This is a genomic window from Streptomyces sp. NPDC005574 (assembly GCF_040605435.1).
In the GTDB taxonomy this organism is placed as follows: Bacteria; Actinomycetota; Actinomycetes; order Streptomycetales; family Streptomycetaceae; genus Streptomyces.
The window spans coordinates 1-57671 of record NZ_JBEXCW010000043.1 but is presented as its reverse complement, the minus strand read 5'-3'; the positions used below and the strand labels follow the sequence as shown (position 1 = coordinate 57671).

The window sequence follows — 57671 nt, the reverse complement described above, 5'->3', positions numbered from 1 at the left end:
AACTCGACGATGTCCAGGACGCCGTAGGCCATTCCGAGGAACCGGTCGGCGGTCCGGACCCGGCGGCCGCCGTCGCCGCCGGGCGGGTAGATCACGATGGGCTGCGTGATGGCCATGCCTACAGCCTGCGGGCGGGGCGGGAGGGGCGCACGGTGTGCTGCGCCGCCCGCGTGCCTCCGGGGCCCTCCGCCGCCTTTCGGGAGCCCGCGCCCCCACATGTCAGCGGAGGCCGCCGGCCTCTTCCTGGAAGAGGCCGGTCCGGTCGGTGGTGGACAGGACGTGGATCATCGTGGCGGCCAGCCGGTCGTACGTGTCCGTCGTCAGCTCGGGGGCGGGCGCCGCGTCGGTGTGCTCGTCGCGGTGCAGCAGCCAGAGCGTGCACGCGAACGTGGAGACGTCCGCGTTCAGCGGGTACAGGGTGGCCTCGGGCTCGCACCAGTTCAGGACCGCGCCCGTGGCGCCGTCGAGCACCAGGCTGTTGCCGTCGACGAGGTGCCCGAGGCGTATCAAGTGGTCGGCCCGGGAGGGGAGTTCGACGGGGCCCGACTCCGTGGGCCACTGGTCGGCGTAGTGCTCGGCGAGGGTCGGCAGTGACACGTCGGTGTCCCGGTGGAAGAGGAAGGCGTCCTCCGGCAGGCCGGTCTGGCGCAGGAACCGGCGGGTCGGCTCGTGGGTGAGGGCCGCGGGGAAGTCGACGTCCTCGAAGCGGGCCACCCCGCCCTGCCCGAACTCCTGGTCCAGCAGCCGGGCCGGGAGGTCCAGGGCCAGTCCGGAGTCCGTGGCGGTGTCCGGGCCGGCCGCGAGGGACAGCGGCCGGATCAGTGCCGCCAGTCTCCACAGCGGCGTCGGCTCACCGCCCGCGTCGCCCTCGAACTCCGCGAGCAGCCGCCGGGACGCCCGCGCCGCCGCCTCCGGCCCGAAGCGCCCGGCGAAGCAGGCGAACTGGCCTCGCAGGCGGGCCAGTTCGTCGGTCACGGCGGCGAACCGCACGAGGGTCCGCAGCGCGGGCGGGAGGGTGCGGCGGTCTCTCAGGTCGGGGCGGTCGTGGAAGAAGGACGCCGGGTCGACCGTGGAGTCCGCCATCGTCCCGAGACCTTCCCGGCTCAGCTCGTCGAGGGTCGGCAGGTCGCCGGTGAACGGCAGGCGGGCGTCGGTCGGCCAGTGGCACACCGACTCGTACGTGAGGTACGGGTCGAGGTCGCGGCCGGTCGCGGTGATCACCGCGGTACCGGTGTCGATCATGTTCATGGTTCCCCCGTGCACTGTGTCGCGCAGTCCCCCGGCAGGGCTCGCCCCGGCCGTCCGGTCCTGTCGAAGGGGCCGCACGCCACTGGTCGAAGCGGTCGCCCCCCACTGCTCGGAACACTACGCCGCACCACTGACAACGCCACCGACTTTGCCCGGGACCGGCCACGCCACCCACCGGCGCACCCGGCGCCGCCGCGCCGACCGGCCTGGTCGGCCTGGTCGACCTGATCGACCTGATCGACTGCAGCCGACCTGGTCGGCATCGCCGGCGACCCGCCGCGCCCCAGGCGACCCGCGTCGCCCCTGCCCTGCAAGACGCTCGACCGGCCTCGCGCGTTCCCTCGACCAGCCACCGGAACACGCCCAGCCGCCGCCCCGCGCCCAGCCACACGATCGCGACACGCCCGGCCACGGGAACACTCACCGCACGCCCGCGTGCGACACCACCCCGCACGACGACGCGCGGAGCACGGCCGGCGCCGTGCCTCAGGTGAAGTAGACGCCGCCCACCACGACCGCGATCGCCGCCAGGACGAACACCAGCACCCACACCAGCAGCTTCCCGACGCTGGGCGGGGGTTCGTAGCGCGGCGGCTCGGGTGCGGTCACTGGCCCGTCACCACCGCGGCCTGCGGCCGTATCGGCAGCCGGTTCACGGGGCGGCCGGTTGCGGCCCGTACCGCGGAGGCGATCGAGGCCGGGGAGGTCACCACCGGCACCGCGCTCGCCGCCTTGGCGCCGAAGGGCGCGACGACGTCCCGCTCCTCGACCAACTTGACGATGTGGATGTCGGGCGCGTCCAGGGCGGTCGGCAGCGCGTACCCGGTGAGGTCGGGATGGCGGACCAGCCCGCGCGCGGTGCGCAGGTTCTCCGTCAGCGCTATGCCCACGCCCTGGGTGACGCCCGCCTCGATGCGCGCCGCGAGCTGCGCGGGGTTCAGCACCCGGCCCACGTCCTGGGCGAGGGCCAGCTCGACCACCCGTACCGAGCCGAGTTCGATGTCGACGTCGACCACCGCGCGGATCGCGCAGAAGGCGAGGCCCACGAAGGCGTCGCCCTGGCCGGCCGCGTCCAGCGGCTCCGTCGGATGGGGGCGGCACTGGGCCGTGGCCCACAGCTCCTTGCCCTCCATCGCCTCGGTGACCGTGGTCGACAGCACACCGTCGTAGGAGGTGATCTTGCCGTCGGTGATCTGGAGCAGTTCGGTGGACATGCCGAACTTGTGCGCCAGGGGCTGCAGCAGCTGCGTACGGACCATCTTGGCGGCGCGCTCCACCGCGCCGCCGGACACCCAGGTGTGGCGGCCGCGGGCGCCCGGGCCGGCCGGCGGCTGGTCGGTGTCGACGGACGCCACGTGCACCTCGTCGATACCGAGCGTCTCCTGCACGATCTGTCTCGCGAGGGTCGTGAAGCCCTGGCCGGTCTCGACGGCCGCGCACAGCACCGTCGCCACGCCGTCCTGGACCCGCACGGTGGCCGTGGACACCTCGTCGGCGCCCTCCGCGCCCAGCATGTGCACCATGCCCAGCGCGTAGCCGACGCCCCGGCGCACCGCGCCGGGTTCGCCCGCGCCCTCGGGGCCGCCGGGCAGCAGCCACTCGTCCTCGGGGGTGTCCTTGGGCAGCGCCGGCAGGGGGTGGTCGCGGACCGCCTGGAGGAGTTCGGCGACCGGTGCCGGGCAGGTGACGGTCTGGCCCGTCGGGAGGACGTCGCCGGTGGCCATCGCGTTGCGCAGGCGCAGTTCGGCCGGGTCGAGGCCGAGCTTCTTGGCGAGTTTGTCCATCTGCGCCTCGTAGGCGGCGCACACCTGCATGGCGCCCTCGCCGCGCACATGGCCGGAGGGCGGGTTGTTGGTGCGCACGGCCCAGCCCTCGATGAAGGCGTTCGGGACGACGTAGGGCCCGCAGGCGAAGCCCACGGCGGCGGCCAGCGTCTCCGCTGAGGTGTCCGCGTACGCGCCCGCGTCGAGCAGGATCTGCGCCTCGACCTTGACGAGTCTGCCCTCGGCGTCCGCGTGGTGGCGGTAGCGCAGCAGGGTGGGGTGGCGGTGGGCGTGCCCGAGGAAGGACTCCTCGCGCGTGGCGGTCAGTTTCACCGGGCAGCCGGTCTTCAGCGCGAGCAGGCCGAGCGGGAGCTGGAAACCCTGGTCCTCGCGGTCGGCGGTGGCGCCGGGCACACCGGTGACGACGACCTTCACCCGCTCGGGCTCCAGGCCGTAGCAGGCGGCGGCCGCGTCGCGGTCGGTGTGCGGGTCGGTGGAGGCCAGGTACAGCTCGACGCCGCCGTCGGGGCGGGGCACGGCGAGGCCGGCCTCGGCACCGATCGGGGCGGGGTCCTGGCGGCCGATGCGGTACTGCCCCTCGACGACGACGTCACCGGTCGCCTCCGGGTCGCCGTGGTGCAGCGGGATGTGCCGGATCAGGTTGCCGTCGGGGTGCAGCGGCTCCGCCTCGAAGGCCAGCTCGGGGTCGGTGACCGGGTCGAGGACCTCGTACTCGACGATGACGGCGGCGGCCGCCATGCGCGCGGTGTCGGGGTGGTCGGCGGCGACGGCCGCGATGGGCTCCCCGTGATGGCGTACGACGTCCGAGGCGAACAGCGGGCGGTCGGCCCGGCCGCGGCCGTGCGGCGCGCTGCCGGGGACGTCCTCGTGGGTGACCACGGCCCGCACACCGGGCATCTCGCGCGCGTGGGTGGTGTCGATCGACAGGATGCGCGCGTGCGCGTGCGGGGAGCGCAGTACGGCCGCCCACAGCAGGCCCTCGGCCCACAGGTCGGCCGCGTACGGGAAGGTGCCCTCGGTCTTGGCACGGGTGTCGGCGGCGGGCAGGGAGGCGCCGAGGCCGTGCGGGATGGCCTCGGGGGCGGGGGCTGCCTCCGCGGTGGTCGCGGTGGCGGCTTCGTTGCTCACGCCGGGCCTCCGTCCTGTCCGTACGCCTGGTCATGGGTTCTCGGCGACTCGAACGCCGACGGGTTGACCCCGCCGGCTCCCGGACCCGCCTGATGGGGGATACGTGCCTCGTCGCCGTCGCGTTCGACGTCACCGGCCCTGCCGTGCGCCTCGCGTTCGGCGGCGACCTCCTTGACGGCCTCGACGACACCCCGGTAGCCGGAGCACCGGCACAGGTTGCCGCACAAGGCCTGTCGGGTCTCCAGTTCGGTCGGCGCCGGGTTGCCCTCGAGCAGGTCGTGGACGGTCATCGCCATGCCGGGCACGCAGAACCCGCACTGCACGGCGCCGCACCGGGCGAGCGCCCGCTGCACGTCGGAGGGCTGCCCGTCGACGGCCAGGCCCTCGACGGTGCGGACCTCGCTGCCGGCCGCGGTCACCGCGGGCACCAGGCAGGACGCCACGAGCCGGCCGTCGACCTGGACGTTGCAGGCGCCGCACTCGCCCTGCGAGCAGCCGTCCTTCGCGCCCGCGAGGCCCAGCCGCTCGCGCAGCACGTAGAGCAGGGACTCGCCGATCCAGGCGTCGCTGACGGGCCGTTCGGTGCCGTTGACGCGCAGCACGTACGACGCGAGGGGGTGCTCCTCGCCGGAGAGCACGGAGGCGTCGGAGTTGTCCGGGCTGTCGGGGCTGTCCGGGTTGTCGAAGCTGTCGGGGCTGTCGGGGCTGTCGAAGCTGTCGGGGCTGTCAGGGGACGCGGCGCCTGGGGTCCCGTCGGCGGGGTCCTCGGCGGGCTCGCCCGCCGTCTCGGGGCCGGTCGTCCCGTCGGAGGTGTCGGTGCCGGGCTCCGAGAAGGGCTCGGCGGGCCGCTGAGCGGCCTCTGCGGCCTCCAGGGCGGCCTCGGCGGCCTCCTGGGCCTCAGCGGCTTCCAGAGCGGCCTGTGAGGCGGCTACGGCGGCTTCCGCGGGCGTCTCTCCGTAGTGCCCGGCGGAGGGGTCGTGGTCGACCGGGGCGGGCCCGGCGTGTCCGGGTGCGGCGGGTGCCTCGTCGGGGCGGCCCAGGAGGTGGGCCGGGGCCTGCGCGTGCCCGGCGGTGTCCGGCCGTTCGGCCGCCGCGGGCTCCCAGGGCTGACCCGGCTGGGTGGCCCAGGGCGCGGAGGCGCCGCCGGGGAGCGTGGCGGGGGGTGTGCCGCCCCACTGCTCGACCAGGGCGGACGTGGTGAACTCGCCCGACTCGTCGGGGAGGTCGCCGCCGGCGACCGGGATGGACCACTGGCCGGTGACGTCGTGGCCCGGGGCCGCGGGGGCGTCCGCCGCCGTGACGTCACCGAACTCCCACTGTCCGGTGGACCCGGGGCGGTAGGTGAACCGGTCGTCGCCGGCGCCGTGCGGGCCCTCGTTCGGGTCGGGCCACCGGGCGGCTTCGGCGGGCATCGCCCAGGTGCCGCTCGCCGGGTCGGCGCCCGGCTCCGTGCCGGGGGTGGCCGTGATCTGCGGGGGCACGTACCCGTGGCCCGGCGCGGCGAGCGGGGTGTCGGCCGCCGCCAGGAGCGCTTCGATACCGCCCTCGGGCAGTTTCACGAAGGCGGTGGCGCCGTCGTCGTAGTCGCCCTGGGGCAGCGGGTCCCAGCGGCCCCCGCTCCTGGGCGTGCCTTCCGCGTGCTGGTCGTCGGTCACGACAGCGCCCTCCCCAGTGCTCGTCGGGCCAGTGCGGCGACGGTGCGCCGCAGGTGCAGTACGGCCGGCGGATGCTGCGGTACGGAGCCGTCCTCGGCCGGGGCCGGGTCGGGGATGCAGGCCGCGGAGACGTACTCGCCGAAAGCGGTCAGCGCCTCGGGGACGATCGCGCGGCCGTTGTCCCAGTCGATGAGCCGGCCGACCCACTGCTCGGCGTCCAGGGGCCGGAGCGGCATCGGGGCTATGGCGCCGACGGCGCACCTGACTCCGCGCCGGGCGGGGTCGAGGACCAGCGCGACGGACGCCATCGCCCGCCCGGGTCCGGTGCGGCCGGTCGCCTTGAGGAAGACCTGCGGCGCGTGCAGCAGCGGTACGCGCACGTAGCCGATGAGTTCACCGCCCCGCAGCATCTCCATGCCGGCCAGCAGGTGCGACACCGGCATCTCCCGGCGGGCTCCGCCAGGGCCCGCGATGATCAGCGTCGCCTCCAGGGCGGCCAGCACGGGCAGCGCGTCCCCGGTGGGGGCGGCGGAGGCGATGTTGCCGCCGAGGGTGCCCGCGTTGCGGATCTGCGGCGGACCCGCGGCGCGCGCGGCCGCGGCGAGCGCCGGGATGAGCGCGGCGAAGTCGGGTCGGCCCATGCGCGCGTGCGTGAGTCCGGCGCCGAGCAGCGCGTGCCCGTCCTGGTACTGCCAGCCGCGGATCTCGCTGATCCGGCCGAGGCCGACGAGCGCGGCGGGCCTGAGCTGCCCGGAGTTGACGGCGGCCATCAGGTCGGTGCCGCCCGCCACGGGCACGGCGGCGGGCGTGGCGGTGAGTGCCGCCACCGCCTCGTCCAGCGTCGTGGGCAGCGTGACGGCCTGCCCCGCCTGCGGTGCGTGCGTGGTCAAACCGGCTGCCCCTTCCCGCTGCCCCACCTGGTCCCACCTGTGCTGCCGTACGGTACGTGCTGACAGGGCGGACGTGGCAACTCTGGCACATCTTCGCAACACCCGAAGACGGGGGTCCGCTAGGAGCTGTTCGCCCGTTTCGCCCGCGATATAAACCGTTTTCGTGCGGCATCACCGGTGCGTGCGTTGTGCCACCGTTCGTTGACCGGTGAGGCCTTTCCGCCTACCTGATCGGCGGCTGCCCCTCCTTCGGGCGGCCTGGCACGCCGGGCCGCCGCTGCCATGGCAGGGGTCCGGCCGGTGGCCGGTAGGCGACGCCCAGGGCGTCGAGCCGCGGGTAGTGGGCGGCCATCCGCCGCTCGAAGCCGGCGAAGTCCCGTTCCGCCGGGGCCGGCAGGGAGCTCCAGGCCACCTCCGCGAACGCCGTGAGCCGGGGGAAGGTCTGGTAGTCGACGCGCCCGCGGTCCTCCATGACCTCGGTCCACACGTTGGCCTGGGCACCGAGCACGTGCGTGGCCTCCTCGGCGGTCAACTCCGGTGGAACGGGCTCGAACCGGTAGACGTCCTCCAGGGTGCGCACGTACGCGATGGGCACCGGTTCGTCGACTCCGCCGTCCTGCCGGTAGTCCAGGTAGACCTGCTGCTCGGGACACATGACGACGTCGTGGCCGGCCCGCGCGGCGGCGATGCCGCCCCGGTACCCGCGCCAGGACGAGACGGCGGCGCCGTCCGCGAGGCCGCCCTCCAGGATCTCGTCCCAGCCGATGAGCCTGCGTCCGCGTGCGGCGAGCCATGTGTCGAAGTGGCCGATGAACCACGCCTGCAGCCCGTCCTCGTCGGCGAGGCCGAGTTCCGCGATGCGGGCCTGCACGGTGGGCGACCGCCGCCACTGGTCCTTGAGGCATTCGTCACCCCCGACGTGGACGAACCGTGAGGGGAACAGGTCGAGGATCTCCTCGAAGACCCCTTCGTAGAAGCGCAGGGTGGTGTCGGTGGGCGCGAGTACGTTGACGGAGATCCCCCAGTCGTCCCAGACGGAGAGGGCGGTGGTGTCGACGACGTCGGTGTTGCCGAGTTCCGGGTACGCGGTGATGGCGGCCTGCGAGTGCCCGGGCACGTCGATTTCCGGGACGACGGTGATATGCCGTTCGGCGGCGTAGGCCACGATCTCCCGGATGTCGTCCTGGGTGTAGAAGCCACCGTGCGGCTTCTCGTCCCACAGTTGTGAGGTGCCGTGGCCTGTTTTGGTGCGGGCCCGCCAGGAACCGATCTCGGTCAGTCGCGGATACCGCTCGATCTCGACGCGCCAGCCCTGGTCGTCCGTCAGATGGAAGTGGAAGACGTTGAGTTTGTGCGCGGCCATGAGATCCAGTTGGCGCAGCACGTCGTCCTTGGGCAGGAAGTGCCGGGCGACGTCGAGCATCAGGCCGCGCCAGCGGAACCGGGGCGCGTCCTGAACGTGCGTCAGCGGCAGCCGGGGGCGCCGGCCGGGGATCGGGGCGCGCCGGAAGGCGTCCGGGCCGAGGAGCTGACGCAGCGTCTGGGCGCCCCAGAAGAGCCCGGCGGGGCCGCCGCCGGCCAGGTGGACCCCGTCGCGCAGCACGTCGAGGCGGTAGCCCTCCTCCCCGAGTTCCGCGGTGACCTCCGGGTCGAGGGAGAGGCGGACGGCGTCGTCCTCGCCGTCGTGTCCCGGCGGCAGGGGCAGGCCGGTGGCCGCCCCCACGGTGGCGCGCAGCCAGCGTTCCGTGCCCTCGGTGCCGGCGCCGGCGATCAGCCGGGTGGCCGGGCCGGGTTCGAAGAAACCGTCCTCGGTGGCGGTCACGTGCCGGGGCTCGGGAATCACATCGATCACATCGGTCCTTAACCGCTCCGCCCGGCCCGCGGACCGGTCGTCGCTGTACGAGTACGGCAGGGATGAGGAGAAACTCACGCGTGTACGCCGGCCCCGGAATGACCTTCGGGAATGGCCCACCGGGGAAAGCGTGCCCGGCTCGCCGCGCCACCGTGTGCGGCGGTGTCGGCGCGCACGGGGCGTTCAGCCGGACGAACTCCCGCGGCGGGAGCGGGGAGTCGGGAAAGGTCCCGCGGACGGGGTCCCGGTCACCGGAATCATGATCGGCGCGGTGGGCGGGAAGCGGAAACGGAATCGCGTCCGGGCGGTCGCCGCGGAAAACACGATCGGCGCCGGTACGGGCGCGAGGGCGCGGGCCGGGAGAAGCCCGTAGGGGAAGTGGCGGCCGAATTCCGGCCGTCCGGGGAATCGCCGCGAGGAAAATCCGCGACTTCCGTACGCCGAGACCTGGTCGGCCCGTTGCGGAACGAGGCGGAGCGGCCCGAAGTCCCGCCGGGCGGGCGGAGATTTCCATGGAACGACCCCCGGGCGTTGCAGTATGCGCAATGAACGTTTCGCTCCGCACAACGACACCTGGAGGCTACGGACTGCACCGCCACTCCGACAACAGGTCTCGACCAATCTGTGACCATCCGGCGCATCCCGTGCGACGGCGGGGCGGGGACGGCGAAGGCGAAGGCGGCCCGGCGACACCGGACGGCGAAGGCCCCCGTGGCGCGTCGGGGACGCGTCACGGGGGCCTGTCGGTCCCGGCCGAGCGGAGCGGGCTACTTGCTGTCGCCGCCCTTGTCCTTGTCGCCGCCGCCGGCGCCCATGGACTCGTAGATCTCCTTGCACATGGGACACACCGGGTACTTCTTCGGATCGCGGCCCGGCACCCACACCTTGCCGCACAGCGCGACGACGGGCGTCCCGTCGAGGGCGCTCGCCATGATCTTGTCCTTCTGGACGTAGTGGGCGAAGCGCTCGTGGTCGCCGTCACCGTGGGACACCTGCGGCGCCGGCTCTACGAGGGTCCCCGTACCAGTACCTCGCTGCGGCTGGGGCTCGGGCTCAAGAGTGCTCATACCAGCCAGGGTACTGAAACCCGCACCCGTCAGTTGAGCGAAGAGTCGTCCGGATAGGTGGCCACCATCGCCAGCTCGTTGCGCTGGCGGCGCAGGACCTCGCGCCAGAGGTTCTCCGGCGAAGGGGAGGACACGTCTCCGGGCTCCGACTCGACGACGTACCAGGCGCCCTCGACGAGCTCGTCCTCCAGCTGGCCGGGGCCCCAGCCGGCGTATCCGGCGAAGATGCGCAGCGATCCGAGCGCGGAGGCCAGCAGCTCCGGCGGCGCCTCCAGATCGACCAGGCCGATCGCCCCGTGCACCCGGCGCCAGCCGAGCGGGGTGCCGTTGAGCGCGGCGCCGCCGGGGATCACGGCGACGCCGAGGGCCGAGTCCAGGGAGACCGGGCCGCCCTGGAAGACGACGCCGGGCTCCCCCGCCAGTTCCGCCCAGCCCTCCAGGATGTCGCCGACGTCCACCGGGGTGGGCCGGTTGAGGACGACACCGAGGGAGCCCTCCTCGTCGTGGTCGAGAAGGAGCACCACCGCGCGGTCGAAGTTCGGGTCCGCCAGGGCGGGGGTCGCCACGAGCAACCGCCCTGTGAGCGAGGACACCTCGGTCATGCCAGACATGATCCCGCATCTTCCCAGTCCGTGGGGGACCAATGGGGGTACGGGAGTGAATGCAGCTCAGGGCGGACAGAAGCGCCCCCGGCGCACGCGTGCACCGGTGACCCCATGTGCCCGGAAGGGAACGGTTCGTGTTGTGACACAGCTATGACGTACCTGGGCCGTCCCCGGGCTTACTGAAGGGGGGTGGGCGGCGATTACCCTTTCCCTTCTGGCCCCTGCCCGACTCATCGGAACGCGAGATACATGACCGTCAACGGCTCTGACGACGTACTGCTTGTCCACGGCGGAACCCCGCTCGAGGGCGAGATCCGTGTTCGTGGTGCGAAGAACCTCGTACCGAAGGCCATGGTCGCCGCCCTGCTGGGCGGTGCGCCGAGCCGTCTGCGCAATGTTCCGGACATCCGGGACGTGCGCGTCGTACGCGGACTGCTGCAACTGCACGGTGTGACGGTCCGTCCGGGTGAGGAGCCGGGCGAGCTGGTGATGGACCCGTCCCACGTGGAGAGCGCGAACGTCGCCGACATCGACGCGCACGCGGGTTCGAGCCGTATCCCGATCCTCTTCTGCGGCCCGCTGCTGCACCGTCTGGGGCACGCCTTCATCCCCGGCCTCGGCGGCTGCGACATCGGCGGCCGGCCCATCGACTTCCACTTCGAGGTGCTGCGGCAGTTCGGCGCGCGCATCGAGAAGCGGGCGGACGGCCAGTACCTGGAGGCTCCGCAGCGGCTGCGCGGCACGAAGATCCGGCTGCCCTACCCGTCGGTGGGCGCGACCGAGCAGGTGCTGCTGACGGCCGTCCTCGCGGAGGGCGTCACCGAGCTCTCGAACGCGGCCGTGGAGCCGGAGATCGAGGACCTCATCTGCGTCCTGCAGAAGATGGGCGCCATCATCGCGATGGACACCGACCGCACCATCCGCGTCACCGGTGTGGACGAGCTCGGCGGCTACGACCACGGCGCCCTCCCGGACCGCCTGGAGGCCGCCTCCTGGGCGTCCGCGGCGCTGGCGACCGAGGGTGACATCTACGTCCGCGGCGCCCAGCAGCGCTCGATGATGACGTTCCTCAACACCTACCGGAAGGTGGGCGGCGCGTTCCGGATCGACGACGGGGGCATCCGCTTCTGGCACCCCGGCGGCCAGCTGAAGTCGATCGCGCTGGAGACGGACGTGCACCCCGGCTTCCAGACGGACTGGCAGCAGCCGCTGGTCGTGGCGCTGACGCAGGCCACCGGCCTGTCCATCGTGCACGAGACGGTGTACGAGTCCCGGCTCGGCTTCACCTCCGCGCTCAACCAGATGGGTGCCCACATCCAGCTCTACCGCGAGTGCCTGGGCAGCTCCGACTGCCGCTTCGGCCAGCGCAACTTCCTGCACTCGGCCGTCGTGTCGGGCCCCACCAAGCTCCAGGGCGCCGACCTGGTCATCCCCGACCTCCGGGGCGGCTTCTCCTACCTCATCGCCGCCCTCGCGGCCCAGGGCACCTCCCGGGTGCACGGCATCGAGCTCATCAACCGCGGCTACGAGAACTTCATGGAGAAGCTCGTGGAACTGGGCGCGAAGGTGGAGCTGCCGGGCAAGGCCCTCGGCTGACCGACCGGCCGGCCCCCGGGCCGGCCGGCGCCACACGCGCACACCACGAAGGGGCGGCGCCCGGAGAACCGGGCGCCGCCCCTTCGGCGTCGCTTACGAGCCCTACGCCGTTCCGTGGCGTACAGGCCGCAAGGTCACTTGCCCTTGGCGGCTTCCTTGAGCTTCGAGCCCGCGGAGACCTTCACGCTGTAGCCGGCGGGGATGTTGATCGGGTCGCCGGTCTGCGGGTTGCGCGCGGTCCGAGCGGCACGGTGGGTGCGCTCGAAGGTCAGGAAGCCGGGGATGGTCACCTTCTCGTCACCCTTGGCGACGATCTCACCGACGGTCTCGGCGAACGCGGCCAGAACGGCGTCGGCGTCCTTGCGGGTCACCTCGGCGCGGTCGGCCAGCGCGGCCACCAGCTCACTGCGGTTCATGTTGTTACTCCCGTGTTCTTCTTGCTGTTGAGGCGTGACACGCGGCGGAGCCGCATGTTGGGTACAGCGAAGCCGATGCTGCCAGGGTCTGCGGTGAGCCCCCGGACCCGGGTCCGTCGTCAGACCCTCGCGCCCAGAGACGCATCCTGCCCCTACCTGCGGCGGGAAAGCCAATCCGGTACCCCCAGGAGTCGCGAGAACACCCTTGGGAGTCACACGGGGAGCGCCACGGCCTCAGCCTGGTGACACTCCGTGAAGGGCTTGAGCCTGGCCGACACCCTAAACGGCGTGCCGAGGACCCGGGTTCCACGACGCGCCGATGTCAGACCTGTCGTGGCGATCCTCACAGCCGGCGCCCGCCGTGCACCGCACCGTCTTCCGCCCTCCACCGTACGGGCATCCGCCGCCTAGACGGTGGCGCCGGCGGCTTTCGCGGCCTCCCGCACGGCACCGGCGACGGCGCCCGCGACCTTGTCGTTGAAGACGCTGGGGATGATGTAGTTCGCGTTCAGCTCGTCCTCGGTCACCACGTCGGCGAGGGCGGTCGCGGCGGCGAGCATCATCTCCGTGTTGACGGTGCGGGACTGCGCGTCCAGCAGGCCGCGGAAGACACCCGGGAAGACCAGCACGTTGTTGATCTGGTTCGGGAAGTCGGAGCGGCCGGTGGCCACGACCGCGGCCGTCTGGCGGGCGATCGCCGGGTCGACCTCCGGGTCGGGATTCGCGAGCGCGAACACGATGGCGCCCTCGGCCATGGCGGCCACGTCGTCGCCGTCGAGCACGTTGGGGGCGGACACGCCGATGAAGACGTCCGCGCCGCGCACGGCTTCCTTCAGGGTGCCGGTGAGGCCCTCGGGGTTGGTGTTGTCGGCGATCCAGCACAGCGCCGAGTCCGGGGCCGCGTCGACCAGGTCCTCGCGGTCGGCGTGCACGACACCGTGGATGTCGGCGACGACCGCGTTCTTCACACCGGCGGCGAGCAGCAGTTTGAGGATGGCGGTACCGGCCGCGCCGGCGCCGGACATGACGACCCGCACGTCCCCGATGCCCTTGTTCACGACCCGCAGGGCGTTCGTGAGGGAGGCGAGGACGACGATCGCCGTGCCGTGCTGGTCGTCGTGGAAGACGGGGATGTCGAGGGCCTCGCGCAGCCTGGCCTCGATCTCGAAGCAGCGGGGCGCGGAGATGTCCTCCAGGTTGATGCCCGCGAAGCCGGGGGCGATCGCCTTGACGATCTCGACGATCGCGTCGGTGTCCTGGGTGTCCAGGCACAGCGGCCAGGCGTCGATGCCGGCGAACCGCTTGAAGAGGGCCGCCTTGCCCTCCATGACCGGCAGGGCGGCCTTGGGGCCGATGTTGCCGAGGCCCAGCACGGCCGAGCCGTCCGTCACGACCGCAACGGAATTGCGCTTGATGGTGAGGCGGCGGGCGTCCTCGGGGTTCTCGGCGATCGCCATGCACACCCGGGCGACCCCCGGGGTGTAGATCATCGACAGGTCGTCACGGTTACGGATCGGGTGCTTGGACTGCATCTCGATCTTGCCGCCGAGGTGCATGAGGAACGTACGGTCCGAGACCTTGCCCAGGGTGACGCCCTCGATGCCGCGGAGCTCCTCGACGATCTCGTCGGCGTGCGTGGTGGAGCTGGCCGCGATGGTGACGTCGATCCGGAGCTTCTCGTGTCCGGAGGCGGTGACGTCGAGGCCGGTGACCGAGCCTCCGGAGGACTCCACGGCGGTGGTGAGCTGCGAGACGGAGGTTCCGCTCGCGGGCACCTCCAGCCGGACCGTCATCGAGTAGGAGACGCTGGGCGCCGTTGCCATGCCGACTTCCTCTGCTTTCACCGTGTACTGCGCGTGCCGCACGTACTGTGCGGGGTCGCGGGTTCGCGGTCCGATCGTCGCACCTACCGCCGAGTACGCGGTAGCCGCCCCGGATTGCGATCGTTGTGTTCTCAACAGAGAGGCCCACGTCACCTCGTGACGTGGGCCTCCACCTGCTCAGTGACACCGACCCGCCATGCTCGCCTCGCGGCAAGTGGTCGCTCGTGGCGACGAAGGTTGGGCCCGGGGGCTTGGATCGGGCCGGTGTCACACCCAGGCTAACAAACAGATCCGGTAAGGCCATTCCCATCCCGGGAGTTCGTCGGGAACAGCCCGTTCGGACGCCTGGGATCAGTCCCGGAGGAGGTCCGGGACCCCGTCCGCGTCGGGCTGGTCCCGCTCGGCGGACACCACCGTCAGCTGCTGGGTGGCCCGGGTGAGCGCCACGTACAGCACGCGCAGCCCGGCCGGGGACTCGTCCGCGATCTCCGCCGGGGAGACGACGACCGTCGCGTCGTACTCCAGGCCCTTGGCCTCCAGGCTGCCCAGCGCCACCACGCGGTCGCCGAGTCCCGCCAGCCAGCCCCTGGCCTCCTCGCGGCGGTTCATGGCGACGACGACGCCGACGGTGCCGTCGACCAGGTCCAGCAGCCGGGCCGCCTCGGCCCGCACGGTCCGGGCCAGGGACTCCGGCGCGGCGGACTCCCGTACGGCGGACTCCCGTACGGCAGGCAGCGCGAGTTCCCGCGCGGTGGTGCCGGGTCCTCTCGTGGTCGCCACGAAACGCGGCCGCACCCCGGTGGAGCGGACGGCCGACGGGGACCGGGCGCCCGGCATGGCGAGCGCCAGGACCTTCGCCGCCAGCTCGGCGATCTCGGAGGGGTTGCGGTAGTTCACCGTCAGCTCGAAGCGGCGGCGCGGGCGGCTGCCCAGGGCCTCGTCGCGGGCCTGGGCCGCCTCCTCGGGGTCCGACCAGGAGGACTGCGCCGGGTCGCCGACGATCGTCCAGGTGGCGTGCCGGCCGCGCCGGCCGACCATGCGCCACTGCATCGGCGTCAGGTCCTGCGCCTCGTCGACGATGACGTGGGCGTACTCCACGCGCTCCTGCGCCAGCCGCTCGGCCCGCTCGCGCTGGGTCTCCTCGCGCACCGGCATCAGTTCGTCCAGGCCGGTGAGCTGGTCGAGCGGGTCCAGTTCCCGCCGCTTGCGCGGGCGGGCGGGGGCGCCGAGGATCGCCTGGAGCTCGTCGAGCATGGCGATGTCGTGCACGGAGTGCCCGTCGCGCCGGAGGGAGCGGGCCGTGCGGCGGATCTCACCGGGGTTGAGGATGCGCCGGGCCCAGCGGCCCAGGCGCCGTTCGTCGGCCATCGCCGCGAGGACGGCCGCCGGGGTCAGCTCCGGCCACCAGGCGTCCAGGAACTCGATGAAGCTGTCCTCGGAGCTGACGTCCTCGTCGAAGGAGGAGCGCAGTTCGGCGGCCAGTTCGGGGTCCGCGTGCCGGCCGGCCGAGCCCGAGCGCGCCCACAGCGCGTCCAGGAGCAGCTTGCGGGCGCGGGGACGCAGCAGGTTGACGGGCGCGGTGCCGCTGAGCGCGTTCTCCCGGACCCGGTTCAGTTCCGCGGCCTCCAGTTCGAGGCGGCGGCCGTGGGCGACCACCCGCAGCAGGGTCGGTGAACCGCTGGGTTCCAGGGCTCCGCGCGCGGCCTTCCGCAACACCTTGAGCATGCGGTACGACCCCTTGGCGCGGGCCACCGGCGGGGCGTCGTGGAGGGTGGCCTCGGCGCCGTCGACGAGGGAGCCGATGGCGCGGATGGCGACCTGGCCCTCCTCGCCGAGGGAGGGCAGCACGCCCTCGGTGTACGCCACGAGCAGCGGGGTCGGCGAGACGATCAGGATGCCGCCCGCGTACCGGCGCCGGTCCTGGTAGAGCAGGTAGGCCGCCCGGTGCAGGGCGACGGCCGTCTTACCCGTGCCGGGGCCGCCCTCGACGTACGTCACGGAGGCCGCGGGGGCGCGGATCACCAGGTCCTGCTCGGCCTGGATGGAGGCGACGATGTCCCGCATGGTGTGGCTGCGGGCCTGGCCGAGGGCGGCCATCAGGGCGCCGTCGCCGATGACGGCCAGCCGGTGGCCGTCGAGGGAGGCGGTCAGCTCCGGGCGCATCAGGTCGTCCTCGACGCCGAGGACGCGCCGGCCCTTGGAGCGGATCACCCGGCGGCGCACGACCCGGCCGGGATCGACCGGGGTCGAGCGGTAGAACGGGGCCGCGGCCGGCGCCCGCCAGTCGATGACCAGCGGCGCGTAGTCGGAGTCCAGGACTCCGATACGGCCGATGTGCAGGGTCTCGGCGATGTCGGCGGTGTCGTCGTCCCGTACGGCGCCCTCGGCGGGCTCCACGGCGGTGTAGGCGCCGTCGGGGCCCTTCCTGCCGTCCCTGCCGGGCAGCAGGTCGATACGGCCGAAGAGGAAGTCCTCGAACTCGTTGTTCAGGCGGTTGAGGTGAACCCCCGCCCTGAAGACCTGTGCGTCCCGCTCGGCCAGTGCGCCGGGCGTGCCGACCTGACCGCGCTGGGCGGCGTCGTTCATGAGGAACTCGGCCTCGTGGATCTTCTCCTCGAGCCGTCGGTACACCCGGTCCAGGTGTTCCTGTTCGACGCTGATCTCTCGGTCCCGCACCGAATCCAGTGCGGCCTTGTCCTGATCCGAGCCGACCGCGGTTTCCTGCTGAGCCTGAGCGGCCACCGGGCCCCCTTCTGACGTGCTGGGCAGCCGTCAACCGTACGCGAAGGGGGCCCCTGGAAGCCACGCGCGCGCTTACGCGTCGATCTCCACCAGCCGTTTGCCGGGGAAGGTCATGACCTCGAAGTGGTCGATCTCGTTGGGCTTGAAGGCCGCTCCGCCGCCGATGTACAGCGGGTTCTTGGCCTCCTCCTTCGTGGCGTCCGGCAGTCCGTAGCCCCACTTCGAGACGGACCAGGACGACACCGTCTCGCGCTCGCCGTTCTTGCCCACGGCGATCAGGGAGCACTTGAGCGGGCCCTTGACGTTCTTGAGCTGGAGGACCGCCTGGGTGCCCCAGTCCTTCTCCGCCATGGCGACCGTGCCGGTGACACCGGTGGACGAGTCCGTCGCGGTGACCTTGTCGTTCAGCGTGTTGAACAGCTGCTGCGCGGCGGGCGGAGCCGCCTCGTTGGTGCCGTTGTTCGAGTCGCCGCCGGTCGCCGCCATGACGGTCAGCGGACCGCCGATGATCAGCGCGGCCGCGGCGGCCACCAGGTAGAAGCCGCGCCGGCGCTTGTGCGCGCGCCGCTCGGAGACCTCGTCGACCAGCTTCTCCGCGAGCCGCGGGCTGGGCCGGGCGGACAGCGACTCCCCGATGGCGGGGGTGCCTGAGCCCGGCAGGTCGGCCAGCGCGGCCAGCATCGGTTCCATCCCGGCGAGCTCGTCGAGCTGCTGGGCGCACCACTCACAGGTGGCGAGATGGGCCTCGAAAGCGGTTGCTTCCCCGTCGTCCAGAATGCCGAGGGCGTAGGCGCCGACGGTTTCGTGCTCGTTAGGGCCCGGCGATCCCATCATGGGGCCAGACATTCCCGAACCACCCGTTCCGAATCCCCCGTAAACACTCATCACGCCGTCACCCCCCGCTCCTCCAGAGCCAGCTTCATCGACCGAAGCGCATAGAAAACCCTTGAGCGTACGGTGCCGCTGGGAATGCCCAGCGTCTCAGCCGCCTCGTTGACGGTACGCCCCTTGAAGTACGTCTCGACGAGCACCTCCCGGTGGGCCGGGGTCAGGTCGTCGAGCGCGTCGGACAACGTCATCAGCCACAGCGCCTTGTCGATCTCGTCCTCCGCGGGGATGACCTCCAGCGGCGACGGATCGACCTCCTGCGGCCGGGCCTGCCGGCTGCGGTGGCCGTCGATGACGATGCGCCGGGCGACCGTCACCAGCCAGGGGCGTACCGAACCGGTCGCTCGATTGAGCTGGCCGGCGTTCTTCCAGGCACGGATGAGCGTTTCCTGGACCACGTCCTCGGCCCGCTGCCGGTCTCCCGCGACCAGCCGGAGTACATACGCAAGGAGGGGTCCGGCGTGCTCCCGGTACAGGGCACGCATCAGCTCCTCATCAGGTTCCGAGGGCTGGGACATGCGATGTCGGGCCCTCGATCCACGTTCATTGGCCACGACAGAATCCTTGCGCACGCCCACCTCCGATGTCCGGGGGATCCCCCAGTCGGTCGCTCGTCCACGGGTACGGACGGGGGTGCGGGTGTGTTCAACGTGACGCGACAGTTTTCCACGGGGTGACGTGACGAGGCCGGACATGAGCGCACATTCCCACCGCGCGATCTTTACATTTCCACCACATCAGCAAGATCACTCGGGCTGCCCGACTCGCCCGGACGGTAAACGAGGTGTTATCGAAATCACTTCGACAATGATTTCACAGAAGCCGCATATCGGGCGGTCGGACGGCTTGTCGATCACTCAGGCACGCGCGAGAGCCGCCCGTCGGCGGTGCCGGGCGACCCTTTCGCGGTTCCCGCAGACCTCGCTGGAGCACCAGCGCCTCCTGCGTCCGCGTGACGTGTCCAGGTAGACGATCGGGCAGTTGTCGCCCTCGCACTGCCGCAGCCCCGCCCGGGCGACCGGGTCGGTGAGCAACTCGACGGCGTCCCGGGCGATGGCGCCGAGCAGCGCCCCGCAGCCGGGCGGTGCGGCCAACTCCCGCACGAGGGTGCCGTCCTGGCCGCGCACCGCGCACGGCGTGGGCGGCGCGGCCCCGGCGAGCTGGTTGACGCGGGCGAGCGCGAGGTCGTAGGGCCGGCTGTCGGGTGGCGGTCCCCCGGGTACCAACTGGGCGATACGGCAGCGCAGTTCCCGGAAGCCGACCAGCCAGGAGTCGTCCGTGTGACTCAGCGCGGTGCCGGCCGGAACGAGCCCGGACGCCTCGATCCAGGCGCGCAGGACCCCGACGGAGTCGAGCCGTTCCCCGGGATGGGTGGTCGCGAGAAGATCCAGACAGACCCGCCCGGCGTCGAACCGCAGTTCGCAGGAGACCGTGGCCGTACCCAGTGCCATGTGCCTGTCACCGCCTAGGGTGCCCCCGCTCAAGGGGGCCGCCGAACTACCGGAAGGGACCGAGAAACCGCCCCACCCCCACAGTGCCCGCCCACCCTCGCCCCCGGAACCCCCCGCACAGGGAGACCATCCCCGTCCGGCCGACTACGGACAGCCCGTCCGACGCTCACGGACAGTCCCCGTGACTGCCCGTCGGGCGTTGGAGGACGCGCCCAGGGTCAGCCCGTCGGGCGTTGGAGGACAAGGCCAGGGGCAGCCCGTCCGGCGTTTGAGGACGGACCCCATGACAGCCCGTCCGGCGCTTGAGGACAAGGCCCGTCCAGGGCCGGGCGCGGGGGCCCGGGGGCGGCAGCCCCCGCGAGCCCCGCACAGGACAGCGTGCCGACTACCCGTCGGCGTACTTCGCATCGGCGGCCGGATCCAGCGCCAGCCGATACCCCCGCTTGACCACCGTCTGGATCAGTTTCGGCGCCCCCAGCGCCGTCCGCAGCCGCGCCATGGCCGTCTCGACGGCGTGTTCGTCTCGACCGGTGCCGGGCAGCGCCCGCAGGAGGTCGGCGCGGGCCACGACCCAGCCCGGCCGCCGCGACAGCGCCCGTAGCAGCGACATGCCGGCCGGCGGCACGGGCCGCAGCGACCCGTCCACCAGCACCGCGTGCCCGCGGATCTCCACCCGGTGCCCGGCGATCGGCAACGCCCGTGCCCGGCCGGGCAGTTCCTGGCACAGCAGCTGGACGAGGGGGCCGAGCCGGAACCGTTCGGGCGAGACCGTGTCGACACCGAGGGCCTGCAACGGCAGCGCGGTGACCGGGCCGACGCAGGCCGGCAGCACGTCGTGGTGAAGGGCGGCCAGCAACTCCGGCTGCAGCCCGCGCACTTCGGCCCGTGACAGCAGGGACGCGGCCGCGGGGGCGCTGGTGAAGGTGAGCGCGTCCAGGCCGCGGGAGACGGCGGCGTCCAGCAGCCGGTCCACGGGACCGATGTCCTCCGGCGGCATCCACCGGTACACCGGCACCCCGAGCACCTCCGCCCCCCCGACCCGCAGCGCCTCCACGAACCCGGGCAGCGGCTCGCCGTGCAGCTGTACGGCGATGCGGCGGCCCTCGACGCCCTCCTCCAGGAGCCGGTCGAGCACCTCCGCCATGGACTCGGAGCTGGGCGACCACTCCTCGGTCAGCCCGGCGGCCCGGATCGCCCCCTTGACCTTGGGTCCGCGGGCGAGCACCTCGACCCCGCGCAGTCTGGCCAGCAGGTCCTCGCCGAGCCCCCAGCCGTCGGCGGCCTCGATCCAGCCCCGGAAGCCGATGGCGGTGGTGGCGACGACGACGTCGGGCGCCTGGTCGATGACCTCCTTGGTGGCGGCGAGCAGTTCGCTGTCGTCGGCGACCGGCACGATGCGCAGGGCGGGGGCGTGCAGGACGGCGGCACCGCGGCGCTGGAGCAGCGCCCCGAGCTCGTCGGCCCGGCGCGCGGCGGTCACACCCACGGTGAAGCCCGCGAGGGGGCCGTGGTCCGGTGGCTGCTGTTCGTCGTACATGGCTCTCGTCCCGCGCTCGGAGTCGTTGCGCCTTCAGGAGGTGTCTCGCACCTTCACGCCGATCGAGCCTGTCAACGGTGCGTGACAGGCTCGGTTCGGCTTCGTGTCGCTGGTGTTACGTCACACCTCGGCGTAGCTGAGCTGCGGCTTCGCCTCTGCGGCGGAGGTGCCGGGCGCCGAGGCGGCCGGACGTCGAAGGTATACGGCCCAGGTGACCGCGAAGCAGGCGGCGTAGAAGGCGAGGAAGGCGACGAAGGCGCCGGTGCCGGTGCCGGAGGTGAGGAAGGACTGCCGGAAGGCGAGGTTGATGGCGACGCCGCCGAGCGCGCCCACCGCGCCGATCAGGCCCATGGAGGCACCGGAGAGCCGGCGCCCGTAGGCCGCGGCCTCCTCACCGGTCAGCCCCTTGGCGAGGGCCTTGGTCTGGAAGATGCCGGGGATCATCTTGTACGTCGAGCCGTTGCCGAGGCCGGTGAGGACGAACAGCACCACGAACGCGCCGGTGAACAGGGCCAGCGACTTCTGCATGCTCGCGGCGATGAGGACTGCGGTCGCCACGCCCATCCCGACGTAGTTGTAGAGCGTGATCTTCGCGCCGCCGTAGGTGTCGGCCAGCCGGCCGCCCACGGGACGGATCAGCGAGCCGAGCAGCGGGCCGATGAAGGTGACGTACGCCGCCTCCAGCGGGGTGCGGCCGAACTGGTTGGTCAGCACCTGCCCGAAGGCGAAGCTGTAGCCGATGAAGGACCCGAAGGTGCCGACGTAGAGGAAGGCCATGATCCAGGTGTGTCCGTCCTTCGCGGCGTCCCTGGCGGCGCCGGTGTCGTTCTTCACGGACGCGAGGTTGTCCATGAACAGCGCGGCGAGGACGGCGGCGACGACGATCAGCGGGATGTAGATCCCCAGCAGCACCCGGGGGCCGCCGCTCGCCCCGATGATCGCGAGGGCGATCAGCTGGATGACGGGGACGCCGATGTTGCCGCCGCCTGCGTTCAGACCGAGCGCCCAGCCCTTCCTCCTGAGCGGGAAGAAGGCGTTGATGTTGGTCATGGAGGAGGCGAAGTTGCCGCCGCCGATGCCGGCGAGCAGACCGACCAGCAGGAAGGTGCCGAAGGACGTCCCCGGTTCCATCACGGTGAACGCGGCGATGGTCGGGACGAGCAGCAGACTGGCGGAGATGATGGTCCAGTTCCGGCCGCCGAAGATCGCCACGGCGAAGGTGTAGGGCACCCGCACGACCGCGCCGACCAGCGTCACCATCGAGGTGAGCAGGAACTTGTCGGCCGGGGTGAGGCCGTACTCCGGGCCCATGAAGAGCACCAGCACGGACCACAGGGTCCAGATCGAGAACCCGATGTGCTCGGACAGGACGGAGAAGGCGAGGTTGCGGCGGGCGACCTTCTCTCCGGTCTCGTTCCAGAAGGTCTCGTCCTCCGGATCCCACTGCTGGATCCAGCGGCCGCCCCTGCTCGGGGGTGCGGGGGCTGTGCTAGGGGCTGTCATGACGCCTCCACGGTGCTCCGGGGCTCGGTCGTTCAGGGCGATGAGCGGTGATGAGTCCCGAAGGTAGGGAGGGCGCGTTTCCGCGCTGTGGCTGTGAGTGACCGGAAAGGAACGTTGCTCTCACCCCGCGGGAAGGCGGGATGAGAGGTCGGGACCATGCAGCCGGCCCTCGACAGCCGGAGCCCGCCGTGCGGCACGGCGGGCTCCGTGGTTCGGGTCAGGCGCGGTGCGCCCCGGCGCGGGCGCCGTGGTTCGGGTCAGGCGCGGTGCGCCCCGGCGCGGGCGCCGCGTCCGGCCGAGCCGGTCGGCCACAGGCTCGGCTTCCGTTTCGCCGCCACGTCCTCCATCCACCCGAAGCAGACGATGCATCCGGCGGTGAGGATCCAGGTGACGAGCAGGACCGGCCAGGAGCTCTCCAGGAGCCAGGGGGTGTGCACCTCGAGCACTTCGAAGCCCCACAGCTGGTCCCACATCGTGGCGGCGGCGACGATGCACACGTTGTGCCAGAGGTAGACGGTCACCGCACGGGAGTTGAGGAGGGTGACCAGTTTGTCGCAGCGGCGCAGCCGGCGGGGCCACTCGGACCACGAGGGGCTGAAGTGCAGCAGCAACAGCACCGTCGAGACGGACCACAGGGCCTGTCCGAAGGGGATGTCGTCGAGGTCGTGACCCGCCTTGAAGCCGTGCGTGAGCGCGTACCAGAGGCCGAGCAGCGCGACGGCAGGGGCGAGGGAGGGCACCGCGTAGCGCGGGATGCGCTTGAGGATGCCCTCCTGGTGGGCCATGCCGAGGATCCAGCAGGCTCCGAAGGTGGCGAAGTCGGACACGGTCGAGTCGAGGCGGGTGCTGGGGATGGTGACGTAGCCGAACTCGAGGGCCGCGCACAGGACGACCGGCGAGAGGATCGTCGCCCACGGGAGCACGCGCAGGGCCTTGAGGAGGGCCGGGGAGAGCAGGACGAACCAGAGATAGGCACGGATGTACCAGAGGGGTACGGCCAGTTCGTAGGCCCAGTCCCCGCCGACGAAGCCGTGGACGCCGGCGAGGCTGTCGGCGGCGGGCGGTTCGCTCAGCGGCAGGATCCAGAAGGTGAGGTGCAGCCACCACCAGCCGGGGTGGCCCTCGGAGTTCGGACCCCAGCCCTGGAGCAGCATGCCGGTGACGCCGATCGCGCCCAGCAGCCACAGCGGGGGCAGCAGCCGGCGCATGCGGCCGCGGATCACTTCGATGGGCGGGCGGCGCTTGAGCGAGCGCGCCATGAGGTTGCCGGCCAGCGCGAACATGACGCCCATGGACGGGAACAGCACGGGCAGCCACGCCCAGCCCATCAGGTGGTAGAAGACCACCCGGAACAGGGCGATGGCGCGCAGCAGGTCGAAGTAGCGGTCGCGGGACGGTGCCCGCCGGGTCGTCTCGGCGGCCTGGTCGGTGCTCTGCCGGGCGGTCTGCCCCGGCGCCCCTGTCGCGTCCGTGCCGGGCGGCCCGGCGGGTACGGCCGCCTCGGCGCCGGCGGGACCGGTCGGTACGGCCGCCTCGGCGCCGGGCGGTCCGGTGGGCGTGGGCGTGGTGGGTGCCGTCATGTCGAAGGCTTTCCGGGTGGGGACACGGGTCGTCGGGGACGGGCCGGCGGGCGGGACGGTGCTCATCGGACCGGCCTCCCGTCCAGGACCTCGGCGCGCGGGGCGGGTGCGGTACCGGGCGGGGCGGAGACCCCGCCCTTGCGCCGCAGTTTCTGCCAGCGCAGGCGGCCGCCGGTGAGGGCGGTGATCCAGGACTGGAGCAGGACGACGTACATGAGCTGCCGGTAGAGGATCTGCTGCAGCGGCAGTGAGATCAGCGGGGCCGGTGACTCGCGGTCGAGGGCGAAGGAGTAGCCCGCGCAGACCGCCTGGACCGCCAGGACGCCGAACCAGGCGGCGACCGTTCTGCCGGTCGGGCCGAAGACCAGGCCGTAGAGCAGGAAGATGTCGATCAGCGGGGCCAGGAGCGGGGCGACCACCATGAACAGGGACACCAGCGGCAGGCCGACGCGGCCGAAGCGACCGGAGGGTCCCCGTTCGACGAGGGCGCGGCGGTGCTTCCAGATCGCCTGCATGGTGCCGTACGACCAGCGGTAGCGCTGGGACCAGAGCTGCTGGACCGACTCCGGGGCCTCGGTCCAGGCGCGGGCCTTCTCGGCGTAGACCACGCGCCAGCCGTCCCGGTGCATCGCCATGGTGATGTCGGTGTCCTCGGCTAGCGTGTCGTCGCTCATGCCGCCGACCCGTTCGAGGGCGGTGCGCCGGAAGGCGCCGACCGCGCCGGGGATGGTGGGCATGCAGCGCAGCACGTCGTACATGCGGCGGTCGAGGTTGAAGCCCATCACGTACTCGATGTGCTGCCAGGCGCCGATGAGGGTGTCACGGTTGCCGACCTTGGCGTTGCCGGCGACGGCGCCCACGCGCGGGTCGCCGAAGGGCTGCACCAGTTCGCGGACGGTGGACGGTTCGAAGACCGTGTCGCCGTCCATCATCACGACGATGTCGTGCGTGGCGTTCGCCAGACCGCGGTTGAGGGCGGCCGGCTTGCCCGCGTTGAGCTGCCGGATCACCCGCACGTCGGGCAGGTCCAGGGCCTCCACGATCCGGGCGGTGCCGTCGGCGGAGCCGTCGTCGATGACGAGGATCTCGATCGGGTGCTCGCTCGCCATGAGGGAGCGGACCGTGTTCTCGATGCACTTGGCCTCGTTGTACGCCGGTACCAGCACCGACACCGGTTCGGTGATCGCCGGTCCCCAGCGGAAGTCGCGGCGCCGGACCCGGCGGGCGTGCACGCCGGACAGCAGGAACATCAGGCCGAAGCGGGCGATGACCAGGGAGCCGATGACGGCCAGGCACACCACCAGCACGCCGGTGATCTCGTCGGATGCCTCGACCAGGGAGATCCACGCCTTGCCCTTCCACAGGTCGACCCCGGTGACGGGGGTGTGCGCGCTGGGCGCGTCGAGGGCCTCGGTGAGGTTGTCGAACGCGTAGCCGTCGGCCTTGAGCTGTGGCAGGAGCCGGTCCAGTGCCTGCACGGTCTGGTGGCGGTCGCCGCCGGAGTCGTGCATCAGGACGATCGCGCCCTTGCCGCCCTTGGGGGTGGCGTTGCGGATGATCTGCCCGACGCCCGGCTTGCGCCAGTCCTCACTGTCGACGCTGGTGACGACGGTGATGTAGCCGCGGGAGCCGATGTACCGGGTGACCGGCCAGGACTTGTTGTCCATCGCGTCGGCGAAGGAGGAGTACGGCGGCCGGAAGAGCGAGGTGCGGATACCGGCCGCGCCGGTGATGGCGAGCTGGTTCTGCGACAGCTCCCAGTCGACGCGCTTGCGGGACTGGAAGGACAGGTCGGGGTGGTTGAAGGTGTGCAGGCCGACCTCGTGGCCCTCGGCGACCATGCGCCGGACCAGTTCGGGGTAGCGCGAGGTCATGGTGCCGGTGACGAAGAAGACCGCGTGCGCGTGGTGCTTCTTCAGCACGTCGAGGACTCTGGGGGTCCAGACGGGGTCGGGACCGTCGTCGAAGGTCAGGACGAGACGGTGGTCGCGCACCTTCAGGGAGGTGGTGCGGCCGCCGCGGGTGTCGATGACCGGGCCGCCGTCGAGGATCTTCTGCGGCACCTTGTCGGAGGGTGCCTCGGAGCGGACGCGGTGGTCGGCGAGGATCTCGCTGTGTACGTAGCCGCGCAGCATCAGCATGGCCATCAGCGCGGCGAGGACGAGCACGGGCAGCAACAGGCGCATGGGCAGACGGCGACGCCGGGAACCGTCGCGGGTCCGGGTCGCGCGCCCGCCACGGCGGGAGCGGGATGCCATCAGGGAGCGGACTCCTGGTTCGCGGAGGGCGTCGCGGACGGCGCGGCGGTCGGGCCGGTCACCGGGGCGGGACCCTCGGCGACGGGCGAGGGATCGCTCGGGCCGTTGGGCACCGGGCCGTTGCCGGGGTCGGTGCTGCCGCCGACGGACGGCGTCGGGTCGGGTGAGGAGCTGACCCCGCCGGTCGGCGCCGTCGGTTCGGGCGAGACCGAGCCCTGCGTCGGGACCGGGGACGAGCTCGGGGCGATCCCGCCGGTGCCCGGCGCCGGGGTGCTCCGGCTGGCGGCGGGCGAGGGAGCGGTCGAGGTGCCCGGCCGGGCGGGGCTGCCGGAGGCGCGGGGCGCGCCGGGTGCGGCGCTCGGACGGCTGCCCGGCTTGAGGACCGTGCCGTTGGTGGCCGTCGGGAGCATCCCGGGCAGAGCGGGACCGCCGCCGGTCGAGCCCTTCGACTCCTCGGGCTTCGGCGGGGTCTCGACCTTGTCGGCCGGCTGTTCGTCCTGCTGGCCCGGCACGGGCAGCCAGGGCGCGCTGGAGTTGCCGGACAGCAGGGTGACGACGATGACGACGGCGTAGACCGCGCAGGACAGGCCGACGGCCATGCCGATACGGCGGTACCTGCGGCTGCGGCGGCCCGACTCGTCGACGAAGACCGGTGCGTCGGAGCTCTCGGCCCCGCCCTTGCCCGGCCCGACCAGAAGATCGTCCAGATCGCCGCCGATGTCGTCGAGTTGGACCGTTACCTCGTCCGGGTCGTGGTCGTTGATCTGGCTGGGCGCTTCCCACGGATCGCGCAGGGCGCCGGCGTTCCCGGCCGGTTGCTCCGCGGAGAGGCCCTTGGCGTCGGCGCCCGGGAAACGGCCCCCGGCAGCACTGCCGGAGGACACGATTTCGGCCGCGCTCGACGAGGCGAACACCCCGGTTCCGCCACTGTCCGGAAATGACTGGGTGGCGCCACTATTTGCAGCACGCTGACCGATCGCGGTTGCGACTTCGGGCCATTCGGGACGGGCATCTTCCCGTCCGTTGCTCGCATTCTTCACATGCACGCACATCCCCCCACGGAATGTTCCTGGGCGCGGGTACGAGACTGAGCATTCGTAGTCGAACCAGGCCCCCACCCGGTTCGAGCGCCCCCTTTGTCGCAAGTGTGCTCAGGGACCCGAATCTAGCGCACCGGGAGGTTGCTTGTTTGCCTTGTGTCAATTGTGCCCACGGATGAGGGAGCTGTCGATGGCTGGAATCCATCCATCTGCGGGCATCCGCAGCCACCCTTCGTCGGCCGAGAGTTGGGCCGCCGCGCGTCGAAGAACGTCGAATCCGCGGTGCACCAGCCCCTTTCGCCACACCAGTGACACGGGGGACAACGGGACCGGATCGATCAAGGGGCGGAGCACCGTCCCGGGCATGGCCGGAAAGTCCACCACCGCGAGTATCGGGTTCCGGGCCTTTCCCATGATCCGGCGGAACTCCTCGTCCCCGACGGCCAGCGGGACGGGCGGCGCGATCTCGATGCCGCGCCCCTCGAACAACTGCCGGGCCAGGTCGGTCCACTCCGGGGTCCGGGGGTTCCCGGCGCCCGCGTAGACACGCTCGCCGGCCAGCGCCGCCAGCGGGATCCTGGGCAGCGCGGCGAGCCGGTGGTCCTCGGGCAGCACGAGGGCCATGGGCTCGTAACGGACGGGCTGGTGGTCGAGCCCGGCCCGCAGCGCCGGGTCCAGCCCGGCGAACCGCCCGAAGGACGCGTCGAGCCGGCCCGCGAGCAAGTCACCCGCCGCGCCGGTCAGCCCGCTCTCGTAGCGGGCCATCAACTCGTACTGCGGGGCCAGTTCGCGGGCCAGGTACAGCACCCGGCGCGCGGTGACCTGATCCGGATAGTTCAGGTCCACGAGCAGCGGTCTGACCTGCCCGAAGACCGCGAGCAGTTCATCCTGGGCCGCCAGCACCCGACGCGCGTACGGCACCAGCCGCTCGCCGTCGGCCGTGGGGGTGACCTGCCGGGTGGTCCGTACGAAGAGGTCGGTACCGAGCTCGCGTTCCAGCCGCCGGACGTCCCGGCTGAGCACCTGCTGGGCGATGTGGAGGCGGGCCGCGGCCCGGGTGAAGTGCAGCTCCTCGGCGACGGCGAGGAAGGCGCGCAGGAGACGGGGTTCGAGGTCGGCGGGCATCCGGCGAAGTTACCTCGGGGGTGCGCGACCGGGGCGGGGGTGGGCGGCGGGGGCGCGGAGCGCGTCCCTAACCGGGGGCGGGGGCGGTCGGCCGAGGGCGGTCGGCCGGGGCGCGGTGCCGATCCGCGACCGGGGGCGGGGGCGGTCGGCCGAGGGCGGTCGGCCGGGGGCGCGATGCCGATCCGTGAACGGGGGCGGGGGCGGTCGGCCGAGGGCGGTCGGCCGGGGGCGCGATGCCGATCCGTGAACGGGGCCAGGGCCGGGGCCGGGCTCGGCCAGGGGCGGTCGGCCAGAGGCGCGGAGCCGGTCCGCGACCGGGGGCGGTCAGCCGGGGCGCGGTGCCGGTCCGCGAGCGGGGTCGGGGCCGGGGTCGGGGCCGGCCAGGAGCCGTCGGCCGGGGTGCGGAGCCGGTCCGCGACCAGAAGCCGCCGGCCAGGGTGCCAAGCCCATCCGCGACCAGAAGCCGCCGGCCAGGGTGCCAAGCCCATCCGCGACCAGGCCCGCGGGTGCCCCGCCGGTCCGGCGCCCCCACCCGCATTCACAACCCCCGTGCGTGAATCGGTGCGGAGAAGGTGTTGGACCCGGCGTCCGCTCCCGGGTGACGGTTCATCCATGCCGTCCCGACCGTCTTCGCGGACCACTCCCCTGTTCACCGTCACCAACGACACGCTCGTGGCCGTCGACTTCGGCCCCTGTACCGGAGGCCGGCCGCCCGGCCCGTACCGCCGGCTCTTCCAGGTGCCCGGCGCCCGTGCCTTCACCGTGGGGAACCTGGTGGCCCGGCTGCCGATGGGCATGTTCAGCGTGAGCGCGGTGCTGATGATCGCCGGTGCGCGGGGCTCGTACGCGCTGGCCGGCGCCGTCACCGCGACCGGGCTTGCGGCGACAGCGCTGGTCGCGCCGTGGACCGCGCGGCTGGTCGACCGGCACGGCCAGGCGCGGATCGCCGTACCCGCGACGCTGCTCGCGGCGACGGGTTCGCTGGCGCTGCTGCTGTGCGTACGTTACGGCGCCCCCGACTGGACCCTGTTCGCCTCCTACGCCGCCACCGCGACCACCCCGAACACCGGCGGCATGTCCCGGGCCCGCTGGACGTACCTGCTCCGGGGCGACGCCGCGGCCCTGCACACCGCGAACTCCTTCGAACAGGCCGCGGACGAGCTGTGTTTCATGATCGGGCCGGTGTTCGCGGTGTTCCTGTGCGGCACGTTCTTCCCGGAGGCCGGCACGCTGGCCGGTGCGATCCTGCTGGTGTCGGGCGTGCTGTTCTTCGCCGCCCAGCGATCGACGGAACCCCCGCTCGCCCACTCGGCCACGGCCGCTCCCGCTGGTGGGGCCCACTCGGCCGCGGCGGCCGCCACCCCCGATGAGGCTCCCTCGGCCACCGCCGCTCCCGCCGGTGAATCCCGCTCGACCGGCCGCACCGGTGAGGCCCACTCGGCCACCGCCGCACCCCGGCCACCCCGACCCCGGGGACGCACCCCCGGGCGCCCCTCCCCGCCCAGCCTCCTGCGTGCGCCCGGGATGCCCCCGCTGCTCGCCGTGTGTCTCGTCATGGGTGTGGTGTTCGGGGCGATGGAGGTCGTCACGATCGCCTTCGCCGACGCGCACGGCCACCGTTCGGCGGCGGGCCCGGTGCTCGGGCTCCAGGCGGCCGGCTCCTGCGCGGCGGGACTGCTGTACGGGGCGGTGCGGCCGGCCGGTTCCGCGGCCGGCCGGTACGTGTGGTGCATCGCCGCGATGACCGCGCTGCTGACGCTGCCGCTGCTCGCCGCCGCCCTGACCTGCTCGCTTCCGCTGCTGGCGGCTGCGCTGCTGGTGGCCGGGATGGCGACGGCCCCGACCATGGTCACCGGTATGACCCTGGTGCAGCACCGCACGCCCGCCGGCCGGCTGAACGAGGGCATGACCCTGGCCGTGACCGGCCTGCTCGGGGGCATCGCCGCGGGCAGCGCGGTCGGCGGCTGGATGGTGGAACACCGGTCGCCCGCGGCGGGCTACGGGGTGCCGGTGACGGCGGCCGCGGTGGCGCTGCTGATCGCGCTCGCCCAGCGCGGGTCCGCGCGTGGGACCGGAGGAGATTCACGCACGCCCCATTGACGTGCTCACGGCCCCGGCATACCTTCCCCCGTCGAAGCGCTTCGACGTCACGCATCGAACCGATTCGACGGCAGATGCGTGACGCCCCGAGACCCATCCGACTGCGACTCCTCCGGAGGCACGGGATGTTGACGGCACGAAGGCGTGTGGCGGGAGTGGTGGCGGCGGTCCTCGGCGGATCGCTGCTCCTGGCCTCCTGCGGCGGCTCGGACAGCGGCTCCGCCGACGGCAGGACGCTCAGACTCTGGCACTACGAGGGCCCCGACAGTGCGATGGGCGCGGCCTGGAACGAGGCGATCAAGGAGTTCGAGGCCACCCACCCGGGCGTCAAGGTGAAGTTCGAGGAGAAGGGCTTCGAGCAGATCCAGAAGACCGCGCCCATGGTCCTCAACTCCTCCGACGCGCCCGACCTGATGGAGTACAACAAGGGCAACGCGACGGCCGGGCAGCTCTCCAGGCAGGGCCTGCTCACCGATCTCACCGCCGAGGTGGCGAAGCGCGGCTGGGACAGGAAGCTCAGCGCGGGTGTGCGGACCACCAGCCGGTACGACACCGACGGCGTGATGGGCTCCGGCGCGTGGTACGGCGTGCCCAACTACGCCGAGTACACGATGGTCTACTACAACAAGGACCTGTTCGACCGGTACGGGATCGCCCGGCCGAAGACCCTCGGTGAACTCACCGCCGCCATGGACACGTTCGTCGCCAAGGGCGTCACCCCGCTCGCCGACGCCGGCGCGGAGTACATCGCCCAGCAGTACCTCTACCAGCTCGCCCTGACCAGGGCCGACCGCTCCTGGGTGGACAACTACGAGCTGTACAAGGGGAGGAACGACTTCCACGACGCCGCCTGGACGTACGCCGCGAACACCTTCGCCGACTGGGTGAAGAAGGGCTACATCAGCAGGAAGTCCACCGGTGCGAAGGCCGAGGACGCGGGCGTCTCCTTCATCCGGGGCAAGGCGCCGATCCTGTTCTCCGGCAGCTGGTGGTTCGGCCGCTTCCGGACGGAGGCGAAGTTCGACTGGGGCACCTTCCTGTGGCCGGACACGCACCTCACCCTGGGCTCCGGCGGCAACCTGTGGGTGGTTCCCAAGGGCTCCGGGAACAAGGACCTCGCCTACGACTTCATCGACATCACCCTGTCGAAGAAGGTCCAGAACCTGCTGGGCGACAAGGGCGGTGTCCCGGTGGCGGCCGACGCGGACGCGATCACCGACCCGAAGTCGAAGTCCCTCATCGCCGACTTCAACTCCGTGTCGGCCGAGGACGGCCTGGCCTTCTACCCCGACTGGCCGGTCACCGGTTTCTACGACGTCCTCGTCTCCGAGACCCAGAAACTGGTCACCGGCGGCGAGAAACCCGACGACTACCTCACCGCCCTGCAGAAGGCGTACGACAGGGGCGTACCGCGACGATGACGGTCACCGTCGAACAGGGCGCGCGGGTGGCCCGCGAGTATCGCGGCCCGAGCCACCCGCGCCGCCCCCGCGACTCCTACGCGCTCTTCCTGCTGCCCGGTGTCCTTGGCTTCCTCGCGGTCGTGATCGTCCCGTTCCTGATGAACACGGCCGTGAGCTTCACCGACTGGCAGGGCGTCGGCAGCCCGGAGTGGTCGGGGCTCGCCAACTACCGTGAGCTGCTGGACGACAGCGAGTTCTGGGCGTCCTTCCGGCACAGCCTGTTCATGGTCGTCGCGATGGCGGTGCTGCCGACGGGGATCGGGCTCGTCCTCGCGGCGGCCCTGTTCGACTACGTCGGCAAGCACTTCGGCAGCAGGGTCGCCGCGGTGCTGCGCGCCTGCTTCTACCTTCCACAGGTGCTGCCGATCGCGGTCGCCGGCATCGTGTGGAGCTGGATCCTGGCGCCCGACGACGGCTCGCTCAACGAGCTGCTGGGGGCGGTGGGCCTCGGGTCGTGGCGGCAGGACTGGCTGGGCGACCCCGACATCGCGCTGTACAGCGTGATGGGCGTGATGGTGTGGGTGCAGATCGGCTTCCCCCTGGTCGTGTTCATGGCGGGCCTGGAGCGCGTCGACCCGCAGCTGTACGAAGCGGCCGAACTGGACGGGGCCGGCTGGTGGCGGCGTTTTTGGCACGTCACGCTGCCGCAGATCCGGCCCGAGGTCTTCGTCGTGCTGACCTGGTGCACGATCGCCGCGCTCAAGGTGTTCGGCGCGGTGTACGTGCTCACCAAGGGCGGTCCGGGCGGCGCCACCGACGTGCCGTCGTACTTCTCGTTCACCACGTTCTTCGAGAAGACGCAGGTCGGCTACGGCGCGGCGATCTCCACCGTGCTGACCGTGATCATCATGGCGGTGTCCCTGATCGGCCTGGGACTCCAGACCCGCGCCGAGGACGCCGAGGAAGGGGCCCCCGCGTGAGCGCCCTGCGCCGCTACCCCGTGCTGGCCGCCCTGTGCCTGGCCGCCCTGTTCATGGTGGTCCCGTTCGCGATCGTCGCGGTCAACGCGGTCAAGTCGCCCGCCGAGTACTCCGCGCACGGCCCCCTCAGCCTGCCCGACGGCCTCTACCTGGACGGGCTGAAGGACTTCTGGCAGCGCGTCGACTACGGACGGAAACTGGCCAACTCGGTGCTGATCAGCGGCTGCGTGGCCGTCGGCGCGGCCGTCCTGTCCGTCCTCAACGCCTACGCGATCGGCATCGGCCGGATCAGAGGCCGTACCTGGGTGCTCGCCTTCTTCGTGCTGGCGAACATGCTGCCGCAGGAGGCGCTGGTCTACCCCGTGTACTACCTGTGCAAGCAGGCCGGGCTCTACGACACCCGGCTCAGCGTGATCATCGTGTTCACGGTGATCCAGGCGGCGTTCGGCACGTACCTGCTGTCCTCGGTCCTCAGCCGGTTTCCCCGCGAGATCATCGAGGCCGCCCGGATCGACGGCGCCGGCACGTGGCAGGTCCTGTGGCGGATCGTGGTCCCCGTCAGCCGGCCGACCCTCGGCGTACTCCTGGTCTTCTTCTTCGTCTGGACCTGGAACGAGTTCCTGCTGCCCCTGGTCATGCTGATCTCCAACGACAACCAGACCGTGTCGGTGGCCCTAGGCGTCCTCCAGGGCCAGCGCCTGATGGACGCCACGATGACCAATGCGGCCGCCCTCCTCGGTGTCCTGCCAGCCGTCGTCTTCTTCCTCGTCTTCCAGCGCACCCTCACCCGCGGCATCGCCGTGGGAGCGGTGAAGTAAGGACCCCCCACATGAAGTTCACCGACGGCTACTGGCTGCTGCGTGAGGGTGTCACAGCCGACCACCCGGCCCAGATCCTCGACGTCCGCGCCCACGACGGCGTGCTGGAGATGCACGCGCCGACCCGGCCCGTCCGCCACCGCGGCGACCTGCTGACCGGGCCGGTCCTGACGATCAGCGCGCACGCGCCGATGCCCGGCGTCATCGGCGTCACCGTCACCCACTGGGCGGGCGAGAACCCCCGCGGACCCGAATTCGACCTGAGCCGAACCGAGTTCACACCCGCCCTCTCCTACGACGACGAGCACGCGACCCTGACCTCCGGCGCGCTGTCGGTCCGCTTCACCCGCGGGGGCCCCTGGCGGGTCGACTTCCTGGCCGGCGGCCGCACCCTCACCGGCAGCGGCGCCAAGGGCATGGGCATCCTGCGGAACGCGGACGGCGCCCACCATCTCCGCGAGCAGCTCGACCTCGGCGTCGGCACCAGCGTGTACGGCCTCGGCGAACGCTTCGGGCCGCTGGTGAGGAACGGCCAGGTGGTCGACATCTGGAACGCCGACGGCGGCACCGCCACCGAACAGGCGTACAAGAACGTGCCCTTCTGTCTCACGGACGCCGGCTGGGGCGTCTTCGTCGACCACCCGGGGAAGGTCTCCTTCGAGGTCGCCTCGGAAGCGGTGTCACGGCTCCAGTTCAGCGCCGAGACACAGCAGTTGACGTACTACGTCATCCACGGCCCCACCCCCAGGGACGTGTTGCGCCGGTACACCGCCCTCACAGGCCGCCCGGCGCTGCCGCCCGCCTGGTCGTTCGGCCTGTGGCTGTCGACCTCGTTCACCACCTCCTACGACGAGGAGACGGTCACCTCCTTCATCGAGGGCATGCGCGCACGCGAACTCCCGCTGTCCGTCTTCCATTTCGACTGCTTCTGGATGCGCGAGCACCACTGGTGCGACTTCCGCTGGGACCCCCGGGTCTTCCCCGACCCGGAGGGCATGCTGGCGCGGCTGAAGGAACGGGGCCTGCGGGTGAGCGTGTGGATCAACCCGTACATCGCCCAGCGCTCCCCGCTGTTCGCGGAGGGCAGGGAACTCGGGCACCTGCTGAGACGGCCGGACGGCAGCGTCTGGCAGGGCGACCAGTGGCAACCCGGCATGGCCTTGGTCGACTTCACCCGTCCCGAGGCGCGCGACTGGTACGCGGCCGAGCTGGCGGGGCTGCTCGCGCAGGGCGTCGACTGCTTCAAGACCGACTTCGGCGAGCGGGTGCCGCTCGACGTGGCCTGGTCCGACGGCTCCGACCCCGAGCGGATGCACAACCACTACACGTACCTCTACAACCGCACCGTCTTCGACGTGCTGCGCAAGCACCGCGGCGAACGGGAGGCGGTGGTCTTCGCCCGTTCGGCGACGGCGGGCAGCCAGCGGTTCCCGGTGCACTGGGGCGGTGACTGCGAGGCGACGTACGAGTCGATGGCCGAGTCGCTGCGCGGCGGGCTGTCCCTCGGCCTGTCCGGGTTCGGCTTCTGGAGCCACGACATCGGCGGCTTCGAGGGCACACCGACGCCCGCCCTCTTCAAGCGCTGGGTGGCGTTCGGACTGCTCTCCTCGCACAGCCGCCTGCACGGCAGTTCCTCCTACCGCGTGCCGTGGCACTTCGACGAGGAGTCCGTGGACGTGCTGCGGCACTTCACCCGGCTGAAGCTGCGGCTCATGCCCTACCTGTACGGGGCCGCGCGCACCGCCCACACCGAGGGCGTGCCGGTGATGCGGGCGATGGTCCTGGAGTTCCCCGACGACCCCGGATGCGCGCACCTGGAGCGCCAGTACATGCTCGGCCCCGACCTGCTGGTGGCCCCGGTGTTCAGCGACGCGGGCGACGTCTCCTACTACGTCCCCGAGGGCACCTGGACCCACTTCGTGACCGGGCGGACGGTCACCGGACCGCGCTGGGTGCGCGAGCGGCACGACGTCCTGAGCGTGCCGCTGCTGGTGCGGCCGGGCGCGGTGATCCCGGTCGGCGCGGTGGACGACCGGCCCGACTACGACCACGCCGACGGCGTCACGCTGCGGGCGTACGGTCTGCGGCGCGGTGCCCGGGTGACGGTGCCCGTCGGCGGGGCGACCTTCACCGTCGTACGCGAAGGGGACACCCTGCGGGCCTCCTGCGACACCCCCTCGGCGCCCTGGGCGCTGGCGGCCGGGGAGCGCGTCGGGCGGGCGCCGGCCGGGACCGGGTTCCTCACTCTGGAGCTGGGCTGATGGTCAAGATCACCGATGTGGCGCGGCGCGCCGGGGTCTCCCCCAGCACCGTGTCGTACGCGCTCAGCGGCAAGCGGCCGATCTCCGCGGAGACCCGGCAGCGCGTCCGGGCGGCCATCCACGAGCTGGGCTACCGCCCGCACGCGGGCGCCCGGGCGCTGGCCAGCAGCAGATCCAAGGTCATCGCCCTCGTGGTGCCGCTGCGGACCGGCGTCCACGTGCCGGTCGTGATGCGGTTCGCGGTGTCGGTGGTGACCACGGCCCGGCTCCACGACCACGACGTGCTGCTGCTCACCCAGGAGGAGGGCGAGGAGGGACTGCGCCGGGTCGCGGACACGGCCCTCGTCGACGCCCTGATCGTCATGGACGTACAACTGGACGACCCCCGCCTGCCGTTGCTGCGCTCGCTGGACCTCCCCTCCGTACTGATCGGCTTCCCCGCCGAACCCGCCGGACTGACCTGCGTCGACCTCGACTTCCACGCGGCCGGCGAGACCTGCGTCGACCATCTCGCGGCCCTCGGTCACCGGATCGTGGCCCTGGTCGGCTCACCGCCGGAGGTGTACGTGCGCGGGACGGCATACGCACAGCGCGTGGTCAAGGGCTTCACGGCTGCGGCCGACCGGGCCGGGCTCACCTCCTCGGTGCACCCGTGCGAGGCGGGCCCGGCCGCGGCCCGGACGGTCGCGGAACGCCTGCTGCGCGAACAGCCCGCGCTGACGGGCGTCGTCGTCCACAACGAGGCGGTCCTGGAACCCCTGATCGACGCCTTCGGCCAACTCGGCCTGCGCGTACCGGCCGACCTGTCGGTGACGGCGATCTGCCCGGCCGAACTCGCCGAGTCCACCCGCGTCCCGGTCACCTCGGTCGACCTGCCGTCGACGCAGGTGGGCACCCGGGCGGTGGAACTGCTGATGAGCAAACTCACCGGCGCCACGGAGACACCGGAGGCGACTCTGCTGGCAGCGCGGCTGACGGTGCGCGGGAGTACAAGGCGGCGGGACGCGTGAGCGTCCACACCACCCGCACGACTGCCCCGACGCGCTCGCGCCGCGCCGACGGGCTCACGCGACCGGCGCCCGGTCGGCTCGGCGCGCGCGCAACATGGCTTTGACGGTGCGAACCCGCCAGGCGGTGAAGGCGATGAGGACCATGCCGGTCAGGGCGGGCCACTTCCAGCCGCCGGAGCCGTCCCGGGTCGCGGTGTGTGCTCCCGGGCCGTCGACCAGGGCTGCGAGGGTGGCGTCGGGGCGGGAGTCGAGAACGCCGTCGACGGCGACGCTGTCGATCCGGACGGAGTGGTCGTCGGCGTCGAAGGAGCCGTCACACGCCCACCCCTCCGTCCACAGATCGGCCGAGCCACCGTCGGAGGGTCTGCACTCGTTCACGTACACGGTTCCAGGGACACCTGTCCCTTCGGCATAGGCCTGTATACCGCCGTGCACGGCGAGGAACAGACCGGCGAGGAGCCCGACGACGCCGATGGAGACCTCCCTCGGCAACGCAGGCAGGAGACGGAGAAGGAACATGGGGTGGAGAGTCCCTTGCGTCGAGGACGAATGGGAAAACGGGCGCCCCTCCGTCGCACCGCGCGGGGGAGGGGCGCCCTTCGGTTGAAGCGATCGCCCAGAGATGTGGGCGTGGAACACGCTCAGGCTAGGAGCTGACGAGGTGCTTCAGGTCGGACACGACGTACTGGCCGTAATCCAGTGCCGACCCGAGTGTTTCCAGCCTCGCGTAGTGGTGCGGAGACAGCCGTGCACCAGATTCCGTACCGGCTTCGGAGATCGCTCTCAGCAGCAGCCGGAACGCGAGGTCAGGGGTACAGCGGCGGGCGCACTCGGCCAGCGCGCCCCTGACCTCACTCGGGACCGACCCGGCCCGGCCGATCTCGGCCAGGACCGCGTCTGCCAGTTCCGTGCCGTCCTCCTTACCGGGTTCGGCGGGCGGCGGGGTGTTCTCCTTCGTGGACAACCAGGCGTCGCACACGGCGACGAGCGTTTCCATCCACTGTTCACCCGACGTGACGCCGGTACGTCCTCCGGAGAAGAAGCCCGGCCCCGTCGCCGTCCCGGCCTGCCACAGTGCCTCGATCGTTTCCGAGGGAAGGCCCCGCAGCAGCCGAGCGTCCTTCCGGACCGCGAGAACGCTCTGCTGGTCCAGCCCCTCCCAGAGGTGGTACTCGGTTGCCGCGGCAGCCGTCGGCCCATGATGAGACCAGTCCTCGTGGAACATGCTCATCAACCAGGTCACGCCGAAGTCGGACTCGTCCGTACCCTGCACTGACTGTCACCTCCTAGATCGGGAACGCCGTGAACACGTAGTAGCCGGACTTGTGCCCCTTCGCCCGCTTGAGCACGATCCTGTACCCGTTCTTGGCGTCGGCAAAGGTTCTGTCCGTCTTGGCCACATAGCCGAGGGAGTTCGCTCCGAAGGTCCCCGTCAACGCCTTCTCCCGCTGGCTGCCGCGCAGCCACCTCGAGATCTCTGCCGCCTTGCTCTTCAGTGCTGCGTCCACCACCGCCTGTGCCGTCGCGAGGTCGGTGAACACCCCGTTGGGGCCTCCCTTCTCGATGGCGATTTCAGTCGCCCGCGCGCGGGAGGTCACGTACCCGGCTCCGGCGCCGGCCGTGTGCTCGTCGAGGGTATGCGCCAGCCCGGAGAACTCCGTCGCGTCGGCCACGAGGTCGTTGCAGTTGTGGACCAGGACCGGAGTGCTTCCCGCCACCGCGTAGAACGTGTGCAGGCCCGACACCGTCAGGTCGTACACGGTCCGTCGTGCCGAGACGTTCCGGTCGCGTACCGCGGCCACCGTCCGGAGGGTTCCGTCCGTGGTGCGCAGGCTGTCACCGTCACGCAACTCCGACGCGAGGATCCAGCCCCGCCCGGTGACGTAGAACCTGTGCCCCGGTGTGCTTGTCAGACGTCCGCCGTCGTCCAGGGTGACGACCAGCAAGTCCTCCGTGAGGTGGGAGAACGTGCGGGTGACCGGCTCGCCCAGGGTGCGCCCCGTGGCGGGGTCGGTGGCCAGGAGCAGGTCGCCGTACCGCACCTCACGGATCGCCTTGCGGCTGCCGTCGGCCAGGACCACCTCGGTGCCGCCGGGGAAGCTGTTGATCCGGCACGCCGTGCGCGCGTCCTCGTAGACCTTCACGCTCCGCTCGATCCGGGCCAGCGTCTGCGGGTCCACATCGTCCAGGGCCTTCAGCGCCTTGAGCGCGTCCGAGACCCCGATCCCGGTCTTCATCGCGGCGTCGAGCCCGCGGAGGAGCTCGGCGACCTTCTCGAAGGCCTTGCCCGGGATGAAGTTGGACGCGAACCAGGCGCAGCCGGCCTTGTCGCCGTGGTAGCAGCGGACGGCGTCGCCCAGCACCACCTCGTAGAGGACCGCGCCCAGGGTGTCGCCGAACAGGGCCTGCCAGCCGAGCCGGGTGATGTCACCGGCGCTGAAGTGGTGGGTCCACTTCTGCACCTGGTTCTTGAGGACCTCCGTCTTGAGGAAGGCGGTGTCCTCCTGCGGGCAGCCCGACTCGGTGGCCGGGACGTCCGGGTTCTCGCAGAAGTAGTAGCTGACCGTGACGTCGACGTGGAGTTCGTACGTCACCGTGCAGCCCTGCAGCGTGTAGTCGCACGGGTTGAGCTGCTTGCCCGGTGCCGCCTCGGTCATCTTGTCGATGATGTAGAAGACACCGCCGATGCCGGTCCCCGCGCCCGCCTGCACCTGCTTGTTCGCGTCGTTGCGCGCGGCCTCGTCCGCCGCCTGTTGCGCCGAGTCGGCGTATTTCTGCGCGTCCTTCGCCGCTTCCTCGGCCGCGGTGGCCTCGGCGTCGGCGCGGTCGGCCGCGGCACGGGCGTCCTTCGCGGCCTGTTCGGCCTCGGAGGCCGCCGTGCGGGCCGCCTCGGCGTCCAGGGCCGCCTGGTCGGCGCTGTCACGGGCGTCCTTGGCGTAGCCCTCGGCGTGGCCGGCCGCCTTGTCGGCCGCGGCCGCGTCCGTGGTGGCCTGCTGGTCGTACCCGATGGCACGCGCCAGTGACCGCTGCGCGTCCGCCGCGTACGTGGCCGCCTCCGCGGCGTAACCCAGCGCCTCCTTGGCCGACTTGCGGGCGTCCGCCGCGTGACCGGCCGCCTCCGCGGCGATGGTGTACGCGGCCTTCGCGTCGCCCGTCGCCGCGTTCGCGAGGCTCGCCGCCTGCTCGGCGTTCTTCTGCGCGTTGACGGCGTGCGCCTCGGCGACCGCCTGCTGCTGCTCGGCGATCGTCTTCGCGGACTGTCCCGTCAGGACGACGAGACCGGCCGTGGAGTCGGAGTCGGCATACGGCGAACCGAGCTGGATCGCGTCGTTCGCCGGTGCCGCGACCTGCCGCGCCGAGGCGCCCGCGTCCTCCGCCGCCTGCGCGGTCGTATAGGCGTGACCGGCCGCGTCGGCCGCTCCCGCGACCGCCTTCACGGCCTGCGCCTGCGCCGCGTCCGCCTGGGTCTTCGCGTCCGCCGCGTCCTTCTCGGCGTCGTCGGCGAGCTTGACCGCGGTGCGGGCGGCGGCGGCCGAGGCCTGGGACGCCTTGATCGCGTCCGCCGCCGCGCTCGTCGCGGTGCGTACCGCGGCGTCCGCCTTCAGCTTGGCCGCCTGCGCCGCGTCCGAGTCGGACCGTGCGCGCTTGGCCGCGGCCTCGGCGCGTGTGGCGGCCGCGTCGGCGTCCGCCGCCGCCCTGCCCGCCGCGTCCGCCTCGGAGCGGGCCGAACCCGCGGCCGCCTCGGCGTCGTCGGCGGCATGATCGGCGTCGTTCGCCGCCGCCCGTGAGTCCGCCGCGTCGTCCGAGGAGTCGTGGGCCTCGGCGTAGGCGTCCTTGGCGTCGGCCTTGGCGCGGGCCGCGTTCGCCTTGCTCTCGGCGTCCCAGGCGTCGTCCGACTTGCCCTTGGCCCGGTCCCGTGCGGCTTCCGCGTCCTCGCGCTTGCCGCGGGCGGTCGACTCGGCGGCCTCCGCCCTGCCCTTCGCCTCGGTGGCCGTCCTCGCGTACGCCTCGGCGTTGGTCCTGTGCTGGGCGGCCTCGGCCTGCTTGGCCGCGGCGGTCTCCTTCTCCGCCTTGGCCGTCGCCTCCTCCGCCTCGGCCGCAAGCCGTTTGGCGTGCGCGGTCGCGGCGGCGGCCTTCGCGTCGGCCTCGGCCTTCTGCGTCTCGGCCAGCTTGGCCTTCGCGGTGTCCCGGGCGGCCTTCGCGGTCTGCGCCTGTACGGCGGCCGCGTCGGCGGCGGCCTTCGCCTGCTCGTTGGCCGCCTGTGCGGCGGCCGTACGGAACGCCGCCTTCGACTGCGCGGCCTGCGTCAGCGCACGGGCGGCGATGGTCGCGCTGTCCCCCGCGGCCGCCTTCGTGGCGGAGTACGCGGTGTCACCGGCCTTCGCCAGGGCGTCCAGCGCGGCCGACGACGCCTTCGTCACCTGTGCCTTCTGCTGACCGACCAGCAGACCGCGGCCCCGGGGAGCGCCCGCCTTGTCGGCGATGGCGTAGGCGGCCTGTGTCGCGGTGTCCGTGTCGGTGGCCGACTTCTTCGCCGCGGCGGCCTGCGCCTTGAGCAGGTCGAGCTGCTTCTTCGAGGCGGCCTGCGCGGCCGTGACGCCCGCCTTCGCCTTGTCGAACTGGGCCTTGGTCGGGTAGTCCAGCTTGTCGGTGCCGTTGTGCCCCGACGGCGTGATGTCGAACTTCTGCGGGTCGGTGCCCTTGCAGTCGTACATCCGCGCGTCGCGGCCGTTGTCGTACGTCGCCAGGTCGAGGCAGTTGCCGGTGCCCGGGTTGTACAGCCGCGTCGCCGCGTGGCTGTTGTACTCCCACGCCTGCGCGGCGCTCTTGGCGTTGCACGTCAGGAGTTGCAGCACCGTCCCGTTGGCGGTGCCGGAGCCCTTCACGTCCAGGCACTTGCCGGAGTTGACGTTGACCAGGGCGCTGCCACTGATCTGCCACTTCTGCCCGGCGCTGCCGTTGCAGGTGTAGATCTGCACCGGGGTGCCGTTGTCCTTCTTGCCGCCCGCCGCTTCGAGGCACTTGTCGGCGGCGCCGTGCGCGTGCACGACCATCGGGCTGTCCCCGATCCAGCCGACACCGCCCGCGGACCAGTAGTCCTGCCAGCGGACCAGATGGTCGGCGATCCATGACTGGCCGAGCATCTCGCCGAGCGCGGTGGAGCCGGCGGCCAGGGCCTTCGTGGCGTCGCGGCTCGCGCCGAGGATCTGGTTGCGCTGCGTGGCCTGGGAGGCGATCTCCCTCTGCCACTCGGCGGACGCGTCCGCGACCTCCCTGCCGAGGACCTTGTCGGGGTCGGCGGGGCTGTGCCAGTCGCAGGAGGCGAAGCGGGACTTCAGGTCCTCGACCGCGATGCGGTGCTGCACGCTGCCCGGCTCGGGCGCGGTGCGCGGGAAGCCGCCGGAGGAGAGGAAGATGCGCGCGTCGTCGGCCCACAGGCCGTGCATGAAGATGCGGTCCTCCCACGCACGCTGCTCCGCCAGCGCCCGGTTCCACTCGTCACGCGGCAGGCTCGGGTCCGGGTCCTTGCCGTACAGCGGGGTGCCGAGGTCGGTGACCGCCTTCGCCGTGGCGTCGTCGGCTTTCGGCGTCGGGTCCTCGTAGTAGTCGCCCTCGCTCTTCCACCATTGCGCGCCCAGCCACGGGGAGATGCCGACCTGGTCGAAGAAGTCCTTTCCGCGACCGGCGGTGCCCGGAGGATCGTAGAAGTCCGCGACGCTGGTGAAGTTGCCGGGCGTCGACAGACCGGACAGCGGCTTCTGCCATTCGTCGAGCCGCCCGTACAGGTCGATCTTGTCGATGTCGTCGCGGTCCTTCTGGAACGCGGTGCTCAGCGGAGTGGTGTTCCAGTACTCGCGGTCGGCCGCGGTGTGCAGCTTGTCCGGGCTCTGACCGAGACCGTCCTGGGCGACGCCGTACATGGCCGGCCCGCCCATGCGCAGCACCTCGGTCATCAGGCACTGGTCCTGGCGGATCTGCTCGGCGGCCTTGGCGTCGAAGCCGTCGTAACTGTCGCCGCTGTCGGCCACGGGGGCCATGTCGTCGGCCGCGTACCGGCTGAGCAGGTCCGGCTGGACAGCCAGGCCGCCGAGCAGGGCCGCCGCGACGGCGGACGTCAGCAGGGTGGTGAGTGGTCCGGACCGTGCTGATCCGGGTTTGATGAACCCTCGTTTCGGGCGCAAGGAGGCATCCCTTCATCGCGTGATGGGCAACCGGGGTCGCCCGCGCGGCAGGGCATGCGTGAAGAGCCGGCTCGCGGCATGACAAACGGTCTGTCTCTCCCCGTGGCGACGGTGTCCCCCGGTCGCCTGATGTCGCGCACGATGACGGAGTGGTCGGCTCCGCCGGGCGCGGCGTTCACCATAGTCAGACGTGACGGGGTCAGGACAAGGGCTGGAGAGGGGAACGGGGACATTGTGATGATCCAGTGTCCGAACGCCGCCCCGACAGCACAAAGGCCCCGTCGCTCGAAAGCGGCGGGGCCTTTGGCCACATGGGATGAGTGGAGATGGCGGGAATCGAACCCGCGTCCAACGGTGCAGAATCAGGGCTTCTCCGAGCGCAGTTCGCTGAGATTTTCTCAGCCCCGGAGATCACGCGAACAAGTCTCCGACGGGCTCAGTCACTGTTTGATTTCCCGCCGAACCCCGTGACCGGGCTCGACGGTTTAGTTCCCTAGATTATGCCAGGATCCGGGTCGGGAACACTCCCGGGCTGACACCCATTAAGGGTCCTTCACTCACTGCTTATTAGGCAGCGAGGGCGAAGGACTGGGAATCGCTCTTGGAATTGGCGATTATTGGTTGCGACATATGGTTTACGAGATCATTGCCGCTTCCTCGGCTCGCTTCCCCTGCTTCGACAGCCGCTGTCGAAACCGATCATCCCCATGTTGATTTTTCAAAACCGGATCTCGCGACCCGGGTCCCGCTCACGCACCCGCTGTGAGGTGCGGATGCCATCGTACGTGACCAACGCGCGCACGTGCCACCGTATTCCCGGCCGCCGCGCCCGCGGCCGGCCCCGGCATCCCGCCCGCCGGCTCCGCGGCCACTCGCCCGCCCCACGTGCCGGCGCTATTCGCCCCGCTGCTTGCGCTTCGCCGCGGCGATCGCGCGGTCCGACTCGCGCCGGTCCTGCTTCTCGCGCAGGGTCTGCCGCTTGTCGTACTCCTTCTTGCCTCGCGCGAGCGCGATCTCGGCCTTGGCCCGGCCGTCCTTGAAGTACAGGGCGAGGGGCACGATCGTGTGACCCGTCTCCTCGGACTTCGCCGCCAGCTTGTCGATCTCCTCGCGGTGCAGGAGCAGCTTGCGCTTGCGGCGCACGGTGTGGTTGGTCCACGTGCCCTGGCTGTACTCGGGGATGTGGGCGTTGTGCAGCCAGGCCTCGTTCTGGTCGATCTGCACGAAGCCGTCGGTCAGCGAGGCGCGTCCCTGGCGCAGCGACTTGACCTCGGTGCCGGTGAGCACGAGCCCGGCCTCGTAGGTGTCGATGATCGCGTAGTCGTGGCGGGCCTTCTTGTTCTGCGCGACGATCTTGCGCTTGCCGTCCTTGACCTTGCCGGTGGCCGGCGCCCCCTGCTTCGGCTGGGACTCTTTCGGTACGTACATTCCCTTGCTCATAGTGCTGCCATTTTCGCACCCCGAGGGGGTCCGGGGGAAAGCCGATTACCAGGAGGCGGGACGAACGGTCACGGAGTGTCCCCGAGCCCGCCCAGGACGGTCTCCGCGCGTTCCAGCGCCCCGGCGCCCGCGTCGAGGTCGGGCGTGATGCCGGTGCCGTCGACACCGCGGCCCAGCGGGGTGCGGTAGTGGCCCACGGTGAGCTCGGCGACGGAGCCGCCGGGCAGCCGGCTCGGCATCTGCACCGAGCCCTTGCCGAAGGTCCTGGAGCCCACGACGACCGCGCGGCCGCGGTCCTGGAGGGCACCGGTGAGGAGTTCGGCGGCGCTCATGGTGCCGCCGTCGACGAGGGTCACCAGCGGTCTGGCGGTGTCGCCGCCCGGCTGGGCGTGCAGGGCGCGCTGCCGGCCGTCGACGTCGTAGGTGGCGACCAGGCCGCCGTCGAGGAACGCGGAGGCGGCGGTGACGGCCTCGGTGACCAGGCCGCCTGAGTTGCCGCGCAGGTCGAGGATGACGCCGGAGGAGGCCGGGGCCTGCCGTACGGCGGTACGGACGACGTCGCCCGAGCCCCGGGTGAAGGAGCCGATCCTGATGACGGTGACGCCGTCGGCGAGCCGGCGCACGGTGACCGAGTCGGTGGACAGCCGGGCCCGGCGGACGGTGAGGGTCCACGCGCGCGTGCCGCGTTCCAGACCGAGGCGTACGCGCGTACCGGCGGGGGCGTCCGTGGTGTCGCCGCGCAGTAAGGAGACGACCTCGGTGACGGGACGCCCGTCGACCCGCTCCCCGTCGACGCTGCGCAGCCGGTCGCCCCGGTGGACACCGGCGATCGCCGCGGGCGAGCCGGCGGCCACCTTCGTCACCTCGATCCGGCCGTCGCGCTGTCGTCGCGCCCACAGGCCCACGCCGGTGTACGCGCCGTCCAGGGCCTCCTGGAACTCCTGGTAGTCGCCCGGGGAGTAGACGGCGGCCCAGCGGTCCCCGCTGCGGCTGACCGCGCGCTGCGCGGCCTCCACGGGGGACGCGCCGTCGGCCACGGCCGCGGCGGCCGCCTCGGTGACGTCCTCGTGGCGGGCGGCGGGGGCGGCCGAACGCGGGGCGCCGGACGCGGGTTTGGCGTCCGCGTCCGGGAGCGAGCCGGTCGCGGCACCGGCGACGAGCACGCTCGCGAAGACCAATGTCAGGGCCGCCCCGCGGCCGATGCGGCGGGGCTGGGAGAACAGGTCGGGGCCTGACATGCCGGTGAGTCTAGGACAAGGCAGAGGGCCGCACGGGCGGTTGCCCGTAAGGCCCTCTTGGCATGCGTCACACCTTCAGGTACTTGCGCAACGCGAAGAACGCGGCAAGCGCGGGCATCAGCAGGCTCGTCGCGAGGATGAGCGGCAGCTTCGTCAGGACGGCGTCCCAGCCGATGAAGTTGATCAGGTTCAGCTTCTCGGACAGGGCCAGCCCGTGGTCGATGAGGAAGTAGCGGGCGATCACCAGGAATCCGCAGGCGACCCCACCGCCGATGAGTCCGGCGACCGCGGCCTCCATGATGAACGGCGCCTGGATGTAGAAGCCCGAGGCGCCCACCAGGCGCATGATCCCGGTCTCACGCCGCCGGCTGAACGCGGAGACGCGCACGGTGTTGACGATCAGCATCAGGGCGACCACCAGCATCAGCGCCATCACCGCGCGGGCGGCCCAGTTCATGCCGTTCAGCAGCCCGAAGAGGTTGTCCAGGATGCCCTTCTGGTCCTGCACCGACTGCACGCCGTCGCGCCCGTCGAAGGCGGTCGCGATGACCTGGTACTTCTCCGGGTCCTTCAGCTTGATGCGGTACGACTCCTGCATCTGGTCCGGCGTCAGGGAACTGGCCAGCGGCGAGTCGCCGAACTGCTCCTTGTAGTGCTTGTACGCCTGGTCCTGCGACTCGTAGGTCACCTCCTGGACGACCGACGTCATCTTGTCCAGGTCGGCCCGGATCGCCTTCTTCTGGTCCTCGGTCACCGCGCCCTTGGCACAGTTGGGGTCGGACTCGGCGTCGCTCTTGTTGCAGAGGAACACCGAGACGTTGACCTTGTCGTACCAGTAGCCCTTCATGGTGGTGACCTGGTCGCTCATCAGCAGCGACCCGCCGAACAGGGCCAGGGACAGGGCGACGGAGACGATGACCGCGAAGGTCATCGTCAGGTTGCGGCGGAGACCGACGCCGATCTCCGACAGTACGAACTGGGCGCGCATGGCGTCTGGTTAAGCCTTTCCGTGGAGCGTCAGTGCTGGTAGCCGTAGACGCCGCGCGCCTGGTCGCGGACGAGGCGGCCCTGCTCCAGCTCGATGACCCGCTTGCGCATCTGGTCCACGATGTTCTGGTCGTGCGTGGCCATCACGACGGTCGTGCCCGTCCGGTTGATGCGGTCGAGCAGCTTCATGATGCCGACGGACGTCTGCGGGTCCAGGTTGCCGGTGGGTTCGTCGGCGATGAGCAGCTTGGGGCGGTTGACGAAGGCCCGCGCGATGGCGACGCGCTGCTGCTCGCCGCCGGACAGTTCGCCGGGCCTGCGCTCCTCCTTGCCGCCGAGTCCGACGAGGTCGAGGACCTGCGGCACGGACTTGCGGATCTCGCCGCGCGACTTGCCGATGACCTCCTGCGCGAAGGCGACGTTCTCCGCGACCGTCTTGTTCGGCAGCAGCCGGAAGTCCTGGAACACGGTTCCCAGCTGGCGGCGCATCTGCGGCACCTTCCAGTTGGACAGGCGCGCGAGGTCCTTGCCCAGGACGTGCACCTGACCGTGGCTGCACCGCTCCTCGCGGAGGATCAGCCGCAGGAAGGTGGACTTGCCCGAGCCGGAGGAGCCCACGAGGAACACGAACTCGCCCTTCTCCACTTCGAGGGAGACATCCCTGAGTGCGGGGCGGGTCTGCTTGGGGTAGACCTTGGATACGTTGTCGAATCGGATCACGGATGCACCACGGGTCGCCGGGGGTAGATGAGCGTGACCATACGCGAACCGGGTGCGCGAGCGCAGGCGGCGGTCGGGGTTGCGTGGGGGTTGTGGCGTTTTGTGTGGCGCGTAGTCGCTGCGCCGGGAGCGCTACGGCCGGAAAGGGTGTGCGGAACCGCCCGCCGGGCCGGGGGGAGGGGCGGGCGCGGGGCGATGCCCGTCACCCTTTTCACAGCGCCCGGGCGGCGCACCGGGGAACCTGGCACAGTGGAGGGGGAACGTTCGCGTTCCCGAAGGCGTTGTGTACATGGAACCGGTGCTAGGAGGGCGAGCGCATGACGTACGACCGGCTGGTGTGCGCGAACTGCGCGGCGCCCGTGAGCGAAGGCCGGTGCCCCGTGTGCCGTGCGAACCGCGCACGGCTGCAGCAGGAGAACAATCCCTTCGCGGGACTGAACCCGATGACACTGATCGCACTCCTCGCGGTGCTGGTCGCGGCGGTGGCCCTGCTGGCCCACCAGACCGCGTAGGACGTCCGCGAGCGCGTCCGCCCGGGTCTCACGGGAGCGGCGGGCTGTCGGCGGACGCACGGAAGGGCCCGGAGCGGTGCACGCTCCGGGCCCTTCGCCGTACGGCCGTACACGCGTGTCATCCACGCAGTACGGGCGCGGCCACCGTCAGGCGGCGGCGCCGCCGCGGCCGCTCACCAGACGCGGCAGGATGCGGAAGCCGATGCCGCCCGCGATCATCGTGGCGGCGCCGATCACCAGGAAGGTGGTCTGCGCGGCGCCGGTCTCGGCCAGCTGCTCGCCGTCGCTCTGGGTGGTGGTGTCCGTACCGGTGTCGGTGAGGGACGAGGTGCCCGCCTCCTGCGCGGAGGTGCCGCCGTCGGGGTCGGCGTTGTTGCCGCCGCCCGTGTTGCTGCCCCCTCCGGTGTTGCCGCCGCCGCCGGTGTTGCTGGTGCTGCCGCCGGTCGGGGCGTGGGTGGGCGCGGTGGTGGGGTCGTCCGTCGGGTCCTCGGTGGGCTCGGTGGGCTCCTCCGTGGGCTCGGTCGGGTCGTCCGTGGGGACGACGGTGGGAGGAGTCGCGGTGGGAGTCCCCGTGGGGAGCTCGGTCGAGGTCGGGGTCGGCGTGCCGGTGTCGTCCACCGTCACGGCGACACCGGTCTCGTCCGCGGTCACACCGAGCTCCAGGGCGGAGGCGGCGCCTGCCACGGTCAGCGAGGCACCGGCCGCGACGACGGCGGCGGCGGCTATCCGCGCGACACGGATCCGCGTCTTCTTGGTCATAAGGTTGCTACCCCCAGTAGCTTCTCGTCAGTGAGGCGGCGCCCGGGGCCGTGATCGACGGGGGTGGCTGCGTTGAGAGTCCCCCGGTTCACATGCGCCCCAGAGATACGCATGCCGAGCCTCACCCTCGCGAGTTTTCGACGCATCGTCAAGGCCGTTGCGTACGCGATGTCCTGCTACGCGTTCTTTGCCGGTGGTCGGAGTGTGTGAGTGTGATGCAAAACCCAGACACTCGGCCCGGAGACGGGCACAGAAAAGGCAACTGCCGCCCCGCGGGCGACAGTTGCCGAGTCGACAAAGTTACTTCTCCCGCTGCTTGCGCCAGCGAATTCCGGCCTCCAGGAAGCCGTCGATCTCACCGTTGAACACGGCCTCGGGGTTGCCGACCTCGAACTCGGTGCGCAGGTCCTTGACCATCTGGTACGGGTGCAGGACGTACGAACGCATCTGGTTTCCCCAGGAGTTGCCGCCGTCGCCCTTGAGGGCGTCCATCTTGGCCTGTTCCTCCTGCCGGCGCCGGTCGAGGAGCTTCGCCTGGAGGACGTTCATCGCGGACGCCTTGTTCTGGATCTGCGAGCGCTCGTTCTGACAGGAGACGACGATGCCGGTGGGGAGGTGGGTGAGCCGCACCGCGGAGTCGGTGGTGTTCACGCCCTGGCCGCCGGGGCCGGACGAGCGGTACACGTCGATCCGCAGCTCGGACTCGTCGATCTCGATGTGGTCGGTCTTCTCGACCACGGGCAGGATCTCGACGCCCGCGAAGGAGGTCTGCCGGCGCCCCTGGTTGTCGAACGGCGAGATCCGCACGAGCCGGTGCGTGCCCTGCTCCACGGAGAGCGTGCCGTAGGCGTACGGGATCTGGACGGCGAAGGTGGTGGACTTGATGCCCGCCTCCTCCGCGTACGAGGTCTCGTAGATCTCCGTCTTGTAGCCGTGCTGCTCGGCCCAGCGCAGGTACATGCGCTGGAGCTTCTCCGCGAAGTCGGCGGCGTCGACGCCACCGGCCTCGGCGCGGATGTTGACCAGCGCCTCGCGGGAGTCGTACTCGCCGGAGAGGAGGGTGCGGACCTCCAACTCGTCCAGCGCCTTCTTCACCGAAACGAGCTCCGCCTCCGCCTCCGCGCGGGTGTCGGGGTCGTCCTCCTCCTCGGCCATGTCGAAGAGCACGGACAGATCGTCGATCCGCCCGCGCAGCACGTCCGCCTTCCTGACCTCGGCCTGGAGGTGGGAGAGCTTGCTGGTGATCTTCTGCGCCTCGTCCGGGTTGTCCCACAGGGACGGCGCGGCCGCCTGCTCCTCGAGCACGGCGATGTCTGCCCTCAGCTTGTCGAGGTCCAGAACGGCCTCGATCGACTCCATGGTCGAGGAGAGGGACTTGAGCTCTTCGGATACATCGACGACTGCCACACCTCCAGCCTAACGGCTCCGCCAACCGGGGAGCGCCGGGTACGGGGTCCTGCCGGGGGTGGGGGGGGGCGGGGGTGCCGGTGCCGGCCGGCCGCGAGCTGGGCGGTGGGTGCCCCGGCCGACCGTGGGCCGGGGGGCGGGTGGCCGGGCGGTCGCCGTCCCGCGCGGGGCGGGTGGTCAGGGAGTCGTCGGGGCCGAGGTCTCCGGGTTCTGCGGGTCCGCTCCCGTGCCGTCGCCGGACGTGGCCGCCCAGGTGCCGACCCCGGCGGCCGCCACCAGCAGCACCGCGGCCGTTCCCAGCACCACGCGCCGGCGCCGGGTGGTCGCCCTGTGCCGGGCCGAGCCGGGCCGGGGCGCCCCCGCCGGCCGTGGCACGCGGGCGGTGCCGAGGGCGCCGCCGGCCAGTTCGTCGGGGCCCGGCACCCGCATCGAGGTGTGGGTGTCCCGGTTGGAGTCGGCCGGCTTGGCGCCCGGGACCAGCGGTACCGCTCCGCGCCGCCGTACCTGTTCCCCCGTGGGCGCCGAGCCGGCGGACACCTCCTCCGGCGTCTCCTGCTCGGACTCCGCGTCCGGCTCGTCGACGTCCAGCGGCGGTATCCCGGCCAGCAGCGGCTGGAGCTCCCGCAGCCGGGCGCCCAGCTCCGAGGCGCGCAGCCGGGAGGCCGGCGCCTTGGCCAGGCACTGCACGATCAGCTGCCACAGCTCGTCCGGGATGCCGGGCAGCGGCACCACCGTCTCGGTGACATGGCGGCGCAGCACCGCCCCGGGGTGGCCGCCGCCGAACGGGGTGAAGCCCGCGAGCAGCTCGTACAGCACGGTCGCGAGGGCGTAGATGTCGACCGAGGCCCTCGGCGGCAGGCCCTCCACGATCTCCGGAGCCAGGTAGTCGGGCGTGCCGATGATCTTCGTGGCGCGGGTCCGGCGGGGCGAGTCGATGAGCTTGGCGACACCGAAGTCCGTCAGCAGCGCCGGGTGCGCGCCGCCGGGGCCGAGCGGCCCCTGCATGTCGAGCAGGATGTTCTCGGGCTTCACGTCGCGGTGCACGACGCCGGCCGCGTGGGCCGCCGCCAGCCCGTCGGCCACGTCGGCGACGATCGCCACGGCCGCCTCGGGCGCCAGCCGCTTCTCCCGGTCGAGCCGGGTGCGCAGGTCGGTGCCCCGGACCAGGTCCATGACCAGGGCCAGGTCGTTGCCGTCGACGACGAGGTCGCGGACGGACACGATGTGCGGGTGCTCCAGCCCGAGCAGGGCGGTGCGCTCCTGGACGAAGCGTCCGACGAGTTCCTGGTCGGACGCGAGGTCCTCGCGCAGCAGCTTGACGGCGACGGGCCCCTCGGGCCCCTCACCCAGCCACACCGTGCCGGCGCTGCCCCGTCCCAGGATCTGGTGGGCGGTGTACCGGCTGCCGATCTTCCGTGCCAAGGCTGCTCCTACGGACGCGTGTTGTCGCTAAAGCTACGCGTCGGACGACCCAACCTTCACCGCGGAGACGGAAATCACCCGCCGGGTGTCGACAAATCCCCAGAGTCGGGGTTCCTGAGGGCGGTTCCCGAGGGCCGGATCAGCCGCCGTTCAGTTTCCCGAGCTGCTTCCGCACCGTGTGGGACCAGTCCCCGAGCTGGTCCCAGAAGCCCTTGCCGGTGCCGATCCAGTGCTGCAGCGGGCTGAGCTCCCAGACCAGCCAGGCCGCCACGAACAGGATGACGATCGTGAACAGGCATCCCTTCAGGCAGCCCAGACCGGGGATCTTCATCGGGTTGGCACTGCGCTGGCGCGGCTCGCGGGGCTCACGCGCGGGCCGCTGCGGCTGCTGGGGCCGCTGCGGGGCGGGCGGTGCGTACCGCTGCTGGGGCTGCTGGTGCTGCGGGGCGTACTGCTGCGGCTGTTGCTGCTGCGGATAGCCGTAGCCGGGCCCGCCGCCCTGCGGGGGGTGCTGCTGCCGGTTGCGCTGCGGCTGCTGCTGGGGACGCTGCTGCTGCTGCGGCCGCGACACCTGGCGCTGGGGGCGCCGGCGCAGCGGGTCCTCGTCGGGGTCGAGGTACTGGACCTGGGTCTGCTCGTTGCGGTCGCGGGCGGCGCGCAGCTGGTTCTGCCAGGGGTGCGGTTCCTCGGGCTGCCCGGGACGACCGGACTGGCCGGGCTGCCCCGGGGGCACCGGCGGCATGACGGCCGTCGGGTCGGCGGCCCCCGTGTTCGGCAGTACGGCGGTGGGGTCGGCGGCGCCCGCCGCGCCGCCGGTGTGCGGCAGGTAGCTGGTCGCGGCGTTCGGGTCGTAGCCGTTCGGGTCGTAGGCGCCCGCGCCGTGCGGCAGCACCTGCGTGGGGTCCGCGGAACCGGCCGCGCCGGGCACGGCGGCCGGCGCCGGGTCCGGTGCGAGCAGGACGGCGACGTTGTCGGCGGCGCCGATCTGCGCGGGGCTCGCGTGCACGCCGATGCCCTCGGCGACGACCCGCAGGCCGCGCGCGAGGTTCTCGGCGCTGGGCCGCTGGTCGGGGTTCTTGCGCAGGCAGCGCTCTATGACCGTCCAGAGCGGGTCGGGGACCGTGGAGGGACGGCGCGGCTCGGCGCTCAGGTGCTGGTGGAGCACTTCGAGGGCCGACCCTCCGCCGAACGGGGGACGGCCGGTGACGAGCTCGTACAGCAGGATGCCGGCGCCGTAGACGTCGACGGCCGAGGTCTGCGGGCGGCCCTCGGCGGACTCCGGTGCCACGTAGGCCGGGGTGCCCACGAACTCGTGGGTGCGGGTGAGGCCCGGGGAGTCGGCCAGGCGCGCGATGCCGAAGTCGGTCAGCATCGGGTGCATCTGGCCGCCGTCCTGCCGCAGCAGGACGTTCGCGGGCTTCAGGTCGCGGTGCACGACGCCGTCGGCGTGGCTGGCGGCGAGCGCGTCGGCGATCTGCGCGGTCAGCAGGGCGGCGGCGACCGGCGTGAAGGGGCCGTTCTCGCGCAGGTAGCGGTGCAGGTCGGGGCCGTCGACGAGGTCCATGACCAGGGCCAGCAGGTCGCCCTCGACCACCAGGTCACGCACCCGCACGATGTTCGGGTGGGTCAGGCGGAGCAGGACGGAGCGCTCCCGGAGGAAGCGCATCACGATGTCGGCGTCGCTCGCGAGCTCTTCCTTCAGGACCTTGATCGCGACGGTCTCGCCGGGCTGGCCGGGGACGGCTGCCTCCGCGCCCGCGGTCTCCCGCTGGCGGGCTCGCCAGACGGTGCCCGTGGCGCCGCGTCCGAGCGGCTCCTCGAGCAGGTACTTGCTGCCTACCGGCCGCACGTCATGCGCTCCCTGCTGCTTGCTTGCCTGGCCCCCGCCGCGGACCGGCCTGCCGGTCCGTTGTGCTACGAGGTGTTCCGACCCACTGTAGTGCCGCCGTGCGGAGCACCGTCTGACGTCTTCCTGTGCGTCTTACGTACCGCCTCCCGGGCGTGTTCGAAAGAAAGACGCTCGACTTGGTCCCCCGGTTGCCGCAGGCCGGACGTGACCGATCTCAAGTCGTCGGCGAACGATCACTCGCACGACACTGGTCAGGCACTTTTGCGGGCAGAGCCGACCAATCAAGATCATTTGATGGTGGGGGGCGGGCGGGTTGTCAGTGACAGGTGCGAGGATGCCTGCAGTACTGGCCGACGTGCTCGTCCGGCGGTGGGGGAAGTCCGCGGTGGGGGACCGCGGGGCCGCTTCGTCCCCGCTCGCGAGCGCCCGCGCAGAAGGGACCGCTGACGGCGATGCAGATCCGGCTGACCGTCGTAGACCCGCAGGGCCCGACCTCCCCCACGCCCGGTTCCTCGCGCGCGGAGGGGCTCTCACCGGCGCGGGGCCGCGCCGCGAGCTGCGACGTGCTGGTGACGGCGCCCGCCGGCACCGCCCTGGCGGCCGTGGCCTCGGCGCTGGCGTCGGCGGTCTCCGGCGATCCGGGCGCAGCCCAGCCCGAGCGCGGCCGCGAGTCGGGCGGCCAGGTCGTGCTGTACGCGGGCGCGGAGCGCCTCGACGGCGGCCGCTGCACCCTCGGCGAGCCCCCGCTGATCGACGGCGCGGTGCTGTCCCTCGGCGCCCCCGCCGAACCCGAGCCGCACCCCGAGGTCGACGACGCCCCCACCCGGTTGCACGTGGTCGCGGGTCCCGACGCGGGCGGCGTCCACCTGCTGCACGGCGGTCAGATCCACCTCGGCCGTTCCGCCGACGCCGACGTCCCGCTCGACGACCCGGACGTCTCGCGCCTGCACTGCGCGGTCACCGTCGCCGCCGACGGCCGCGTCTCGGTCGCCGACCTCGACTCCACCAACGGCACCACCCTGGACGGCACCCGCGTGGGCACCCGACCGGTCCGTTTCGCCCCGGGCGCATTGCTGCGCATCGGTGAATCGGCCCTGCGGCTGACTCCCGCCGGAGGACCGGGCGCGCGTATGCCCACGACACCGGACGGCGAGGGGCAGGTGCGGGTCCCCGCCGGGAGCGGTACGGCGGACGGCGGCCACGCGGGCACCCATGCCCACCTCGGGGACCCCGGCGACCCCGGCGACACCGGGGACGCAGCGGCACGCGCGCGGGACGCCGTCGGCGCCGGGAGCGGCACCCCAGGCCCCACCGGGCCGACCCGGCACACGTACGGATCGGCCGGATGGGCCGCGTCCCACGTCGAGCAGGCCGCCCAGGGACAGGGCCGCGCCGAACCGCCCGGGGTGCCGGAGCAGGGCGGCGCGCCGCGCATCGAGAGCGCCGGCCCGCCCAGCGACGACGTCCGGGAGCAGGGGCCCTACGGCGGCCGGGCCGTCCTGCCGCGTCAGAACTCCGGCGGGGACACCCACGCCGGCGCCTCGGGCGCGCTCGGGGCCCCGGCGGGGCACACCCGCCCGGGCCACCCGGACGCCCGTCCGCGGGGCGGCCCCTCGGCGGACGCCGCCTCGGACGAGGACGCCTTCGCCGGACAAAGCGGCAAGCGGGACGGACAGCGCGGTGGCGAGCGCGGCGGACCACGCGACGGCGCGCGCGACCCGGAACACGGCGGCCGGCGCGGTGAACAGCGCGGCGGCCGGGAGTTCGAGGCCGGTGACCAGGAGGCAGGGGAGAACGGCCGCCGCAAGGGCACCCCCCTGCGCGGCACCGACGTCCCCCAGGGCCTGCGCAGGCGCGGCGGGATCGGCGCGTGGGCGCGGCGGCTCACCGGCGGGCGCGGAGAGCCGGAACCACCCGGCCCGCAGGTCTACGACGAGGAGCCGGCCCCGGTCGCCGTACAGCCGCCGGACCCGGCACCGCAGGCGCCGGAGACCTGGCCCGACCCGGCGGCCCTGCTGCTGACGGCGCTGGGCCCCGGGCCCCGCCTGTGGGAGCGCGAGCCGGGACACCCCGAGGCGCTCACCGTGCGGCTCGGCACCGCGGACCGGGCGGCGCCCGACGGCTCCGCACTGCTGCCGGTCGTGCCGGTGACCGCCGACCTGCGCGAGGCCGGGGCGCTGGGGCTGGCCGGGCCGCGCACCCGGCTCACCGGGCTGGCCCGCGCGGTGGTGGCCCAACTGGCCGCGCTGCACTCGCCCGACGCCCTGGAAGTCGTCCTGATCAGCGCGGACCGTGCCCGGCCCGTGGCCGAGCGGACCGCCGACTGGGCGTGGCTCGGCTGGCTCCCCCATGTGCGTCCGGGCCACGGCCAGGACTGCCGCCTGCTGCTCGCCTACGACCGCGAACAGGCCACGGCCCGCACCGACGAGCTGCTGCGCCGGCTGGAGGACCACCTCGCGGAGACCCGCGGCGGGCCGCGTCCCACGGCGGCGGGCAGCCGCCGGGACAGCGCGGCGGAGGCCGGCGACCGGGCCGGCAGCCCGCACGCCCACTCCCCGGCCCACCGCCCCGCCTGGGCCCGGGACGAGGACACACCCGACGGGACCGGCACCGGCGCGTCGTTCCCGGGGCCGTACACCGTGGTCGTCGTGGACGGCGATCCCGGGGGCGCCGCCGTGCGCGAGGCGGTGGCGCGGCTGGCGCTGGAGGGCCCGCGCGCCGGGATACACGTGGTGTGTCTCGCCGAGACGGCACCCGCCTCGCCGGCCTCACCGGTGACCGACACCTACGAGGCGGCCTGCGCGGCCTCGCCCACCTTCCGTGAGTGCGGCGCCGTCGCGCTGCTCAGCGGCGACGTGGCGACGGCGCTGCGGCTGCTGCGGGTCGCGCGGGCCGGATCGGGCACCGCCGAACCCGGTCCCGTCGGGCACGGCACGGTGGCCGCCGTGGACGCCGTCTCACCGGCCTGGGCGGAGCGCTTCGCGCGGGCGCTGGCGCCGCTGCGGACGGAGAGCGCCGCCGGGGAGCGGCTCACGCGGGTGTCCGCGCCGCTGCCTCAGGCGGCCCGCCTGCTGGACGAGTTGGGGCTGGCCCGGGCCACCCCGGCGTCCCTGATGGCGCGCTGGGCGGACGCCGCCGACGACGCGGACTCGCTGGGCGGGCGGGCCTGGGCCGTGCTCGGCGCCGGCCCGCGCGGCCCGGTCTGCGCGGACCTCGCGGCCGAGGGCCCGCACCTGCTGGTCGAGGGACCGCCGGGCAGCGGGCGGACGGAGCTGCTGCGTGCCGTCGTCGCCTCCCTCGCCGCCGCCGAACGCCCGGACCGCCTGAGCGTCGTCCTGATGGACGGCCGGGACAGTGTGGGCGGGGGCGGCGGACACGGCGAGGGCCTGCGGGTCTGCACGGACGTGCCGCACGTCACCACCCACCTGACCGCCAACGACCCTGTCCGCATGCGGGAGTTCGCGCAGTCCCTGAGCGCCGAGCTGAAGCGGCGGGCCGAGCTGCTGGGCCGCAGCGACTTCACCGAGTGGCACACAGGCCGTGAGCTGTCGGGCCGTATGGTCGCCCAGCGTTCGGCGGCGGCGCGCGCCGCGTCCGCGGGCGGCGACCAGGGCGGGGACCTCGACGTCCAGTCGAGTTCGACGCTGCGGTTGCGGCCCGCGGCGGCCCGCCGGCAGGCGGAGACCGCACCGCCGCTGCCCCGTCTCGTCGTCGTGGTGGACGACCTGGACGCCCTCGTCTCCCCCGCCCTCGGCTCGCCGGGCAGGCCCGCGGCCGGTTCGGTGATCCGCGCGCTGGAGGCAGTGGCGCGCGAGGGCGAGCGGCTCGGCGTGCACCTGGTGGCCGCCACCGGCCCCGGCGGCCGTACGGCGGAGACGGAGCCGGCGCGCCGCGCCACGCTGCGGGTCGCCCTCGACGCCCCCGCCGCGGGACCGGACGAACCGGCGCCCGGGCGGGGCCGGCTGACCTGGTCGGACGGGCGGCTGACGGTGTTCCAGGGGGGCCGGGTCACCGGCCGTATCCCCCGTACGGCGACGCTGCGGCCGACGGTCGTCGCGCTGGAGTGGTCGCGCATGGGCGACCCGCCGGCCCGCCGCCCGGTCCGGGAGCTGGGCAACGGCCCGACCGATCTGGCCCTGCTCGCCAGCGCCCTGGAGCGGGCGGCCCGGGAGGTGTCGGCACCGGAGGTGCCCTCCCTGCTGTGACCACCCCCGCGCGTCACGGTCCTGCCGTGGGGCCGGGACGCCCCGAACCACGTGCGAACGTGGCGGGCCGCGCCCTCCGTTGGCCGGAGGCGCCCCGGGCCGCGCGGTCAACCCGGTGTGCCGCGCCATGCCGTGGGGCCGGGGACGCCCCGGACCACGCGACGAACGAGGCGGGCCGCGCCCTCCGTTG

At 72.4% G+C, this 57671-nt stretch carries 41 protein-coding genes and 1 other RNA gene (1 of these 42 running past the window's edge); 9 read left to right on the top strand and 33 right to left on the bottom strand.

From position 1 onward, the window contains the following. The 9 genes from ABZT03_RS25365 to ABZT03_RS25325 form a co-directional block, all read right to left on the bottom strand. Positions 1-116, bottom strand: the 5' portion of a protein-coding gene (locus ABZT03_RS25365) for a hypothetical protein (RefSeq protein WP_356042899.1). It extends 100 nt beyond the left edge of the window; 116 of the gene's 216 nt are visible here — the first part of the coding sequence; it begins with the start codon at positions 114-116; the stop codon falls past the left edge of the window. A 103-nt stretch (positions 117-219) separates the two neighbouring features. Continuing rightward, positions 220-1248, bottom strand: coding sequence for an SUKH-4 family immunity protein (locus ABZT03_RS25360; protein WP_356042898.1), 1029 nt, complete (start codon positions 1246-1248; stop codon positions 220-222). Between the two features lie 486 nt (positions 1249-1734). Next, positions 1735-1857 carry a hypothetical protein gene (locus tag ABZT03_RS25355; protein WP_356042896.1) on the bottom strand — a complete coding sequence of 41 codons (123 nt, stop codon included), beginning with the start codon at positions 1855-1857 and terminating at the stop codon, positions 1735-1737. Next, positions 1854-4160 (bottom strand): molybdopterin cofactor-binding domain-containing protein, encoded by a 2307-nt coding sequence (locus tag ABZT03_RS25350; protein WP_356042895.1) that lies wholly within the window; start codon positions 4158-4160, stop codon positions 1854-1856. Before ABZT03_RS25350 ends, ABZT03_RS25355 begins: the two co-directional genes overlap by 4 nt. Then, entirely contained in the window at positions 4157-5815 is a 1659-nt protein-coding gene (locus ABZT03_RS25345; protein WP_356042894.1) for a 2Fe-2S iron-sulfur cluster-binding protein, read from the bottom strand. The genes ABZT03_RS25350 and ABZT03_RS25345 overlap by 4 nt, the downstream gene beginning before the upstream one ends. After that, positions 5812-6705: an FAD binding domain-containing protein gene (locus ABZT03_RS25340; protein ID WP_356042893.1), complete on the bottom strand. Its 894-nt coding sequence runs from the start codon at positions 6703-6705 to the stop codon at positions 5812-5814. The genes ABZT03_RS25345 and ABZT03_RS25340 overlap by 4 nt, the downstream gene beginning before the upstream one ends. 223 nt (positions 6706-6928) lie before the next feature. Beyond that, positions 6929-8545: a beta-N-acetylhexosaminidase gene (locus ABZT03_RS25335; RefSeq protein ID WP_356042934.1), complete on the bottom strand. Its 1617-nt coding sequence runs from the start codon at positions 8543-8545 to the stop codon at positions 6929-6931. A gap of 779 nt (positions 8546-9324) precedes the next feature. After that, positions 9325-9624 carry a DUF3039 domain-containing protein gene (locus tag ABZT03_RS25330; protein ID WP_356042892.1) on the bottom strand — a complete coding sequence of 100 codons (300 nt, stop codon included), beginning with the start codon at positions 9622-9624 and terminating at the stop codon, positions 9325-9327. A 29-nt stretch (positions 9625-9653) separates the two neighbouring features. Next, entirely contained in the window at positions 9654-10226 is a 573-nt protein-coding gene (locus ABZT03_RS25325) for a YqgE/AlgH family protein (protein ID WP_356042890.1), read from the bottom strand. A 252-nt stretch (positions 10227-10478) separates the two neighbouring features. On the opposite strand from ABZT03_RS25325, the gene murA reads away from it, so the two are divergent. Next, a complete protein-coding gene (gene murA, locus ABZT03_RS25320) occupies positions 10479-11825 on the top strand; it encodes a UDP-N-acetylglucosamine 1-carboxyvinyltransferase (protein ID WP_356042888.1) in 1347 nt (448 codons plus the stop codon). Positions 11826-11959: 134 nt separating this feature from the next. On the opposite strand, the gene ABZT03_RS25315 is transcribed toward murA, so the two are convergent. The 12 genes from ABZT03_RS25315 to ABZT03_RS25260 all read right to left on the bottom strand — a co-directional run bounded on the left by ABZT03_RS25315 (position 11960) and on the right by ABZT03_RS25260 (position 28188). After that, positions 11960-12241, bottom strand: coding sequence for an HU family DNA-binding protein (locus ABZT03_RS25315; protein WP_105974351.1), 282 nt, complete (start codon positions 12239-12241; stop codon positions 11960-11962). A 407-nt stretch (positions 12242-12648) separates the two neighbouring features. Beyond that, a complete protein-coding gene (locus ABZT03_RS25310; RefSeq protein WP_356042887.1) occupies positions 12649-14064 on the bottom strand; it encodes an NAD-dependent malic enzyme in 1416 nt (471 codons plus the stop codon). A gap of 351 nt (positions 14065-14415) precedes the next feature. Further along, the gene (locus tag ABZT03_RS25305; RefSeq protein ID WP_356042885.1) at positions 14416-16806 is read right to left on the bottom strand and encodes a UvrD-helicase domain-containing protein; all 2391 of its coding nucleotides are present in this window, start codon (positions 16804-16806) and stop codon (positions 14416-14418) included. Positions 16807-16878: 72 nt separating this feature from the next. Then, on the bottom strand, positions 16879-17640 hold the full coding sequence (locus tag ABZT03_RS25300; RefSeq protein WP_356042883.1) for a zf-HC2 domain-containing protein: 762 nt from the start codon (positions 17638-17640) through the stop codon (positions 16879-16881). Positions 17641-17690: 50 nt separating this feature from the next. Beyond that, entirely contained in the window at positions 17691-18212 is a 522-nt protein-coding gene (locus ABZT03_RS25295) for a sigma-70 family RNA polymerase sigma factor (protein WP_010039908.1), read from the bottom strand. Between the two features lie 339 nt (positions 18213-18551). Further along, the gene (locus ABZT03_RS25290) at positions 18552-19145 is read right to left on the bottom strand and encodes a CGNR zinc finger domain-containing protein (protein WP_356042881.1); all 594 of its coding nucleotides are present in this window, start codon (positions 19143-19145) and stop codon (positions 18552-18554) included. 385 nt (positions 19146-19530) lie between these two features. Beyond that, complete coding sequence (locus ABZT03_RS25285; protein ID WP_356042879.1) at positions 19531-20682, bottom strand: uroporphyrinogen-III synthase; 1152 nt, start codon at positions 20680-20682, stop codon at positions 19531-19533. Between the two features lie 120 nt (positions 20683-20802). Further along, a complete protein-coding gene (locus ABZT03_RS25280) occupies positions 20803-22185 on the bottom strand; it encodes a nitrate/nitrite transporter (RefSeq protein WP_356042877.1) in 1383 nt (460 codons plus the stop codon). A 257-nt stretch (positions 22186-22442) separates the two neighbouring features. Beyond that, a complete protein-coding gene (locus ABZT03_RS25275; RefSeq protein WP_356042875.1) occupies positions 22443-23831 on the bottom strand; it encodes an acyltransferase in 1389 nt (462 codons plus the stop codon). Beyond that, positions 23828-26023 carry a glycosyltransferase gene (locus ABZT03_RS25270; protein ID WP_356042873.1) on the bottom strand — a complete coding sequence of 732 codons (2196 nt, stop codon included), beginning with the start codon at positions 26021-26023 and terminating at the stop codon, positions 23828-23830. The genes ABZT03_RS25275 and ABZT03_RS25270 overlap by 4 nt, the downstream gene beginning before the upstream one ends. Continuing rightward, entirely contained in the window at positions 26023-26937 is a 915-nt protein-coding gene (locus ABZT03_RS25265) for a hypothetical protein (protein WP_356042871.1), read from the bottom strand. Before ABZT03_RS25265 ends, ABZT03_RS25270 begins: the two co-directional genes overlap by 1 nt. Positions 26938-27222: 285 nt before the next feature. Then, positions 27223-28188: a LysR family transcriptional regulator gene (locus ABZT03_RS25260; RefSeq protein ID WP_356042869.1), complete on the bottom strand. Its 966-nt coding sequence runs from the start codon at positions 28186-28188 to the stop codon at positions 27223-27225. A 612-nt stretch (positions 28189-28800) separates the two neighbouring features. On the opposite strand from ABZT03_RS25260, the gene ABZT03_RS25255 reads away from it, so the two are divergent. The 6 genes from ABZT03_RS25255 (at position 28801) to ABZT03_RS25230 (ending at position 36760) form a co-directional block, all read left to right on the top strand. Next, positions 28801-30288 carry an MFS transporter gene (locus ABZT03_RS25255; RefSeq protein WP_356042868.1) on the top strand — a complete coding sequence of 496 codons (1488 nt, stop codon included), beginning with the start codon at positions 28801-28803 and terminating at the stop codon, positions 30286-30288. 125 nt (positions 30289-30413) lie between these two features. After that, complete coding sequence (locus tag ABZT03_RS25250; protein ID WP_356042866.1) at positions 30414-31709, top strand: extracellular solute-binding protein; 1296 nt, start codon at positions 30414-30416, stop codon at positions 31707-31709. Next, complete coding sequence (locus ABZT03_RS25245; RefSeq protein WP_356042864.1) at positions 31706-32671, top strand: sugar ABC transporter permease; 966 nt, start codon at positions 31706-31708, stop codon at positions 32669-32671. The genes ABZT03_RS25250 and ABZT03_RS25245 overlap by 4 nt, the downstream gene beginning before the upstream one ends. A 53-nt stretch (positions 32672-32724) precedes the next feature. Continuing rightward, the gene (locus tag ABZT03_RS25240) at positions 32725-33489 is read left to right on the top strand and encodes a carbohydrate ABC transporter permease (protein ID WP_356042931.1); all 765 of its coding nucleotides are present in this window, start codon (positions 32725-32727) and stop codon (positions 33487-33489) included. An 11-nt stretch (positions 33490-33500) separates the two neighbouring features. Beyond that, positions 33501-35750, top strand: coding sequence for an alpha-xylosidase (gene yicI / locus ABZT03_RS25235; protein ID WP_356042862.1), 2250 nt, complete (start codon positions 33501-33503; stop codon positions 35748-35750). Beyond that, positions 35750-36760, top strand: a complete 1011-nt coding sequence (locus ABZT03_RS25230; protein WP_356042860.1) for a LacI family DNA-binding transcriptional regulator — start codon at positions 35750-35752, stop codon at positions 36758-36760. The genes yicI and ABZT03_RS25230 overlap by 1 nt, the downstream gene beginning before the upstream one ends. 54 nt (positions 36761-36814) lie before the next feature. Here ABZT03_RS25230 and ABZT03_RS25225 read toward each other — a convergent pair whose 3' ends face one another. From ABZT03_RS25225 to ftsE, 8 genes are all read right to left on the bottom strand, one after another. Continuing rightward, positions 36815-37279 (bottom strand): hypothetical protein, encoded by a 465-nt coding sequence (locus tag ABZT03_RS25225; protein ID WP_356042858.1) that lies wholly within the window; start codon positions 37277-37279, stop codon positions 36815-36817. Between the two features lie 127 nt (positions 37280-37406). Next, a complete protein-coding gene (locus ABZT03_RS25220) occupies positions 37407-38033 on the bottom strand; it encodes a hypothetical protein (protein ID WP_356042857.1) in 627 nt (208 codons plus the stop codon). 13 nt (positions 38034-38046) lie between these two features. Next, the gene (locus ABZT03_RS25215) at positions 38047-42798 is read right to left on the bottom strand and encodes a ricin-type beta-trefoil lectin domain protein (protein ID WP_356042928.1); all 4752 of its coding nucleotides are present in this window, start codon (positions 42796-42798) and stop codon (positions 38047-38049) included. Between the two features lie 462 nt (positions 42799-43260). Next, positions 43261-43649: a transfer-messenger RNA gene (ssrA, locus tag ABZT03_RS25210) on the bottom strand. 187 nt (positions 43650-43836) lie between these two features. Further along, the gene (gene smpB / locus ABZT03_RS25205; RefSeq protein WP_356042855.1) at positions 43837-44370 is read right to left on the bottom strand and encodes an SsrA-binding protein SmpB; all 534 of its coding nucleotides are present in this window, start codon (positions 44368-44370) and stop codon (positions 43837-43839) included. An 80-nt stretch (positions 44371-44450) separates the two neighbouring features. Beyond that, positions 44451-45620, bottom strand: a complete 1170-nt coding sequence (locus ABZT03_RS25200) for a S41 family peptidase (protein WP_356042853.1) — start codon at positions 45618-45620, stop codon at positions 44451-44453. 67 nt (positions 45621-45687) lie between these two features. Continuing rightward, positions 45688-46608 (bottom strand): permease-like cell division protein FtsX, encoded by a 921-nt coding sequence (gene ftsX, locus ABZT03_RS25195; RefSeq protein WP_356042852.1) that lies wholly within the window; start codon positions 46606-46608, stop codon positions 45688-45690. Between the two features lie 29 nt (positions 46609-46637). Further along, complete coding sequence (gene ftsE / locus ABZT03_RS25190) at positions 46638-47327, bottom strand: cell division ATP-binding protein FtsE (RefSeq protein WP_356042850.1); 690 nt, start codon at positions 47325-47327, stop codon at positions 46638-46640. A 317-nt stretch (positions 47328-47644) separates the two neighbouring features. Between ftsE and ABZT03_RS25185 the strand changes: the two genes are divergently transcribed. After that, positions 47645-47839, top strand: coding sequence for a hypothetical protein (locus ABZT03_RS25185; protein ID WP_356042849.1), 195 nt, complete (start codon positions 47645-47647; stop codon positions 47837-47839). A 147-nt stretch (positions 47840-47986) separates the two neighbouring features. Here the strand turns inward: ABZT03_RS25185 and ABZT03_RS25180 are convergent, their stop codons facing one another. The 4 genes from ABZT03_RS25180 to ABZT03_RS25165 all read right to left on the bottom strand — a co-directional run bounded on the left by ABZT03_RS25180 (position 47987) and on the right by ABZT03_RS25165 (position 53276). Beyond that, positions 47987-48598, bottom strand: a complete 612-nt coding sequence (locus ABZT03_RS25180) for a hypothetical protein (RefSeq protein WP_356042847.1) — start codon at positions 48596-48598, stop codon at positions 47987-47989. 300 nt (positions 48599-48898) lie between these two features. Next, positions 48899-50005, bottom strand: a complete 1107-nt coding sequence (gene prfB, locus ABZT03_RS25175) for a peptide chain release factor 2 (protein WP_356042845.1) — start codon at positions 50003-50005, stop codon at positions 48899-48901. A gap of 177 nt (positions 50006-50182) precedes the next feature. Continuing rightward, positions 50183-51427 carry a serine/threonine-protein kinase gene (locus ABZT03_RS25170; RefSeq protein WP_356042843.1) on the bottom strand — a complete coding sequence of 415 codons (1245 nt, stop codon included), beginning with the start codon at positions 51425-51427 and terminating at the stop codon, positions 50183-50185. A 139-nt stretch (positions 51428-51566) separates the two neighbouring features. Beyond that, complete coding sequence (locus ABZT03_RS25165) at positions 51567-53276, bottom strand: serine/threonine-protein kinase (protein ID WP_356042841.1); 1710 nt, start codon at positions 53274-53276, stop codon at positions 51567-51569. A 452-nt stretch (positions 53277-53728) separates the two neighbouring features. On the opposite strand from ABZT03_RS25165, the gene ABZT03_RS25160 reads away from it, so the two are divergent. Then, complete coding sequence (locus ABZT03_RS25160) at positions 53729-57481, top strand: FtsK/SpoIIIE domain-containing protein (protein ID WP_356042839.1); 3753 nt, start codon at positions 53729-53731, stop codon at positions 57479-57481. Positions 57482-57671: the final 190 nt, after the last annotated feature.

What these genes read in the sequence shown, in the direction of transcription:
- ABZT03_RS25270 (WP_356042873.1), bottom strand. Translation starts at nt 26,023, where the DNA reads ATGGCATCCCGCTCCCGCCGTGGCGGGCGCGCGACCCGGACCCGCGAC.
- ABZT03_RS25200 (WP_356042853.1), bottom strand. Translation starts at nt 45,620, where the DNA reads ATGTCAGGCCCCGACCTGTTCTCCCAGCCCCGCCGCATCGGCCGCGGG.
- ABZT03_RS25215 (WP_356042928.1), bottom strand. Translation starts at nt 42,798, where the DNA reads ATGGCCCCCGTGGCCGACAGCGGCGACAGTTACGACGGCTTCGACGCC.
- ABZT03_RS25225 (WP_356042858.1), bottom strand. Translation starts at nt 37,279, where the DNA reads ATGTTCCTTCTCCGTCTCCTGCCTGCGTTGCCGAGGGAGGTCTCCATC.
- yicI (WP_356042862.1), top strand. Translation starts at nt 33,501, where the DNA reads ATGAAGTTCACCGACGGCTACTGGCTGCTGCGTGAGGGTGTCACAGCC.
- ABZT03_RS25185 (WP_356042849.1), top strand. Translation starts at nt 47,645, where the DNA reads ATGACGTACGACCGGCTGGTGTGCGCGAACTGCGCGGCGCCCGTGAGC.
- ABZT03_RS25255 (WP_356042868.1), top strand. Translation starts at nt 28,801, where the DNA reads ATGCCGTCCCGACCGTCTTCGCGGACCACTCCCCTGTTCACCGTCACC.
- ABZT03_RS25240 (WP_356042931.1), top strand. Translation starts at nt 32,725, where the DNA reads ATGGTGGTCCCGTTCGCGATCGTCGCGGTCAACGCGGTCAAGTCGCCC.
- ABZT03_RS25250 (WP_356042866.1), top strand. Translation starts at nt 30,414, where the DNA reads ATGTTGACGGCACGAAGGCGTGTGGCGGGAGTGGTGGCGGCGGTCCTC.
- murA (WP_356042888.1), top strand. Translation starts at nt 10,479, where the DNA reads ATGACCGTCAACGGCTCTGACGACGTACTGCTTGTCCACGGCGGAACC.
- ABZT03_RS25260 (WP_356042869.1), bottom strand. Translation starts at nt 28,188, where the DNA reads ATGCCCGCCGACCTCGAACCCCGTCTCCTGCGCGCCTTCCTCGCCGTC.
- ABZT03_RS25285 (WP_356042879.1), bottom strand. Translation starts at nt 20,682, where the DNA reads ATGTACGACGAACAGCAGCCACCGGACCACGGCCCCCTCGCGGGCTTC.
- ABZT03_RS25290 (WP_356042881.1), bottom strand. Translation starts at nt 19,145, where the DNA reads ATGGCACTGGGTACGGCCACGGTCTCCTGCGAACTGCGGTTCGACGCC.
- ABZT03_RS25160 (WP_356042839.1), top strand. Translation starts at nt 53,729, where the DNA reads ATGCAGATCCGGCTGACCGTCGTAGACCCGCAGGGCCCGACCTCCCCC.
- ABZT03_RS25310 (WP_356042887.1), bottom strand. Translation starts at nt 14,064, where the DNA reads ATGGCAACGGCGCCCAGCGTCTCCTACTCGATGACGGTCCGGCTGGAG.
- ABZT03_RS25245 (WP_356042864.1), top strand. Translation starts at nt 31,706, where the DNA reads ATGACGGTCACCGTCGAACAGGGCGCGCGGGTGGCCCGCGAGTATCGC.
- ABZT03_RS25325 (WP_356042890.1), bottom strand. Translation starts at nt 10,226, where the DNA reads ATGACCGAGGTGTCCTCGCTCACAGGGCGGTTGCTCGTGGCGACCCCC.
- ABZT03_RS25230 (WP_356042860.1), top strand. Translation starts at nt 35,750, where the DNA reads ATGGTCAAGATCACCGATGTGGCGCGGCGCGCCGGGGTCTCCCCCAGC.
- ABZT03_RS25280 (WP_356042877.1), bottom strand. Translation starts at nt 22,185, where the DNA reads ATGACAGCCCCTAGCACAGCCCCCGCACCCCCGAGCAGGGGCGGCCGC.
- ABZT03_RS25330 (WP_356042892.1), bottom strand. Translation starts at nt 9,624, where the DNA reads ATGAGCACTCTTGAGCCCGAGCCCCAGCCGCAGCGAGGTACTGGTACG.
- ABZT03_RS25360 (WP_356042898.1), bottom strand. Translation starts at nt 1,248, where the DNA reads ATGAACATGATCGACACCGGTACCGCGGTGATCACCGCGACCGGCCGC.
- ABZT03_RS25300 (WP_356042883.1), bottom strand. Translation starts at nt 17,640, where the DNA reads ATGATGGGATCGCCGGGCCCTAACGAGCACGAAACCGTCGGCGCCTAC.
- ABZT03_RS25180 (WP_356042847.1), bottom strand. Translation starts at nt 48,598, where the DNA reads ATGACCAAGAAGACGCGGATCCGTGTCGCGCGGATAGCCGCCGCCGCC.
- ABZT03_RS25315 (WP_105974351.1), bottom strand. Translation starts at nt 12,241, where the DNA reads ATGAACCGCAGTGAGCTGGTGGCCGCGCTGGCCGACCGCGCCGAGGTG.
- smpB (WP_356042855.1), bottom strand. Translation starts at nt 44,370, where the DNA reads ATGTACGTACCGAAAGAGTCCCAGCCGAAGCAGGGGGCGCCGGCCACC.
- ABZT03_RS25275 (WP_356042875.1), bottom strand. Translation starts at nt 23,831, where the DNA reads ATGAGCACCGTCCCGCCCGCCGGCCCGTCCCCGACGACCCGTGTCCCC.
- ftsX (WP_356042852.1), bottom strand. Translation starts at nt 46,608, where the DNA reads ATGCGCGCCCAGTTCGTACTGTCGGAGATCGGCGTCGGTCTCCGCCGC.
- ABZT03_RS25295 (WP_010039908.1), bottom strand. Translation starts at nt 18,212, where the DNA reads ATGTCCCAGCCCTCGGAACCTGATGAGGAGCTGATGCGTGCCCTGTAC.